We start from the raw sequence: 57,671 nt of genomic DNA on the forward strand, positions 1-57,671 counted from the left end.
AGTGATGTCAAGCCACTTTCAGGTGGCGTACTTTGCCCAGGAATTTTTGGCGACCTTTGCTCAGGAACACTGGCGTACTTTCGCAGGAATATCTAGTCAAGTTCGTCAATCCTGATATCTGACGCTTTGTGTTTATAGCGAAGAAACTCTTGTAAATTTTTAAGTGCCGTCACATACACAAGTGTACCGAGAATATTACCTAACAAAAAACCTCCCGAGGAAATCGGAAGGTTGGGAAGTGCTGTCGGCCAGTCTTTGAAAACAGCTATTCAATCATGTAGTGCACCCTACGGTACAAAAGTCGAACCATTTACTGGATGATTTGAGGAAGCTGGCGGCGTTGTTTAACAACCAATAAGTCTCCAAGGATATCGGACGATTAGATAGTAAATCTTAACGTCACGAATCAAAATGCCCAACCTCCGTTAATTTGGTGTTGGGGATTTTGATTTAAGGTAACTACCAGCCGGGATTCTGGATCAGATTTTTATTTCTGTCTATCTCCGATTGAGGCAACGGAAAAAAGTAATAAGCTTTTTTGAAAATACGGGTTTCAAAAACCTTTCTTTGATAGAATTCCGGATCATTTACACTTTTTCCTCCATCCACATTCATACCATAAAACGGACCGGCGTCAGTCTGCTCAGCAATTTTCCAACGACGCGTATCAAAGTACCGTTGATTTTCGAAGGCAAGTTCAACCTGGCGTTCATTTCGGATCTCTTCTCTCATTTGAGCCTGCGTAAGTCCGGTGGCCAGTTTGGGAATGCCTGCTCTTTCCCTGATTAGATTTACATATTTTGCAATGTCAGGGTTTGAGGGCTCGATTTCATTCAATGCTTCCGCATAATTTAGATAAAACTCCCCCAACCTGAACATAACCAAAGGGCGGCGAGAATAGCGGTTGATACGCGGATTGGAATTCGGATCCACATTCTTGCGAACCAGATAGCCCGTGGCCGAATGATCATAGGAACCAGCCTTGCCCGTATTGCCGGTATTGAACATCTCCACTACTTTGATACCATCAGATGTATTCATCCATTGACTACCATTGTAAACCACCGATACATAGAATCTTGGCTCCCGCTTTGTCCACATGTTGTATGTACCTGCTTTGGTGTATTTGTCATCTGCCGTTGAAAATCCGTCCTCAACATATCCGGATCCCGCTTCCTTAATGTTTTTACCGTTAGCCATATGGTAGGCATCTACCATATTTTGCGTCACCCCGATACCGCTCCATCCTCCTCCAAAACGAGGAGCCGCATGTCGTTCCCAATCCTGCAGGCCGTTGTCAACTCTGGCAAATATGATTTCACTGTTCCAAGGTGTAAGCAAGACATTTTGACAAGATAAATAAGGATCAAAAACCCCGGACTCATTATTTTGCTTGAAGAGCGTAAAACGATTCAGGTCTATAATTGCCCTTGAAGCGTCAGCAGCCAGCTTCCATTTTGTAGCATCGTACTGCTGACTTATCAACTGTTTTCCATCAATATTCTTCATACCGGCCAGTTCCGTGTTACCATTATACAACGGGCTGGCAGCGCACAAAAGTAACCTTGCCTTCACTGCGTTGGTAAAAGTTTTTGTTACCCTGCCATACTCACGATCCTGTCCATACCATTCAGGCAAATCATTTGCTGCTTTATCCAACTCCGAAACAATAAAGCTAACACACTCATCGAATGAACTTCTTGCAATCTGTAAGTCGTCCAAAGGCTGATCAGGAGGAATAACTTCGTCACTATTCAAAATCACTATCGGACCGTATTGCCGCAGCAAACAAAAATAATAGTAAGCCCTTAATGCTCTGGCTTCCGCTGTATATTGTGTAATCAACTGCTTACCCTCCGGCAAGCGGAGAATTTCTGCATTTTCTCCCACCCGCTGCATGAAATAGGTTGCAGTGCGTATTCCCTGATAATAATGAGTCCAGAAATTAAAGAAATTAGAGGTAGCATCCCAACTGCCGATATTCGCAAAATAGGTGTTATAACCACTTCGTGCCCAAGTCATATCAGCTTCGTCAGACATACCTGTCCATGGGTTATTTCCCCACTGATTTGCTTCGTCCCTTACATAGGAGTATGCACCGTACAGATAACGCTCAGTTTCAGTACGGCGCTGAAAAACCTGGTCAATTGATAGTCTATCGTCGGGGACCTGGTTAAGGAAATCTTCGCTACAAGAAGAAAACCATGTTACAAACATCAGACTGTATATTATTTTTTTCATCTTAGATCTCTTTTAATGTCAGAAATTGAAATCGATACCCACATTGTAGCTTACGAGGTTAGGATATCCAGCCCCTCTTCCATCACCTAACTCAACATCCCACAATTTGAATTTGCTGAACGTCATCACATTATATCCAAGCAAGTAAATTCTCGAATTTTTCACGCCTATTGCTTTAAACCATTTTGACGGAAATTTGTAAGCCAATTCCAGGTTTTTCAGTCTCAAATAACGACCGTTTTGTACCCAGCGAGAGCTTGTTCTATAATTCATATTCTCGTCTCCAAAAGTGAGTCGGGGATAAAAAGCATCGGGGTTTGGATTTTCAGGTGTCCACCTGTCGGTAATTTCAGACAGAAGATTACCGCGGTTACCACCTTGCTGAAAAGGAACGAATCCTTCTCCGCTTAACAGAATATCCACATTACCGATGCCTTGGAAAAAGCCAGCAAGAGAGAAATTTTTATAACCCAATGTTAGTCCAAATCCGTAGACAATTTCGGGAATTGAACCAAATCCGATCGGCATCTCATCGAATGCATCTATCTTCCCATCGCCGTTGATATCCTTGAATTTAACGTCGCCGGGCAATACCTTCCCTACCTGTGTGGCATGCGCTTTAATCTCATCTTCCGTCTCAAACAGTCCGTCCGCAATAAGACCGAATCGCTGACCTATCTTCTGGCCTTTACGTTCCAGCCACGGGTACTTCCATGGTGGCAGGTCGTCCTGAATCACCTTGTTTTTTGCGTAGGTAAATGTGCCTCTCAATCCAAAATCCACTTTACCGATTCGCTTGTTATACTCAATCGTGCCGTCGAATCCTTTATTTTCTGTCACTCCTAAATTCCCATAGGGGTTATTTCTCAAACCTAGCGTGGCTGGCAATGACGACCTCCGAAGAAATATACCATCTCTATGCTCTTTGAAGTAATCCAATTGCAGATACAATGCATTATTCAACATGCGTAAGTCTAAGCCAAAATTTGTTTTGGTTGAAACCTCCCAGGTCACACTTGCTGCGTATTCAGCGATATCCAAACCGTCCAATTTATCATCATAGGCTTTACCAAACGTATACGAGCTGTTATTATTCACCGTAGAAATAAAGCCAAATCGCCTTGTATTGTCGGGATCGATATTGCTGTTTCCCGACTGTCCGTGAGAGAACCTGAATTTGAAGAGCTGGAATGCGTTAGCAAGCGGTTTAAAAAACTTCTCCTCAGAAGCCACCCATCCAAACCCTATTGAAGGGAAGAATCCATATCTTCTGGAAGGCTCAAAATTCTCGGATCCATTGTAACCGAAATTGAATTCCATCAGATACCTGTCTGCGAAGGAATAGGTACCGCGACCCGCTATACCTCTGTTTCGGAACGGAAGAGATAGAATAAAATCGTCTGCGAAGCCTGGCACCTTGTCTGTCTGATTATAAAGCAACATCAGGCCCAATCCGTGCTTCTCCCAATTTTTGTTATAATTCAGAGAACTTTCCGTGTAGAATTGCCGGTCACCGCTATTAGTTCTGGAATAACCCAAGTATTCGCTTCCAATTCTCGTCTGATTGTAAACGAGATCCCCTGCCTCATTTCTTCCTGTCGCCAGCCAGTTATCGGAAGTTTTTGTCCGCCGGAGTGTATGCTGATTATAGGCGTCAAACGAAAACATGGATGTAAAACTCAATCCTTTCAGCCAGAACCCTAAATCCTGATTAACCCGGATGTTGGACAAAAGCTGATTGCGCCATTCAGTTACATATCCGGATTGCGTCAGTTGATCGTAAGGATTCTGGACGGAAGAACCGGCTTGAAGACCTGCAATTTTTCCAACAGGATATTTGACCGGGTAAATGACCGGTGGTGCCTGCATGGCTGACCCGAATATGTCATTGGTACCTGTTCCCGGAAAATTACCATTCATGACATACCCCTGTATCCCCAGACTCAGCTTTGTAGTTTTAGTCAGATTCAGGTTTACATTGGAGGTGAAATTATACCTGTCTGTTTTGATAGCCGAGTTGTAGCTGGACAATCCATCGGTTTTAAACAAGCCCGCCTCGCTGAAATAGGATGTTGAGATATAGTAGTCGGCATTCTCAGAGCCTCCGGTGATGTTGAAATTCACCCGGCTGTTCTTGCCATATTTTTTAAAAATTTCATCAAACCAATTGACATTCGGATACAGATAGGGATCTTCACCGCTCCTGGTTTTATCGATTGCATCCTGTGAATAGGAAACCGGATTCCCTCTGGTAGACTTGGCTTCGTTAACCATCTCCATATACGTTGCACCATCAACAAACTTGGGCAGCTTTGTAAAAGAGGTTACACCCTGACTCAAACCGACATTGATTTGCGGCCGGCCTGCCTTTCCTTTTTTTGTGTTGATAAGAATGACTCCATTGGCGCCCCTGACACCATACACCGCAGTCGCGGATGCATCTTTCAATATTGAAAAACTCTCGATATCCTCAGGATTGATATTGGCGAAATCACGTTGGACACCGTCAACCAATACGAGCGGACTTGTACCGGTAAAAGTTGAAACGCCGCGAACCCAAAGGGATGCGTTGTCGTATCCGGGCTCCCCGCTTCGCTGGACGGAAATAACACCGGAAATGCGTCCAGCCAGTACCGTCGTCAAGTTGCGGACGGGCTGCTTCAAATCTGCAACGGAGATCGTGGACTGGGCACCGATCGTTGTGATTTTTCTTTGCGTCCCAAAACCAACTACGACCACTTCCTCCAATCCCGCCGCATCTTCGGCCAGTTCTATTTCGTAGGAAGTTTTATCCCCTACGATTTCCTCCTTGCCCAGATAACCGATGAATGAAAAAACCAGAATTTCCCCTTTCTCCGCATTGAGTTTAAATACCCCATTCGCATCTGTTGTCGTCCCTTTCGTCGATCCTTTGATCGTTATTGTAGCGCCAGCCAGTGCAGTTCCTTTTTGATCTCTGACTACGCCTGTGATCTCAAAAAGCAGGATGCTTTTTTGTTCAACCAACCCGGTCTTCTCCGGCAAGACTCGGAACTTTTCCTTTTCAGGTTCTCTTTCGACAATCGATATTTGTCTGCCGTTTACTTTGTAATCCAGCCGACTGCCTTTTAATGCCTGGTCAAGTGCCGTGGTCACTTCCACATTCTCCATATCCAGATTTACTTTCAGCTCACCAGCCTTATTGAGAAGATTATCCTTGTAAAAAATTCTGTAATCGGTGTCTTTCTGAATTTTGTTAAAAAGAGTTGTTAAATCGCCATTTTTTATTTTGACGCTTATCTTTCCTTTTTGGGAATATCCGGTAGCGTGCACACCCATCATTCCGATCCATAACAGCAACACTGTCAGCTTCATAAATCTGAGTAATTTTTGTGGGTAGAATTCTCCCAAAGGGCAATACCCTGACTGGTCAAATTTTTTCATAAATTTGAATGGACATTTGTTGAACACAATTGTTTAAAAATCACTTGCTTGCCTGCAAGTGCATTCTAACGGGAGACGTAGCCGCGTCTTCCGTTTTTATTCGGATGGTGTATCTTTCTTTTCGAATATGAACCTCCTTTCTGATTTGTGATATTTCAATGATGTAGCGTCCGCCAGGCCGATGACCATCTGGTCTATATCCTCATGAAGGTCCAGAGAGCCTGAAAATGTTTCCATTCCAACTTCCTCATCCTGAATGGTGAAATCGTATTTGTAGTAGCGGGATAATTTCTTGAAGACCTCGTTCAACGTTTGATGACGGGCGATCAGGTACCCGTCTTTCCAGGAGATATATTCGTCGACATTCACTTTGTCAATTTGCGCCCGTTTGGAAATTCCGTCATAAACAGCGCGGGTACCAGGCACCATCTTAGATCTTTGGCCACCCCAGAATGAATCCTTTTGAGTAAGTAATTCTATGCTTCCTTTCGCCAATACGGCGGATACCTTTTGATCATCTCCGTAAGAGCTGACGTCAAACTCTGTCCCTAATACCTTGATGTCCATGCGGTCGGTCTGAACATAAAACGGGCGATCGGTATCATGAGCTACCGCAAAATAGGCCTGACCATCCAGGTATACCGCGCGTTTTCCTTCTGCAAATTCAGATGGGTATACAAGTCGGGAGCCGGAGTTGAGCCAGATCTTTGTTCCGTCAGACAATGTAATTCTAGATCTCTTCCCGTAAGGAACAACCAGTGTGTTCAAACCGTCTTTTTGCGCAGGATTTACATTTTTTTCGACACCGGATGAGTCGATTCTGATCAGGTCATTTTGATATACAACATCAGAATTCTCACCCTTTAAATGAATGGTTCTGGAATCTGCCAGCATGAGACGAGTTTCTGTGGATTCGATAGATACCGATGATGCGGCTTGTTTCATCACATCACTATCCGGACGTTTCAATAGCTTATACCCCACTCCTGCTAACGAAATTAGGGTAACGACGGCAGCTACGCGATACCAGCTTGCAAGCCTGAAAAGCCTTTTCCTGGTATCCGCTTTCGGTATCTGAGCATACCCTATTATTCGGTTCCAGATCCGGTCTTTTTCGCCTTCAGGTAGTTTTTCCTGGGGAACCGATTCGAACAGCATTCTCGTATTATCCGCAATTACGCGTTCCGGACCTGTCAGATCGGGATCATTTTCTAGATGATTTTGTAAGGAGCCGTAATCTTCCTCTTCCATGGAAACTAAAATTTACTGAAAGAGAAACAAGACTGCGAAATATAGACTTCTAAAATGATTTTTTTTAACAAAAAGAATATGTTGATTTTATAAAGCCCATAAAATCAACAATATAGTACTTATTTCAAGCTTACCGCGAAGTTCCTTAATCGCACGATACACAAAGGTTCTGCAAGTGGGGACCGAGATTTGCATCATAGAAGCTATCTCTTCGTAATCCAGATTGTGTGTAAATTTCAGGTAAAGTATCTCCTTCTGTCTTTCGGGAAGCTTGTTGATTTCCACTGCCAGGGCTTGCAGCATTTCGCGCTGTCTTTCATCACTGACTGTATCCTGTTCAGCGCTGAACGAAAACCCGGATACCACCTTGTCGTCCAGATCCCATTCGTTCAGACTAAAAATGGCAGCCTTCTTACTCGCCGTGTGTAATTTTCTTTTAAAACTTTTCAGAAGGTAGAAGCGCACATTCACATCCTTAGCCAGTTCGTCTCTGTAGTGAAGAAGATCAATGAAAAGATCCTGAATACAATCCTTCACCATATCCTTGTCTGATGTGTAACGCAGTCCAAATGCATACAACAGATCTGCATATTTATCGTATAGCCGGCCGAATGCGGTCTGGCTTCCGGAGGTAAAAAGCTCCCACAGTTCGATATCAGATTTGTCTACAATCATTCGACCAGAGCTGCTCTTAGGCAATTATTCTTTGTCAGGTTCAAAAAAAGAATGCCATGTACAGGATGGCATAGGGAGATTTTCGTTTTCAGCAAATCAAATTCCGCCGAAGGTATACATTAAACCTGAATAACTATCATTTATACATTACTTGCCCTTTTTGACATGTGCATGGTAAAACTGCTGCTATCAGAGGGAGCACAGAAAACACCGGCTAGCCTCTCTGTCGAAGGCGTATTCACTGCTTGACCTTCCGGGAATTGCCACTGTCATGACTGTGAGATCAGTTGAACCGGCTGACGTTTTACTGCGCATCTGTCGGCTTCCGCGCATTTGCTAAATCAGAAAGAATTGATTGTCGCGAATTAAGGTCAGCAGGGTCGCCCGACGGTCATCCTCTTCACCTGATTTCCAGTTTCGAAACAGCGAACTTTTATTTATCGCCAAGATCTGCTGTTTACGTATTGCCCGAGGAATAACTTTTCTTGACAAATCGCACTATTGAAAAATCGCAAACGGATTTTGAGCCGCAAAGACAAACTGCAAGCGCCAACAATCCAAGCAATTTATAATGTAGATCATTATTTAATTTAATGATCGTATCACCTGGATTACCGGATCTGACTTCATTTCCGTCACCCAAATATCCTCTTGATGTTGCTGACAGGCGAACGCCGTCGGACATCGGAGATCTCCATAAAAAAGCAAGTTAGTTCCCACGTGATCCTTGTCGACCTGGATACCAATCTTCTCCTGAATCCAGCTCTGTAACCAGGAGAACAACAGTATATATAGCAGCTTACACATTTATCCGAGGCCATTTGAAAGTCCCCACTTTAGTCACCGGTATTGAAAGCTCAATCCGGTGCCGATCTTACCCTTGCCGACTGTTCACTCCTAATCCTTGCTGCCATTACTCCGAATAAGAAAAAGATCATATCCAAAGCTAAGTTGCCGGTACACTTCCAGACCGAATTTGCGGTACCCGGGCAAATTTTTAAGTGTCGATGTCTCAAGGTAGACATCTCGTCCCATCCGCCGGGACTCTGCCAACAACTCTGCCATCATTCCTTTTCCAACACCTTTGTTCTGGTTGTCAGGATTCACGCCAATAAAGCTCCCTTGCCTGGCATTATCGCACGGCCAAAAATCAGGACGAAGCCATGAAACTGGCAAAGAGATTGCTCGAACAATTAGCACAAAGCCCGATCGTCTCAGAACTCGGTCTGCAGACTATCGATGGTAATAAGGTAATCGAGGTAAAAAAGGCAGCCTACAATAAGGGAACTGCTGCGGAACAGTACATTGAAACCGGCGACTATGACTTCGTGCTGGCCATCGGAGACGATACCACTCGATGAAGATATGTTTTTGGCACTGCCTGAATCCAGCTTCACCATCACGGTGGGGGCAGGTCAGACAGCAGCCAGGAGCAGAATTGCTGATCAGGGGCAGGTGGCCGCATTGCTAACAGCCTTGCTTACAGGCGCTGCACATAAGTAAATAGCTCAAAGAGTCGATCTTTGCGCGTTCTTGCCACGGGTAGTTGACTGCCGTCGCCCATCACGATCACACCGCCGTCGTGGCGGATAAATTTTCGAATGTACTGCGGGTTAATCAGGTGCGAGTGGTGGATGCGGATAAAACCGCTGTCTTGCAGAACCTGCTCGACCTCTTTGAGCGTACGGCAGACCAGTAATGGCGCGCCATCGTTGATATGCAGCCAAGTATAGTTACTTTCACTCTCACAACGGATGATGTCGCTGATTTCCAGAAATTCTAATCCGTCTGACGTAGGAACAGCGACCCTAGTGCGGGGTTTTGCAGGGTTAGCAAGATAGTTTTTCAACAATTGCATTTGTTGCGGGAGCACAACTTTCTCACGACGCACGAGCCATTTTTGCAGCGTATCGCCCAATTCCTGGTCATCGACAGGTTTTAAAAGGTAATTTATGGCACTATATGTAAAGGCCTTGATCGCGTACTGATCATAAGCCGTAACGAATATGACGTCAAACTCGGGGCTTGAAACCTTTTCAAGAAGCTCAAAGCCGGTCATGGCAGGCATCTCTACGTCAAGGAAAACCAGGTCTACCTGGTGGCTGGCCAGGTAGCTTACGGCCAGCTTGGCATCGTTAAACTTGCCAACCACCTGCACTGGCAGTCCGGTTGCGGCGAGTTGAATAGCTAAGCTTTCTGTGCAATGAGGTTCATCGTCAATCAATACGACCGAATAAATCATATCACGTGTATTTGTAATTGAACATAACCCGCGTGCCGCTCGGCTCGCGGTCTTCAAAGAGGTCTTCAATCAGCACCTGGATGACCGGATGATATCCCGCATTAAAAAGCTCGATACGTTCACAGGCAATCTTAATACCAAGACTTTGCTTACCGTCAAACTTAGAGGACAGGCTGGAAGCCTTCCGCCCAACCCCGTTGTCTTCAACTATGATCCGGCAGCCGCCCTCTATTTCCTTGATCTCGATGCGAAGCGTCTTCAACTGCCTAGCGCTTGGCACCAGGCCATGCTTGACCGCATTTTCAATATACGGCTGTAAAAGCATGGGAGGGATTAGAATCTGGCTGGTATCGATGGATTCAGGGATTTGCAGGATAAATTCGAATCCCTGGGAAAATCTCAGACTTTCCAACTGCACATAAAGTCGGTTCATCTCAATCTCCTCGCTGAGAGCAATCACATGCTCTCGTGAATTTTGAAGAATATATCTGAGAAGTTTCGAGAAGCGTGTCAGATACAATACTGCCTGATCGTAATCTTTCTTCATGATTTGATAGCGAATCGAATTCAAACTGTTGAAGATAAAATGCGGGTTCATCTGGCTTCTGAGCGCGCGCATTTCCATCTCGGCGATTTGCTTTTGCAGTTCCGATCGCATCTGCGATTGTTTTTGCTTTTCGATTAAGAGGTTTTTTTCCAGGATTTCCTCTGAGCGCTGCCTGACCATATTTTCCAGCCGCTCGTTTTCGCTTTGGGTCATCTGCCGATTCAGTTCCAGCTGGTCAATGTATGCGCTGGTTGCATAGTCGCGTTGCTTTTGCTGTATGCGGATTTTGACTCCCAGAGCGAGTGCAAAACACAGGCATTCTAAAAGAATCCCCGTCTTGAAAAAATTGACCGGGTTTAGTGTGGTTACCCCAAAAAACAAGTGACGGCTTTTAGGATCGACCACCACAGCAAGAAGTCCTCCCAGGAAAAATAAAGAACTTCCCACCACAAAAAACCATTTTACCGGGCTTTGCACCTGCCACACAATGTAAGATAAAAGGATTAGCGCGACTGGAAGGATTACCATTCTCGAAATCAGAAATGCCTTTTGCTGCAAAAGGTAGTCGAATCGAAACAGGTTATAAATTAGCAAACAGCCCCCGCAAACCAGCAATAGATACGTAAACAGGCGTGCAAACCGGCTCAAGGTCAAATAGCGATGGTCAATATCGAGCAATTCGAACGCAAAGGCAATGTAGGCTCCAAAAAACAAATATTGGACCGGCTCTCCGAGCTTATAGGTCAATGGCAGATCCATATAAGCGGCCCTGGCAAGGTAAGAATAAGGCAGCGATTTGACCACCAGGGAATATATACCCGCCCCGAGCAGATACAAACCATAGTAAAGGAAAACCAACTGACGTGTTCTGGCCCAAATCAAAAGGGAAAAAAGCATCGCGAACACCACTGCCCCCAGAAAAAAACCGTTAAACTCTGTCCTGCCGGCAAACTGCCGGTAAGCGCTCAGTGACTGCCCCAGCGTAAACTCACGGCTTTGCAAACTTACATTCTTGACGGAAAATGGCCTTCCACTGGCACTCCAAAGCCGGGCATTTAGCTTCACCTGTTGTCCTGCCTGTATGCGGAGCGGCACAATCGCCGGATCTTCCGGGAAAAGCCAACTGTTCGCGCGAACGTACGGTCCTGTTACGAAAGTAGTATCGGTCGATAAAAAGGCTGCGTGCACCACGACGCTGTCAGCGGAGGGCACTCTTAAATAAACATCTTCGGCACTGTCCAAATCATTAACAATGATCCACCGCAAATTAGCTGTCGTACCCTGCTTGTTCGCACGGGCTTCGGCAATGCTCTCAAGGCGGAGCTCGCCAAATATTTCCACACTGCTAAGCGGGATACGGTCCTGAGCAAATGAGGTAGAGACGGCACATAAAAGGCAGAAAATATAAACGGCGATTCGCATAGGGCTGTTCAACTTAGGTAAAGTTAACTTCTGTTTCAAAAAAATTACCAAGCCACTGAGCAGAACAATCCGCCGAGTTAGTCACTGACTCAGTTGATTGTGCAGATGGCTACAGCAGAATGCCCAGCTGCTCAATAGCTCTTGAATCCACAGGCAAGCGCGACGACCTTTGTGCTGCACTGCTACTTTCATCCTATGAAATATCTGATCATTTCGCTCTTAGTAACAACATGCTTTGTCCCGTTTGGTCAGGCGCAGATTATCGATCCTGCCGGTACTGTTAAAAGGAAGGCAACTGACCGCGCCAACGGCCGCATAGACCAATCGATTGATCAGGGCTTTGACAAAGCGGAGGAAGGCATTGGCAATCTTTTCCGCAAGAAAGAAAAGAATAAAAGCGCTGGCGAGCCGCCCTCACTACCGCCCGAGAAAGAAAAAGCTACCTGGCAAGAAACCGAAAACATCCGTGACGCAAAAGCCCCATTTGCCACCTACTCGAAGTTCGATTTTCTGCCGGGCGAAAAAATTATCGCTATTGAAGATTTCAGCCAGGATGCGATCGGAGACTTCCCTGCAAGGTGGGATACCGACGGCAGCGGAGAGGTTGTCTCACTAAGTGGAAAATCAGGACATTGGCTACGGTTTTCGGGTGAGGGTTCGTTTTATCCTGAGTTTGTCCCGGTGCTTTCTGAAAACACGACCATCGAGTTCGAGCTAGGGACTGATCAGGCCCATCAGGTACTGACAATGGTCCGCTTTGTTGATGTCAAATCGAACGCTAGAATTCTAAACCGCCGGTTTGCCAATCAGGTAACCGTCTCATTAAGCCCACTTGGTAGCACTGACGTTGAGGTGCGCGCAAGCGATGAAAGCCAGGTATTACAAAATCACAGGGAAATCGATCTATGGAAAGTCCCAAACAAACCCTTTGTGAGAATTTCCATATGGCGTCAAAAGCATCGCCTGCGCGTATACATGGACCAAGTCAAAGTTTGGGACATCCCTCGCGCATTTCAGGCTGAGGCTGACTATCGGCTTGTTTTTGAAACAAGTACCTTCTTTGTGGAAAACCGCCAGTTGCTCCTTTCGGATCTAAGGGTCGCCGAAGGTCTGCCTGACATGCGTAGCAAACTATTGACAGAAGGCAAACTGGTCACCACCGGCATTCTGTTTGACACGGGCTCAGAGGTGATCAAGCGTGTCTCTTATGGTGTGCTCGAAGAAATTGCCAAGACACTAAATGACACTCCAACATTGAATGTACGAATCACAGGGCATACAGATAACCAGGGCAACGCGCAAAGCAATCTTACCCTCTCAACCCGAAGGGCAGAAGCCGTCAAAGAGGCCTTAATCAAAACCTGGGGCATTTCTGCCAGCAGATTACTAACCGAAGGAAAGGGTCAAACACTGCCGGTAGCAGATAATCAAAGCTCGGAAGGCCGCGCCAACAACCGGCGCGTTGAATTCACCAAATTATAACGTATATATTCTATGAATTGGCTTTCTCCACCTTTAATCGGATGCTTGTGCATTCTGGCAATTTGTTGCTCTTCGGAAGGCTCTGGTAGGGCTGAACATGCCAGGAACAATGTTAAATCCGGTTCCCCTGCCGGCTGTCTGATTACCTATCAGAATCGTCTTAATCAGCTGCTTACACCTGCCATAGCCGCCGACCTTGCGGGTAAACCCAAGGAACAGGCCCGGCAGAAATACAACCAGGTAATGAAAAATGCCTCGTATCACAGCATGCAATACAGCTGGAAAACCGACAGGCAAAAACAAGTCCAACTCATGGGCCGGACAATGACTGTGCCTGCCGATGCGGTTATCGAGCTTCATGGGCTCAGGACGGTTACGCTGGAAAGTTTCAAGAAGTCACATAGGCCTGCTACTGACGAGCAGCTTGCAGCAGCTAAAAAAGAGATTGATCAGGCTATCGACGGTCAAAGCGATAACCAACAAATCAACGAGCATCTTCAAAAGCTGGATCAAATGCATGTCGATAAACAAACCCAAAAATCTACGGCGTCCGAATTGAGCTCCGTTTTTGCCCAGGCAGCTAAAAGCTACACTGATGTTACTGGCATTGGACAGGCGGCCAGCTGGAATTCCTTCGAAAACCGATTATACATCTTTGAAAAAGGCATAGAGCTGTCGGTAACCGTAGATTTAAGCAGCGACAGTCAGTTCAACCGAAAGAAAGCCATTGAACTTGGGAAATCACTGCTGGCTGCCTGTCGTTAACTCAACCTCTGTCTGCCCTGCCCATTGCCCGGCATTGCTGATTCCAAGCTGAGAGGGTATGAAAACCGGATCTTTCCCGATCCGCTTCTGGCGCTGGTAATCCTTCAAGGCGAGCAGTGCCGGCTTACGCAATAGTAGTATCGCGATGATATTTAGCCAGGCCATCAACCCCACGCCAATATCTCCCAGCGTCCAGGCCAGCTCCGCAGTCTTGACCGAACCGTAAAACGTAGCGCCCAGTATCAAGAGTCTTAAGCCCCAAACGTAGATGGTTTTATTCCGCCCGGAAAGCAGATAGCTCAGGTTGGTTTCCGCAATGTAGTAATAAGCCATGATAGTGGTAAATGCAAAAAAAAGCAGCGCCACAGCCACAAACCCGCCACCCAGCCCTTGGAAATGGACGTTGATAGCCGATTGGGTAAATTCAGCGCCCATTGCCGCACCCGGGATGTTTTCTACCAGCAAACCTCCTGAGGGGTTGGCTACGTTGTACTGGCCAGTGAAAAGTATCATCAGCGCAGTGGCGGTACAAACGAAAAGCGTATCGACATAGACCGAAAACGCTTGCACCAATCCCTGCTTGGCAGGATGAGTCGTTTCTGCGGCAGCGGCGGCATGTGGCGCCGTTCCCTGGCCGGCTTCGTTGGAATAAACACCCCGTTTGATGCCCCATAATACAGCCATACCGAAAACACCGCCAAAGGCTGGTTCTAAATCAAATGCAGACCGAAATATGAGCGCAAACACCGAAGGAATCTGATCAATATTGAGTCCGATGACAATGAGCGCCATCAGAATGTACGCCCCAGCCATGAAGGGCACAACAAACTCAGCAACTTTACCAATTCTCTTTACCCCGCCAAAAATGATTAGAGCAAGTAAGGCCGAAACAAGTGCACCACTCAACTCGACCGGGATCGCAAATGCGGTTGATGCGCTTGTGGCAATACTGTTACTTTGTACGCCAGGCAAAAACAACGCGGTACTAAGTATGGTTGCGAAGGCAAACAAGTTGGCGTACCATTTAACTCCCAAACCTTTCTCAATATAATATGCAGGCCCTCCGCGGTATTGCCCGTCCTGGACCGTCTTGTAAATTTGCCCTAGGGTAGCCTCCACATAGGCGGAGGCGGCGCCAAGGAATGCTATCGCCCACATCCAGAACACAGCGCCTGGACCTCCCATTCCGATGGCTGTTGCCACGCCGGCAATGTTTCCCGTACCAACCCTGCCTGAGATCGCGATCGCGAAAGCCTGAAATGAGGATACTCCGACCTGAGAAGATTTTCCGCCAAAAAGCAGCTTAACCATGTCCTTAATAAAACGTACCTGCAAAAAACGGGTTACGAAAGAGAAGTAGATACCCGTGGCCAGGCACAAACCGATAAGAGCCTTACTCCAGATAAGATCATTGATAGAATTGACAATTTGCTCCATGTTCTTTGGTTGTAATAGGATTGCGTGAAATCAAAAGCGGCTTTCGACAAAAATAGGTCATTGCATTGTAAATAATTGCTGTGCTATCATTCAACTTCACCGGCAGACAGACTATTTGCGACCATGTTTAGTTACGCCCTGGACACAAAATTCCCCGCTCTGTTAAGTGAATGCGGTTATATTTGCCTTCAAACCAACTCGCTTTGAAGGCAATTCAGATGGCAAAAGCCCCTATCGATATCGTCGTTCGTCCTGTCAGCAAATTCATTCACCAGGAATACACCTCAGGTATTGTCCTTTTTCTTAGTGTGATCGCAGCGCTGATGTGGGCAAATTCACCAGCATCAGATTCCTACCACCATGTATGGCAAACTAGGCTGGCTGTTAGTTTTGACAACCGCTCATTCGACCATGAGCTCCACGTCTGGATCAACGACGGGCTGATGGCTATGTTCTTTTTTGTAATTGGCCTTGAGCTGAAAAGAGAATTCATGGCCGGCGAATTATCCACGTTAAAAAAGGCGTCGCTGCCTATGGTGGCCGCGTTGGGCGGGATGCTCGTCCCGGCCGGGATTTACACAGCCCTTAACTTAGGACTATCTTCTCAATCCGGGTGGGGCATTCCAATGGCGACCGACATCGCATTTGCGCTGGGCCTGCTTTCACTATCAGGTAGACATATACCGGGCTCGGTTAAAGTGTTTCTTTCTGCACTCGCTGTCGCCGACGATTTGGGAGCGGTACTGGTGATCGCCTTTTTTTACACAGCCCACATTGAATATGCATATTTGCTGTTTGCCGGGGGGTTTCTTGTTCTGCTTGCCGGCGGCAACCTGCTCGGTGTCAGGCATACATTATTTTACCTTTTGATTGGCATCGCTGTCTGGGCGTGCTTTCTGTTTTCCGGCGTTCACGCAACGATCGCCGGCGTTTTAGTCGCTTTCACCATCCCGGCCAGAACAAAGATTGACGAAAAAGAATACATCGAGCAAATCCGCGGACATGCCCAGCAATTTGAGAAGGCAATTCCCTTGCATGGGCCTTTGATGACCGCCGATCAGCACCACATCATCGAAGAAGTGAAGAGCCTAAGCCTGGATGCGCAAACGCCTCTTCAAAAAATCGAGCATAGCCTGCATCCGTGGGTCGCGTTTGCAATCATGCCCCTTTTTGCACTGGCTAATTCGGGTATGCACATCGCTGGAAACTTTTTTTTCTCGCTACTTAACCCTGTTAGTCTGGGCGTTATGATCGGGCTGGTCGTAGGCAAGCTGTGTGGGGTCTTCGGGTTTACATGGCTGATGGTAAAAACGGGATTGGCTGAGCTTCCGCAGCGGGTTAACTGGCGACATATTTTTGGCATTTCCATGCTCGCCGGAGTAGGGTTCACCATGTCCCTGTTTGTTACAAACCTGGCTTTTGCGGATGCGACTCATATCGACCAAGCCAAATACGGCATCCTGCTGGCATCGTTGATCTCGGGTGTAGCGGGAATTGTTTATCTTCGTTTGCAAGCCAAGCAATAGCGTAAATTCCTAACCGAGTTTAAATATGCAGATGAGAATTCAGAAGCTGCTCAGGCGTTTTGATATCACCTCTGAGCGGGAAGAGTACACCACGATTCACGACACGGTGGAGAGTGGAATTGAATTCAAAGGGACCAATCTATGGATCCTGATATTTGCGATATTTATCGCATCGGTCGGACTAAATGTCAATTCGACTGCGGTCATTATCGGCGCGATGCTCATATCGCCGTTGATGGGCCCGATCCTGGGAATGGGTTACAGCATTGCCACCTATGACTTTCCATTGTTCAAAAAGGCATTTGTCAATTATTTCTTCGCGGTGCTAGCGGGTTTGTTAACCTCAGCGGCTTACTTTTTGATCACTCCAATCTATCAGGCACATTCAGAGCTTCTGGCCAGGACCCAGCCTAATATCTACGATGTGATCATAGCACTGGTCGGAGGGCTTGCCGGCATTGTTGCCCTTTCAAGTCGTAATAAAGGAAATGTGATCCCCGGGGTGGCGATCGCCACCGCGTTGATGCCCCCGTTATGTACGGCTGGGTACGGTCTGGCAACGGCCCAATGGCCTTTCATGTTTGGAGCGCTGTACCTTCTGACAATTAATACTGTTTTTATAGGAAGCGCCACACTACTGACTGTAAGGCTGCTCAGGTACCCTATCCGCAACTATGCGGATCAGGAGCAAAGGCGATTTGCCAACCGGTGGGTAAGCATTATTGTCGTGGTTACTGTCATTCCGAGTCTTTACTACGGCTACCTGCTTGTCAAAAAGGAAAACTTCATCCAGAATGCGAATAATTTTATTGCCAATGAAAGCTATATCGAGGGGGATTTCTTGCTAAAGAATGAGCTTATCCCGCAGAAAAGAGAGATCAAGCTGACTTATGGCGGTAAAACAATCAGTCAGGATGAGAAGGCCCGACTGGACAAAAGAAAATCCATTTATGGGCTCGCTGATGCCAAACTTGTTATAGAGCAAGGCTTCTCCATCTCTGATGTCTCTTCAAATTTAACGCAAGACGAGCTTTACAGGGCACAGATCAACCAACTTAAGAATGAGTTGAGCATTGCACTTCAAAAACGTGACAGCCTCTCGCAGCAGGAAAAACTTGGCGGATCACTTTTAAGAGAGCTTCGCCCCTTATTCCCATCGGTAAATTACTGTTCAGCTAAACGGCAGCAATTCTTTTCGGCCAACAACAAAACAAGCAACTATACCGTCGTTGTCATTGGCACGGATAACCCAAGACAAACCACAAGGGAATTGAGGCGCTTGACCGCCTGGATGAAAGTACGCCTCAAAACGGACTCCCTGAAGGTTTTCCTGGAAAGATCCAAATGAGTTGCCTATCGACCAACTTGTAAGAAAATTGTGACAGTATCGCAATTTTCTTACAGCTGAATTCGGCTACGCGAATTAATTTTACAAATATTGACAAGAGGCTGCTTCGAAAACTTCTTTGCTAGCAAATCCCCAATCAAGACCGGTAGACCTGTAGTTCACAAAATGATCATTGATCTGGTTGATTCGCATCCCATATTTCTAAACATGCTTGAAAAGCTACTAAAACAGGCTTCAACGGATTTCAATGTAAGGATCTTCGGCTCGCTTAGTACACCCGATATTTTAATTCCAAAAAAGTGTGCAGATCTGATGATTCTCGGAGTAAACGCGGCTCCTGGATCCAATGAACAACAGGAGTATACCAACTTCCGGAAACAGTGTCCGGCAACGAAAGTGATCATCTATTATGAAAATGCCGATTCGGCTGCCGTATACGTTGATAAAGGAGTCGAAGCCTTGATATCTAAAACAAAAGACCTCGCTGAGCTGATAAAATGCGTCCGCACTGTATTAGGAATCAGCCTGCCACAGGATATTTGAAAAAACAGCATTTGTATCAAAATAAATTCTATACCTTTGTAGCACTTATACTCCACAACATCCTTCCATAAGACCTTCTCTAGATTCGTCAAAGTTGCTTTATAGAATTGCCAGCATTAACGGCAGTTCAACAACTTTGGTTATTCTCAACGTTAGGTTCGCTGGCAGCGGACAGTTTACTTCATCGTGCCTCGCAAAACGCGGGGCATGTTTTTGCAATTTCCCCAAAGGAGCTTATCTCAAAAAACAATTAGTTAGCATTTAACTCCAACCATTGTGAAAGTCAACACGATTGCAAAGCTTCACTTTGATAGGCTTGAGATTTAACCGGACAATGACAGGTTTTCCGATGGTACTACTTCTTTCTAGATATCCAAGAAAGAAGTTGCGATATACCGCTAGTTAGCAAGAGAAAGTTCGTCTAAGCTATCTGGGCTCCTACCTTTATATAATCCGTCCTTGGAAGTTGAGAAGCTTGTAATTGATGCTCAGTCTTTTGCTACCATATTCACATTACCTGGCGTGTTGCTTTAACTCCAGTCACTTTCTTCCAGCATAAAAATATGATCGAGACTGACCTCAAAGACTGATGCTATTTTAAGCGCGAGTAAGGTTGAAGGTACATATTTCCCGATTTCAATCGAATTAATGGTTTGCCGGGAGACTCCGACCCTGACTGCCAGTTCTGCCTGGGTGATATTTTGTTTCGCTCGTTCGACTTTCAAAAAGTTCTTCATGCTTTGAGAAATTACCGGGCAGACAGATATAGCCGCGAATAAAACAGAATGATTGCTATGCCAAAAACCAGGATAAGGAAGTGGTTAATGTCGTATAGCCTGCCACCTATAATTTGATGCTCATACAGATTGGTACTAACCAGCTTTACACCATAACCCAAAATCAAGGCAATGTAAGCGGAGGAAGATTTCAGATAAAGCGACCGCTCGTCCTCTGTTTTTTCCCTGGTGACGAAGGCGATAAAAAGCCCAGCCAATAGCGGCAATTCAGCACCAGCGGAGCGATCGAAGATCAGCACAAAAATACCCGACAACACCAAAACCCAACCCAGAAGCTTAAATGATGTGACCATCCCTGTATGTGATTAATTTCCTGCCTAAATGTAGTTTATGCTTGTCAAAAAGACAAGTTTGTTTTACATTTTATTAACTAATGAGGTGAGAGAAAGCCCAGCTAAAATTTTCCTCCTGTCTACGCTGCCAATAATGGTTTTCGGAATTGGCAGATATTTATCATTTAGTTCTTGCTTTTGAGAACTAAATGGTATTATTTTGACCGTCAGTCAGATAATCAACTATTTTGGAACAACATAGAGAACGGATCGAACAGCATAGCGGTCATTTGGAGCATATGGGCCTTACACCGGTAGCGGCGAGAGTTTTTACCTACCTGTTGCTAGCAGGCAAAGAGGGCGCTGTTTTCGAGGATTTGGTCGAATATTTTAAAGTGAGTAAAAGTGCCGTGTCCAATGCACTTAAAATGCTGACGGCGTCCGGCATGGCCAGCTTTCGGACTGTGGGGGGAAAGCGCAGGCGCTTTTTCTTTGTGAATATGCGGAGCCTTTTTAATGAAAAAGAGATGACCTCCCGTTACCAGCAGTTTTTTACTATCCTGGACGATGTACGTAAGGCGCGCGGCATTCAGGATCAGTTCGATAAGGAACTGGGTGAAGTTGCTATTCTTTACAAGATGTTGCTGGTCGAATTTCCCATCATTCTTGAGCGTTGGAAGCGGACGATTGAGCTTGATAGTTAAAATTTTAACGTTTTGGTTCTTTTTATGATGAACTTAAAGAACAAGTTATTGGCGATAGGTCTAGGTTTGCTGCTTATGGCGGTGGCAATGCAGATTTGCGCGGCCCAATCTGTTTGGACTTTGGATAGATGTCTGGAATATGCAGCTGCCCATAACCAGGAACTACTGGCAGGTCGCCAACGACTGGCGGTTGCCGCAACAGTTGCCGGTCAGTCGAAGGCCAGATTGCTGCCGACTGTCACCGGCTCAGCCTCGCTGGACCACTACTGGCAAATCCCCGTCCAGGTTTTCCCGGGCGAGTTGCTTGGTCAGCCGCAGGGCACATTTGTTCCAGTCCGTCTGGGAACGCCCTGGATGGGAAACGCCGGGTTGCAAGCGAATCTTGGCTTGGTCGATCCGGAGGCATGGAAGCAGATCAAAACTTCCATACTTGAACAGCAGTTAAAAGCCAGTGAAAACTATTCAGAACAAAAACTGGTGGCCAAAAATGTCCGCATGGCCTACTATGCTGCCGTCCTGCACCAGCAGGATTACCGTACAGCGGAGGTCAGAGTGCGGGATTTTCAGGAAAGCCACCGATTAATCGCGTTGAACTTTGAGAAGGGTATTACGGATCAGATCGCGGTAAACCAATCACTTACATTGCTTGAAGACTTGGGTGACGAAGCGGACGGCATCCGGGCTTCGTACCAGCAATCACTGCTGGACCTCAAATTCTGGATGGGCTTCCCCCTCGCCGATTCAATTCTGATCGATACGGGCGGCATTTCGTTTCCGGAAGCCGCTCCACAAACTGATCTCAATGCGCAACGCTTACCCGATTTTACACAAGACAGCCTGACGGTTGACATAGCCAGGGCCTCGGTCAGGCAATCAACGGCCGCTCTGTATCCGAAGCTATCTGTCGTCAGCGGTTATAGCCGGCTCGGCTTTGGCAGCGAGGCCAGCTTTATTACACGCTCGAAATGGTTTTCTTCCGGGTATGTAGGGCTCCGGCTTTCAATGCCCATCTTTGATATGCCCCAAATGCATTACCAGCTCAAAAAGGACAAGGAAAGTGTGCTACTGGCCGAGGCCGAACGACAGACCGGTATCAGCAGCGGCAACAAGGCATTCCAGGCCGCAAAAATCGGTTATGACCGTGCCCGGCAGGAGCTCGCGAGCCTGCAAACAAAGGAAGCGCTCGCCCGGGAGAATATCGGGCTCTCGACCAAGAAGTTACAAAAGGGCATTATGGATATGATACAAATGAAACAGTTACAGGACGAATTAACCGTCGTGAGACGCAAGCGCCTGGCGGCCAAACTGCAATGCCTGATCCAAATCGTTGAACTCGAATACTTACAAGGCAATTAAGTGTATGAAAAAGTTTTGTATACTGGTGCTGGCAGGCTTGGGAGCCCTGTCTTCATGCAAAAAGGACCCAGCAAGTTTTAAGGTGACTACCCAGGCCATCAATGAAGCCGTTTACGCCTCCGGGGAGATTATGCCCGCAGAATATGAGGTGATGAAGGCCATCACCAGCGAGCGTATCCTGAAAATCCTGGTTGCACAGGGAGATCAGGTTCAAAAAGGCCAGGTATTGGCGGTGCTGGGCCAGCCCAGTCAAAATGCTCAGCTGGACATACTCGGCAAACAGCTCCGGCTCGCGCGCCAAAGTGCATCCGACAGCTCGGCAAGGGCGCGCGAGCTGCGGCAAAAAGCAGTTCTGGCCAGAAAGCAGTACCAGCAGGATTCGATAGAAGCCCAAAATTACCGGGAGCTTGCCGCGGAAAAGGCCGTTCCCGCTCAGGAAGCAGAGCATCGGACCATCAAGGCCCGGGCAAGCCTGACCGAATACAATAATCTGCAATACCAGTATCAGGCGCTGCTCGACGACCAAAAGGAAAATGTGCTTTCCGTGAGCAGCCAGCTCGCGCAGCTGCGCGAGCTCAGGGAAACCCACATGCTTACCAGCAGCATTGACGGCAAAGTGTTCAGCATTTATCACACCGAAGGCGGCACAGTGACGGCCGGCGAGCCGATCATGCTGGCGGGCAGCGCCGGCCGGTTCAAACTGGAACTGCTGGTCGATGAAAGGGATATTGCCCAGGTGAAGCTGGGGCAAAAGGTCTTTTTTGAAACCGATGCCTTTGCAGGCAAACAATTCACCGCAACGGTAAGCAAAATTGTGCCGGTAATCCAAAAGGAAAACCGCAGTTTCAAAGTAGAAGCCAGTGTAGCAGGTACCGCTGGTTTCTTCCCCCAGTCTTCCGTCGAGGCCAATATCCTCATACGCCAGGGCAATGCGCTGGCCATACCCAGCACATTTCTGCTGCCGGGCGACTCGGTATGGACGGCCGGGCCTGGTGGCAAGGTTGTCAAACAGAATTTGAATACCGGCTTAAGGAGCGGTCAATGGACCGAGGTTAAAAGCGGGCTGAAAGCCGGTGACTTCGTTTATGAAAAAGCCCCATAACGAATATGAAGAAGCGGCTCACCAATATCGCTTTGTCGGCATCTATCACCGCCACTTATATGAAGGCCAAGCTGCGGCAGACGCTGGTTGCCACCGCAGGCGTAGCGTTCGGTATTACCGTGTTCATTTTTATGGTCAGCTTTATCCAGGGTACCAACGAGTATACCCAGGATGTCGTGTTCCAGCAATCGCCCCATCTTCGAATGTATAATGAAGTGCAGATCGCAGATCAGTCGTTGCTGGACAGGCGCTTCCCGGGCGTTATCAACCAGGTGCATCATCAGAAACCCAAAGACATACTGCTTAATTTAAAAGACGTCAACCAGGTGCTGGACGAGCTGCGGGCCGATCCGCGTGTTCAGGCCGCCTCGGGAGCGATCACCACCCAGGTATTTTTCCGGCTTGGCTCTTCTTCGCTAAACGGCAAAATCAATGGAGTAGACCTGGAAAGGGAAGACCAGCTATTTAATCTGTCCGGTAAAGTCATCGAAGGCAGCTACGAGGAAGTCAATGTCAAAACCAATAGCATTCTGATGGGTGTCGGCCTGGCCAAACGGCTGAACGTGACAACGGGCGATCAGATTATTATTACGACTGAAAAAGGGGGGAATTTCGCGGTGATAGTAGTCGGGATTTTTAAAACCGGCCTCACCGACATTGATAAGCAGCAATGCTATGCCAGCATCAAAACGGTCCAGAAGTTGCTGGGTGTGCCCGCATCCTATCTGACAGAGATTAAAGTCAAACTTTTCGACAAAGAATTGGCCCCGGAAATGTCCGGGCAGTGGCAGGCAAGGTATCATTATCAAGGCTCGGACTGGAAAAAGGACAACGCCTCTCTTTTGGAAGGGGATGTGCTCAGAAGAATGATCGTTTACGGTGTGGCGGGTACGATTCTGCTGGTCGCCGGTTTTGGCATCTTCAATATTCTGACGATGATGATCTATGAAAAAATGAAGGAGATCGCCATCCTGAAAGCAACCGGCTTTTCCGATTCGGATGTCAGGGGCATCTTCCTAACGCAGGCGCTGGTGATCGGAGCTGCTGGCGCGGTGATGGGCCTGGTGTTTGGTTTTTTGATCTCCTATGCGGTATCCAAAGTCCCGTTTAACAGCGACGTAATGATCACGCTCGATCATTTGCCGGTCAGCTTCAAACCTGTTTACTACATCACCGGCTTCACATTCGGGATATTGACCACGGCCCTGTCGGGATATTTGCCATCCAGAAAAGCCGCGAAGATGGACCCCATTTCCATTTTAAGAGGATAGCCCTATGAACGTACTCGAAGTTGCAAACCTGAACAAGTATTTTACAGAACCTGTCCGCAACCAGGTACTCAAAGGTGTCGGCTTCCAGGTGGAGGCAGGTGAATTCGTTGCTATTACGGGTAAGTCGGGCAGCGGGAAATCAACCTTACTATACCTGCTCTCCACGATGGATACCGACTTTGAAGGCAGTATCATGATCAACGGAGAACAGATGAAAGGCAAGACGAACAGGTGGCTCGCCGCATTCCGGAACCAGCATATTGGCTTTGTGTTTCAATTTCACTACCTGCTCCCCGAATTCACTTCCCTGGAAAATGTGATGCTGCCGGCCCGTAAGCTGGGCTTGTATCCCAAGGACCAGATCGAGCAGCGGGCTATGGATTTATTAAAACTGCTGGACGTGGAGAGCCAGGCCGCCAAGCGCGCCGCATTGCTGTCGGGCGGACAGCAGCAGCGTATCGCCATTGCCAGGGCGCTGATCAACGACCCGTCGATTGTGATGGGCGACGAGCCTACCGGTAACCTGGACAGTGCCAATAGTGCTACCGTTTTTGGCCTTTTCAAAGAGCTGGCTAAAGAAAGGCAGCAAACGGTCCTGGTCGTCACGCACGACGAAGACTTCGCACGCCGGGCCGACCGCAGAATCTATATGGCCGACGGTCAAATCATGGAAGGCTGACGCCCGGTAGCTAAGTTCCCGATTACTTAAATCGGACGGGAGGTGTTTTGAGCCCTTACACGGCGTTTCTTTCCAGCATCGAGGTTTGAGCGTTTTGAGCTGAGCTTGGCCCGGATAAGCAAATAATATTTTAACACATACTTACCTATATACTCGTTCAGGCTTTTGATTTCGGCTGCTCATTTTTGACGGCAATCTGAACACATCTCCCTTTTTATTACAGAAGTAAAGATGCGAGATTGACTTCGAAAGGCTGCTTCCATCCGCCCAGAAAGCAAAAAAATCATCATGCGAAGACACTGGCCTGCGGGCGTAAGAATGGTTTAGACTACTTGCACTGGTCAGTTGTTTTGATGTCCAGGACCGGCCTTGATCGGTACTTGTCCAAAGTATCATTTCCCCACCCGTTGCGTAAGGCTCAGGGCCAGCTGCTGTCGGCCCGACGATCAGCCATTTCCCCTTTTCATCAATGTAAAGCGAACCCATGTCATAGTTATGATCGGATGCGGTTACAGGCAGGATGACCCAGGACGTGCCATCAAAACGGGCAGTGCGCCATTGCCTTGGGCCAACGGCCGGCCCGGGCTCGAACCCTTTGCTGGTAAGAAAAAGTATGACCGGGTTACCATTGCTGTCAAATGTGAGGTCATTAATGTACACATTCAGACCTTCGGATTCATAGTCGTACACCAATGAAGGGTTAACAATTTCGGTGAGGGGTACCGTTAGTTTCCTCGCCGCCGCGTCCTGCCAAGTTTCTCCGAAATCGTCAGTCTCCACATAATACAGGTTCGTCCGGTAGTTCAACCCGTTTTCTCGCTCTTTGACTGGATGATAATTAAATGCAGTGCCGATTTTCTCATCCACGAACTTCCCGCTAGTCTGGTAGTGCCCTTCTCCGATCGCGGCAACATCTTTCCATTCCGAATAATGGATCCCGTCTTGACTTGTCATGTACGAGATAGTTCGCCTCGGCTTTTGGGGTTGGCCCGGAATCACATTTCTGTCGTAGTGGGTAAACAGATTTATAAACCCTTTCTTCCCCACATACCAGCTTTGCAGGTAAGAAAAATTATTCAGTGGCGCGTTACCACCAGTTACTTTTTTGGTCGCAAAGATCTGCTCAAAAGTGTCGATATCGTACGGCTTAGTACTTTTGTGGATAAACGAGGGTGTACTGGTGCCGTGGGCGGTAGAGAAAATCCAGATGTAACCCTGCTCGTCGATATTGATCACCGGATTGTCGTGCGCATTGTCCGTCTGCTTATCAAGGACGATGGTGGGCCGCGGAACTTTCCCTGTTTTGTGATCGAAGTAGGATACCATGTGCAGTAGCGTCTTTCCCGTTTCGTCCGTGCCGCCATAGCAAAAAAAGGTCTTGCCTACCGTCTGCGCGTACACTGAAAACGGATAGTGGTTTGCAGGATAGGTGCCCAGTCCCCCGCTGTACTTATATGCAAATTCATCGCGAGACGGCTGATTGCTGTACCAAATCCCGCGGTAGCCATCGGCCTTAACATTAAGGGTCACGGCTGGTTGCGCCAAGCCTCCCATCGACTCCAAAATCAGGATCAACCAAAAGAAAAAGTAGGTTCTCATTGCTAAAGGAAAAAAAGGACACAGCGTGCACTTGTTTACGGTGCGCGCTGCCTCGTTTATTAGTTATAACCCGGGTTTTGGGTCACTACGCCTGGATTAATATCGATCTGGCTTTGGGGTATCGGTAGCAAAACATGGTGCGCCTTCATTCCCAGCGGTGCCAGCACAGCTAGCGCACGGTTGGTCCTAATCAGGTCGAACCAACGATGCCCCTCGAATGCCAGCTCTATCCGCCGCTCCTGTTCGATCGCGAGTCTGAACGCCGCCTGCGAGGCGATTTGAAGTGATGGATCCGAATTATTGCTCGTTTTGGAGGCAAGTCCGGCACGGTTACGCACCTGGTTAAGGTAAAGAAATGCTTCCCCGTTTGCCTCAAAGCCAAGCTCATTCAAGGCCTCCGCGTACATCAGCATTACATCCGCGTACCGGAGCACGATCCAGTTGTTATCGCTATCCAGATTCGCGGCCGGCTGCCCAAGGTATTTGGCCACATAGTTGTGCGTAACGGTATTGCCGTTGAGCGTGTAGGTGGTTTGCATCGACGCATTTTTTCGCAAGTCCCCGGTTTCGTAAGCGGCCGCAATCGCGTCGGTAGGGATGTTTTGCCCCAAAGGATTACCAAGCCCTGTCACCGCGGTGCCCGACCCGATCGGAGCAAACTGGTTTGTGTAGGGACTTCCTTCGCCCGAGGAGCCCTTCTTGAATTGTACTTCAAAAATAGACTCCCTGCTATTCTCGTTCGCAGCACCAAACAGGTTCGCGTAATTGGGCAGGAGCTGGTAGGTCCCCCTGTCGATGAGCGCTTTCAATGTTTGCGCAGCAAGGTCCCATTGCGCCCGGGTCAGGTAGACTTTGCCCAGTAGCGCCGTCGCTGCCCCCCTGGTAGCTCGTCCAATCTCCGCGCTGGCGACCTGCTCAGGCAATACCACTCCGGCTTCTTTTAAGTCGCTGATAATCTGCTCATAGACCTTTCCGGCAGCTTCCCGCCCGTAGGCATAGCCTTCTGATGGGTTGTTAATCACTTCCAACACCAGTGGAACGTCGCCGAAAGTGCGGACAAGGTTGAAATACATGAGCGCCCTTAAAAACTTCGCCTCTCCAATGTACCGAGCTTTTGCCGAAGTTTCCATTTGCACATCCGGAATTTTGGCAATGACAATATTTGCCGACTGGATGCCTTGATAGTGCGCGCTCCAGGTAGAGCTGCTAATGGTATTGAAGGCATTATTTTTGAATTGGTCTACCTCCTGCAAGTTAGCGCCTGCATTCGGATCGGGGATCCAGGTATCGTCCGAACGCAGATCGCCAATCACATGCATGGAAGAATAGTAAATGCCAGGGGCCTGCAATGCGCCATACGTGGCGGTCAGGGCATTTTTAATATCCTCTTCGGTTTTGTAGAAATTGTTTCCATTGACCTGCGAAACAGGTGCCAGATCAAGAAAATTGTCGCTACACCCCGAGACAACAAACAGCAGCAGAACTACCGAAAGCCTCATTTTAATGTTATTTATCATCGCTTTTCTGATTTAAAGACCAAGACTTATTCCCAACATAAACGTGCGCGCCAACGGGTAGCCGCCCGCATCTACGCCGGGCACCAGTGTACTACCGCCCTGGATGCTCACCTCTGGGTTATACCCTTCGTAACGGGTAAAAGTGAAGGCATTCTGTACGCTGAAATTCACCCGCGCATTCACCAGCCGGAGCCTGTTTAGCAATGCCCTAGGTATCGTGTAGCCCAGGGTAATATTCCGTACTCGTAGGAATGAGCCGTCCTCCACAAACAAGGATGTTACGTTATTGACCAGGTTGCTTCCAGGCATTGCCCCGAAGTTGCGGTCGACCATCGGTGAAGTGCCGTTGCCCGGCTCCTGCTCCGACCGCCATCCCTGGGAGGCGCTCTTGAGCACATTGTAGGAGCCTGCATAGTTTCCGTAATATCTGCGCGCCATATTCAGCACCTCAAAACCCTGGACACCCTGAATGGTCACCGAGAAATCCAGGTTTTTGAATGAAAGCTTGTTGGTCATCCCATAAGTAAAATTCGGGAACGGACTGCCCAGCCCTGTTCTGTCGTTGCTGGTAATCCGGCCGTCGCCATCGATATCCGCAAACCGAAGCTGCCCGGGCTTAGACTCTCCAACAATACTCGGCATGTTTTCAACCTCCTGCTGATTTTGATAAACGCCCGCGACACGGTAACCATAGAAAGTGCCCGGCTCGCCGCCGACGGCCGTGATATGCGTCGATGCATTGGCAGAAGTCGCTTGACGGGAAATAATGGGCGAACCGTCGGGTCCCAGCCCTAAAACCTTGACCTTGTTTGTCGAGATGTTAAAGTCCGTCGTCCATTTGAGCCTATTCACCAGATTTCGGCTCGTGGCCGAAAACTCCAGACCACGGTTGCGGATTTCGCCGATGTTCTGAAGTGCTGTCGCATAACCCGTGAGTGTGGGAACAGGCACATTGAGCAGAAGGTCGGAAGTGTTTTTGAGATAATAGTCAAGCGTAAGTGAAAAACGGTTTTGGGCCAATCCTACTTCGAGGCCGATATCAAGCTGATTATTTTTCTCCCAGCCGAGCAGGCTGTTGGGAATGTTGGACAGCCTGATACCATTGGCGATCGATCCGCCGCTGCCACCAAAAATATAATTTTCAACCCCCGTCAGCCCAATGTGACCATAGTTACTGATAAAATTATTGCCCGTAAGCCCATAGCTGGCCCGAAGTCGAAGCTCACTAAGCCATTTAAGATTTTTCAGAAAATGCTCCTCAGACAGACGCCAACCCAGCGACAATGACGGAAAAAAGCCCCATTTATTATCGGCTCCAAAACGCGAAGAACCATCCCTTCTCACTGTTGCGGTCAACAGGTATTTGTCGTTGTAGCCATAGTTGACCCTGGCCAGATACGACAGCAGCGCCCATTCTTCCTGCATAGTGGCTGCGCTGGTAATCAGTCCTGCCGCGTTAATGGTCTTAATCTGGTCATTTGCAAAATTTGTTGCAGCAATGCTACTATTGTCCAGGTAATCTTTTTGAACCGTGTAGCCTGCAAGCGCGCTCAGTGCGTGTTTGCCAAACTGTTTAGTGTAGCTCAATGTATATTCTGCCAGCCAGCTTTTGCTCTCCGTAATGACTGCATTAGCGGTCGGCACTTTTGTAGCATTGACGCTATTGGGGTTGACAATAGAGGGGCTAAATATATTTTCCTTGAAATTACGCAAATCAGTCCCCAACAATGTTTTAAAGGTAAGCCCGTCCAGAATTGTCATTTCTGCAAATGCGGTTCCCAACAATCTCAAAGTACCTTGCTTGTAATACGATTCCCTGGCGAGCTTTACCGGGTTATCGACCTCGCTGGTACCAATGCCCAAACCGGTAATCTTCGTATAGTTCCCCTCAGAATCGTAAGGCTTCATAAAGGGTGCGGCCGTAATTGCAGACTGCACGATGCCGCCCGCCTGCCAATTACCCTCAGCGTTTACCAGGTCGTTGGTCACATAGGAAGGCGTAAGGTTCGCGCCTATCCTTACGCGCTTATGTACCTGGGAGTCTACATTGATTCTGAATGAATAGCGCTTCATTCCCGAGTTCAGGATGATACCCTTTTGGTTGAGATACCCTCCCGATACAAAAAAGCGCGTCCGCTCATTACCCCCTGAGAAGTTGAGCTGGTAGTCGTTTACGCTGGCTGTGCGGAAAATCTCCCTCTGCCAGTCTGTACCCTTGCCCAGCGCGGCAGGGTTCGCCGTGATCTCAGGTAGGCGGTACATCACATTGTTTGTTCTAGCACTATTGGGATCCGAGGCGCTTCTGCCCGGACCTGAATTAACCCAGGCATTATTACGGGCTTCATTCAGGTAAACAGCGTACTCGCTGGCATTCAGCACGTCCAGAACGCGCTCAACCTGCTGGATTCCGGTGCTCATGTTGAAATCAATTTTGGACGTACCGCTTTTTCCCGATTTGGTCGTGATGATTACAACCCCATTTGAACCGCGCGAACCGTAAATCGCCGTAGCCGACGCATCTTTCAACACCTGGATATCGGCAATGTCCGACGGATTGATCGTATTGAGCGGGTTATTGGTCTGGTTAAAATCCCCGCTGACCGGAAAGCCATCGATCACATACAATGGATCATTGCCCGCGCTCAGAGAACCTGCACCGCGTATGCGCACCGACGAGCCGCCCCCGGGAGCGCCTGTCGCCTGGGTAATTTGTACGCCCGGCATTTGTCCGGCCATTGCATTATCCAGGGTAAAAACCGCCTGGTCTTTCATCTTTTCTGCATTGATCGAACTGACAGAACCTGTGATATCCTTCCGCTGCTGGACTCCGTACCCGACCACCACCAGCGCATTCAGGTTCTGAGGGTCCTCCTGCATTACCACCGTTACGGAGCTCTGCCCGGCGATACGAACATACTGGCTGGCGAAACCAGTATAGGTCACAAGCAGCGTCGCATCAGCTGGCAAATCCGCAAAAGTGAATATCCCGGCCTCATCAGTGACCATGGCCACATCTGAATTTTGCACGCGCACCGATGCCCCGGGCAGCGGCTGGCCCTTCTGGTCTACGACGCGTCCCGAAGTTTCCCTTTTTGCTGGCTTGACCGCGGACTCTGCTTTTGTTTTATTGACGATAATCGTTTTCCGATCAATCTTGTACTCAAAAGGTTGTCCCCGGAAACTCTCGGTCAGGGCACTTTCAAGCGTTGCATTTTTCAAATCCAACGATACGGGGTGGGCGTCTTTGATCTCACTGTATTTATAGAAAAAATAATGTCCGCTCTGCTTACCGATAGAGATTAGCGCATTTTCAAGCGAGATGTTATCACCTTTAATCGTAATCTTCTGTGCGAATGCATTCGCACTAACGTTCAGCAGCAGGGCCAGGGAAGCGAGCAGCGCAACCCGCGCGGCAAACGAACTTTGCGCACGGGCAGACCATTCTCGCCTACCCAACCTTTGGGAGGTAGTAAGGAGCATAGATTATGAGGATTTAAGTAGTAAAATTCAGTAAGTATACATTGAAAAGCAGCGCACTAATTGTTAACAATGATCTTGCGCCCGGTTACCTGTACATCCACATTATTGAGTTGAATGATGCGCAGCACGTTTGCAATGTCCTCGTCACGTTTTATTTCGCCGGCAAAAAGATCCGCTCCCACTTTCCCCCGATACTCCACTTCCACATCATACCAACGGACTATCTGCCTCATTACACTGCGGATATCTGCCTTATCAAACCTGAAATAGCCATTTTTCCAGGCAACAGAATTTTCAGGATCGACATTGGCTATCTGCATTAGGCCACCCGTCAGCAGCGATTGCTGCCCGGGCTTTAAAATCTTGCCCTCACCTGTACGCTCCTGGCCATGCGGACTCGTTGCCGTCACTTTTACCTTTCCCTCAAGCAGCGTAGTCCGTGTCGAAGGTTCGTCCGAATAAGCGGCTAAATTAAATCGCGTGCCCAGGACTGTGATCAACTGTCCGTCTGACCGCACCTGAAACGGCCTGCCGGCATCATGCGCCACTTCGAAATAAGCTTCTCCACACAGCTCAACGCTTCGGATCGTATCTGAGAATACTGCTGGAAATCGGATCGACGTGGCCGCATTCAACCATATGCGGGTACCGTCCGATAACGTGAGCTGATACTGGCCGCCTTTCGGCGTCGAAACAGTATGATTAGCTACGTTTGTAATTTTACCGGCCTTGTAAACCAAGTGCCCGTTTTCGGGCTTTTGCACCGAAACCCCGTCTTGCTGGCGAATCAATCCTGTCTGCTGGTCGTTTAACCTAACTATTTCACCATTTCCGAGCGTGAGGGTCGCCTGGTAGCTTCCAGGCACGATCCGGCCGCTCTCTTGAACCCGGGCCCTTGGAGATATCTTCGCTACCTGATCAGGTTTACGGCTTTCAAAAAAGTACAGACTACTGACAATCAAAAATGTAGCAGCTGCAAGCCCGGCCGCATAGCGATACAGCATTCTTTGTTTTGAGCCTCCCGAGCCGACTTCCGTGAGAGCAGCAGCTCGCAGGTCAATTTCTGATTTGATACTTTCTTTCAGTTGTCGGACCTGGTCCGCATCTTTCAGATCGGTACGCTCTTGACCAGGTTCAAACAGCTCATAATATGCCAACAAAAAGGCCTCCTCTTCTTCGGTGGCACACCCTTTTCTGTACTTTTCCAGTATTTGTAAAAACTCTTCCTTGCTCATTTGTTGATATGCTTGTGTGTTTTTTACCATCTTCTGACCATTCGGGGCACTTTCATGGGCAGCCCGCGATCATAATAGCGATCAGTCCGATTGCCTGCCTGATCTGCGCCACGCTTCTGGTCAGTTGATTTTGGACCGTTTTCTGGGCAATGTTCAGTCGCCTTGCAATATCCATAGTGCCCATTTCCTCCTCAAAACGCAGCCTGAAAATCTCCTGCTGTGACGGGGTGAGCCGCTCCAACAACGTTGTGAAACGCGCCATCAGTTCGGTTGTCGCCAATTGACCATCGGTATACTCGCCCGAGGACAATAATTGCTCAACCAGCTCCGAAATAGGGATGTAGCGCTGCTGTTTTTCCATGTACTTAAAAACATTGTTTCTCACAGAGGTCAGCAGGTAAGCCGGCAAATTATCGATTTCTAACTCCTGCCTGCGTTGCCAAAGCTGTAGAAAAATATCTTGCGTAATGTCTTTGGCCGAATCCTCGTCGCCTGTGCGCTTATAGGCCGCATTGAAAAGTCTGGCCCAGTACCGCTCGTAAATGGATCCGAAAGCTAGATAATCCCCTAGTCTCATCCTGTTTAACAGAACCTGGTCGTCGGAGTTATCTTGATTTAAGTTCCGGATCATCAGCGGTTGCCTTCGGCTTACGTGGATTTATATACGTGCAATAATTCTCTCACCCTTTAACCCTACCCATAAGTGCGGGAAGGCTTGTTATGAAGATAGACCGCCAAATTTGAAAAACTCCCACGCCTGCTCAGGATTTTTTTTAAGTATTGGGTCAACAACGAGAAATGGAGCTACAAACACAACCCTATTAACGCCCTAATCGCAACTTCGCAGGTAAAGATCAAAGCATGGCGCCCCTGCGAACCCTGCTCAGTGTTTCTTTGGTAATTCCAAGATAGGAGGCAATGATGTGTTGTGGAAATCGCTGCACGAAATTGGGATACTCCTTTACAAATTCAGCATAGCGAGAGTCCGCTGCAAGGCTGATCGTAGAATTCAAGCGCTTCTGGTTGGCGATCGAATTCTTCTCTTCCATTAATTGAAGCATCTTCCTCACTGAGGGTATTTGGTCTAGTAGGTAGACGGTATCTGCGTGGTTAATGGTAAGCAGCTCGCAATTCTCCCAGGCATCTATATCGTATTTTGACGGCGTCTGCCTGACGATGCTTTCCCTATCACCCATCCACCAAGTCTCGATGCCCAGCTGTATGACATGCTCGGCTCCCTTCTCATCAGTGCTGTATTGCCTCATTGCTCCACTGACAATAAAACAAAAATACTTGCAGACTTCGCCCTGCTGAAGGAAATACTGCCGCTTTTTAAGTCTCTTGAAAGAAAACATCCTTCGGACAAGATCCTCTTCCTGCGCGTTCAAGGGGACTCCAGAGTACCTGTTAATATATGAGATCAGTGAATCATGCATGATGCGAAAATTTAGGTTTTGAGCTGCACTATCCTTCGTGGTCGTACAGCACGCGACCACCTTCCATAAGCTTACATCCAGCACCTACCGAGGCGGCCTGTAAGCCAAGTTGGGTACCACCAACCATCAACGAATATACTCATCCGTTGATATTTATCAACGTTCTTTTTTATGATTTGTCATCGCCCGACGGTACTGCGAGGATATAGTTTTGTTGAACAATTATTAATTTAAAAATCAGAAAATTATGACGCAATCAAACAATGACATTCCGACTAATTCAGCTGAATTAAACAAGCAAATCGTGTTGCAGGCCTATGCCTCTTTGAAGGCTGGGAATGTCGCGGGTTACTTCGACGCCATGGCCGATAACATCACGCTCACCTACTTCGGCAATCACCTGTTCACAGGAACATATCGCGGCAAGAAGGATATTCTGGACAACTATGTGCCGGTGCTGCTCAATCGCCTGGAAGGCCCCATCAAAATTACGGTCACTAACGCGATTGCGGAGGGTGATCAGGTTTTCGTCGAGGCACAGGGCGAATCCAAAACCAAGGACGGGCTCGATTACAACAACCTTTACGGCATCGTGCTCCGTTTGAAAGACGGAAAGATCACCCAAGTCCGTGAGTACATGGATACCGAGCTAGTTAAGACGATCTTCGGCTGAAATCGTGGTCAAACACAACTCAAAGGGTAACAGGCGATCGCTGGCATTCAGACTGTAGGGTTTTCCGGCAAGGTAAACTGATATGACCCAAAGTCCAGGGGACCCGCCGCTTTCAGCCCATCACTAGACGCACAATCACGCGTCATATTAAGTATTAAGTAATAAGTAATCTTATCACCCCGTTCATTGACTGATGATGAATGGGGTGATACTTTTGAATAGATCTTTAAAATCCCCCCGTGGCTTGCTATCAATTTTGATTCTGATAGAATCACGTCGTGAAACTCCTGCAATCACTTCGGACAAAATAAAGTATTTGTCCCCTGCGCAATTTCAAATAAGTGCGTGCGGAGGGGCGCTGGTTTTACCACTTTACCACATTCAAAAACGGAATAGACAGGTTGAAATGTACTGTAACGAGTCTACCAGGAAAAACATTCCAAACTGCCGCAGGTAGAGTCTGCGGGTGGACCCAACCGTACTGATATTATCAAGGCTAAGGCTCAGAAATGCCTTACGCAACGGCAGTACACAACCGCCTGCCAGGCCTGAGTGAGGTAGAGCCCGATCAGCTCTATTTCCGCACTGACGATTCGCCTCGGCTCACACGAGCCCAACAGAATATGAGGAACATCACCCATAGCGTACCCGTCTAGTAGTGGCACCCTATCCCCAGTTGAAAAATAATTTGCCGGTGGCATATTCAAGACAGACAATGTCATAAGTGTCAAATAATTACAAATTATATTTTACGATAGTTGAATTTTTCAATATTAAATCAACGTAAAATTATACAAAGATAGAATAAAATTCCGTCATGTTAATTTTCGGTAAAAATCGGTTAATATCCGGCAAATACCACCTATTCAAGTTTTCTATCATTACGGAAAGGTTACTTGTAGCCTACTGCCAAAACCTAACTTACTGAACGATTTATGGGAAAATTTTTACTGCTGGGCATCCTGCTGGGATGCTCATGCTGGCAGATTGTCTCTGCCCAGCAACGAAAGGTCACCGGCAAGGTGACGTCTTCCGATGACGGGAGCGAGCTCCCGGGCGTAGCGATTGTGGTGAAAGGTACGCCGATAGGCACCAACACCGGCACCGATGGAACATATGCTATTTCGTTGCCCGACGGCGCTACGACGCTCGTGTACAGTTTTGTGGGTACCACAACCCAGGAAATCCTGATCGGCAACCAATCCACTATCGATGTACAGCTTGTGGTCGACACCAAGAATCTTCAGGAGATCGTGGTAACCGCCCAGGGCATTGCACGCGAAAAGCGCGCGCTGGGTTATGCGGTAACAACCATCGAGAAAAAATCGATCGAGGACCGCCCTCAGGCCGATGTAGGCCGGGTACTGCAAGGCAAGATCGCCGGGGTTAATATCACTTCCACATCCGGGGTTTCGGGTACGGGCACCAACATTACGATCAGGGGATATTCTTCCATTACCGGCTCCAACCAGCCCCTATTCGTTGTCGATGGCATCCCCTTCAATTCCAATACCAACTCCCGCGGTGGCTTCACCGGCGGCGGGCAATCCGCCTCGAGCCGCTTCCTGGACATCGACCCGAACAATATCGAAAATATCACCGTGCTCAAAGGCCTTGCCGCGACGGTCACCTATGGCGACCAGGGCCGGAACGGGGTTATCCTGGTGACGACCAAGAACGGAAGCAAAAAAGCCCGCGCGACGGAATATTCCCTAAGCCAGTCGGTGTTTGCCAACCAGGCCCATTTGCCCCGGTATCAAAATGACTATGTGGGCGGCTTCCAGCAGAACCTGGGCTATTTCTTCAGTAACTGGGGACCCACTTTGGACGAAGCCCAGACCTACCCGTCCCAAAACGCCAACGCGGCCCTTACCACCCATCCTTATGCCAACTTAACCACATCCGGGGGACTTCGGGCAGCCATGGCTGATTATGTAGCTTCGGTGAGCCCGTACAAAATGCAGGTTTACCCCAACAACGTTAAGGACTTCTTTCGTACCGGAAAAATCTCCACAACGTCTTTGAACGTGTCCGGTGGCGGCGAAAAGGTGAGCTACAATATATCGGCAGGATACAATGCCGAGCAGGGTTACATTCCCGAGAATGGGTTGAAAAGGCTTAATCTGGGCCTGGGACTAAATGCTCAGCTCAGTAAAAAGCTCAATATCATCACCTCGTTCAATTTCGTCAATACCGACCAGTACTCCCCGCCGCTCAGTGGCGGAACGGGTAACAACGCGCTCGACTTCCCGTCGGTGCTCGCCAACGTGATGTACACGCCCCGGCAGGTCGACTTGATGGGCTGGCCGTATGAAAACCCCATTACCGGCGGAACGGTGTATTTCCGAAGCGGCAATGACATTCCTAACCCCAGGTGGATTTTGAAAAACTATAAGACCACCGGGATCGTCAACAGGCTGTTTACCTCCACCCTGGTCAACTACCAGCTGACCTCGGATTTTAACCTGATTTACAAGGTGGGGATGGATACCTATACCGAAAACCAGCGGTACATGCTTAACAAGGGAGGCGTGAGCTTTGTAAACGGATTTTACAACACTTTTGACATCAACAACAGGATCTGGGATAACAGCCTGATCCTCTCATACAGCAAAACGCTCTCTGAAAAATTGTCGTTTTCCGCCAAAATCGGGGGAAATATGCGCAATGATTTGTTTGAAGGAAAAGTAATCACCAGCCAGAACCAATTGGCCCGAGGGCTTTTCCGTCACGACAATTTCATTGACAATTCAGCCGCCGATTTCGAAACCGAGCAAACCCGCATCGGGGTTTTCGGGGAAATTACGGCCGATTTCGACAATGCATTGTTTCTGAACGTGGCAGGACGTAACGATTGGACCTCGACTGTGGAAATAGCCAATCGCAGGATCTTTTACCCTTCGGCCAGTCTTTCATTTGTACCGACCAGCGCATTCCAAGGGATGCAGTCCGACTTGTTGAATTTCCTGAAACTGCGCCTTGGCGTAGGAACTTCCGCGGGTTTCCCGTCGCCTTACAGCACGCGAAACATCCTGGACCAGAACGCCAGGGCATTTCTGAACAGCGCCGGCGCGACGATCCAGACGCATTCGGTCAACAACAACCTGGGCAACCCCAACCTGAAACCCGAACTGCATACCGAGTACGAATTGGGTATGGAAGGAAAGCTTCTCGATAACAGAGTGGGCTTCGACCTGACGCTGTTCCGAAGAAATACCCGGAACCTGATCACCAATTCGCCCCTGGATGCATCGGCGGGCTACACCGCAACGACGATCAACATCGGCAAAATCCGCAATGAGGGAATCGAGCTCAGCGTGAATGCAACCGCTGTCAAGACCAGCGCATTTTCCTGGGACCTGAATTTGGTATATTCGAGAATCCTGCCTAAGGTGCTCGACCTGGGCGGCACATTGCAGGAAGTCCAGATCAGTGGCTTCGGGGCGTCACTGGGTAACTACGCCATTGTCGGGCAGCCTTTCAATATCATCAAGGGATCGGGGTTCCGCCGGGACGATCAGGGCCGGCTATTGGTCGGCAGCAACGGGTACCTGCAAGCCACCACGTCGCCGGTAATCCTGGGCAACCCTAACCCTGCATTTACCAGCAGTCTTTCCAATACATTTAGCTACAAGAGTATTACTTTGGACGTAATGATCTCCTACCGTCACGGCGGCGCGATGTATTCGTCTACCGCAGGGGCCCTGATGGGTCGGGGTATGACGGAAGACACTGGTTTAAAGAACGGTTACGACCGTGCCCAAACCTACATTTTTGATGGTGTGAAAGCCGATGGCACTCCCAACAACTACCAGGTGACCGCTTCGGATATCGGGTTCAACAACATTTACTTCTTTGGAGATGAAGGCAGGATCTACGATGGCAGCACCGTTCGTCTTCAAGAGGTTTCGCTTTCCTATCGGCTTCCGACCGGCCTTTTGAGCAAGTTAAAAATCAAAAGGGCATCCATTGCATTCACCGGCAACAACCTCTGGTATAAAGCCCTTCACTTTCCCAAAGGTTTAAATTTCGACACGGACAATCTCGGACTGGGGGTCGGCAACGGCCTTGGCTTCGAGTTTCTGACCGGGCCCAGCTCGAAGCGGTATGGCGCGACGCTGAAACTTACATTCTAGCAGCCCCTCAAACCATTTATTTGACATTAATCCATCCAGATTATGAAGAAGGATATATTACCAAAATTAAAAATATGCCTGCTGGCGCTTCTTTCCCTGCTGGTCAGCGCCTGTTCGCTGGACCTGCTCGACAACCCCAATGCGGTTACGACCAATAATACCGATGTCAATTACCTGCTCAGCCGTATCGAACTGGATTACGCCGACCATTTCAATCAAATGGGCAACTCCGGCATGCGCCTGACGCGCATGCTCAACCAGGGATCGGCCATTTATGACAATGCCGTTTCGCCCGGTGGTTTCGACGGTGCCTGGACGAATGCCTACGCCAATATCATGACCGACGTCAAAACCCTGATCCCGATAGCGGAATCCAGCGAGTTCTTTGTCCACGCGGGAATTGCCCGCACGATTCAGGCGTCGGTGCTGCTCAACCTGGTCGACGGCTTCGGGGATGTGCCTTACAGCGAGGCGCTGGATATCAACAATTTCAATCCGAAAACCGACGGTGGGGCTTCCATTTATACTGCCGCACTGACGATCCTGGACCAGGCTATTGCCAATTTTGCGGCCACTTCACGCTCGGCGGCAGCAGGAGACCTGTACTATGCCGGCAACGTCGACAGCTGGAACAAGGCAGCCAATACGCTGAAATTGAAAGCATTACTAAACCTGAGATTGACCGACAAAGCGAAAGCCACTTCCGGCATCTCGGCACTGATTACCGGCGGCCGGCTCATTACCTCGGCCAGCGAGAACTTTCAGTTTAAGTTCGGCTCGAACCTGACCAACCCCGACACGCGCCATCCCCGATATGCAGGGCAGTACTCCCCTACCGGCGGCGGCGATTATCAGGCCAATCACTACATGGCTGCATTATATGCATCAAAAGGATTTCCCGATCCCCGCATCCGGTACTACTTTTACCGCCAGACCATTGTTAATCCTACCGATGTCAATACCCTTAGATGCATTAACAATCAAAAACCGGCCCATTACTCCCCCACAGATGTTTATTGCTTACCGACATCGGTGGGTTACTGGGGCCGCGACCATCTGAGCAACGAGGGTATTCCGCCGGATGGTTTGCTTAGAACAGCGTGGGGAGTGTATCCGGCAGGAGGATTGTATGACAATGATGCAGGAAGGGCGGTTTCCCTGGGTGCAGGGGCCGGTGGCGCAGGCATACACCCGATCATGATGCGGTCGTTTGTAGATTTCATGCTGGCCGAAGCGGCCCTGACACTCGGTACTGCCGGCAGTCCGCGCGAATTGCTGAAAAGCGGGATCGAAAAGTCGATGGCCGATGTAAGGAGCTTCGGGCTCGCGACCATTGAAAGCAGCAAAATCTCCGCTTTCGAAGAGGCCAAGGCGATCGTTTGGGCCAAAGATGTCGAGACATACTTGGGCACGGTGCTTAAAGCTTACGATGCAGCAACCACAGACGCGGCCAGACTGAACATCATCGCGACTGAATACTGGCTGGCCCTTTACGGGAACGGCGTGGAAGCGTATAACCTATACCGTCGGACGGGCATGCCGCTCAATATGCAGCCCGCGCTGGAAGCGAATCCCGGCGGCTTCGCCAGGTCGTATTACTACCCGGCCTCCTTCATTACCCGCAATGCCAACGCGAAACAGAAGGCGGATGTGACACAACCGGTGTTCTGGGATAATAACCCGGCAACGCTTTTCAGGTAGGGCCCTGGTTTTAATGGAAATTAATTCAACACTCAAAATGCAGAAAATGAAACATATACAAAGTATCCGGCTGATCTGTCTGCTCATTCTGGCCTGTTGCGGATGCGACTCTCCGCTCGAAAACGAGCGGATCGACGAGTTTTCGCTAGAATCGGGAGGGTACATGCGCGTGGTAACGCCTTACCCGCTCCTGGCCAACACATTTACCGTCAGCCTGGCTAATATGCCGGGGACGAAGCTGGAATGCCTGCATGAGGCAATCACCAAAGACAAAGGGAGGCTATTTGCTTCTTATGACCTGGCGATCCGTTTTGTGGACAACACGCCTGCCAACGGCACCAACAATATCGCGGAGGTTGCTTTTCGGAAAATAGCGGCGTCCTCCTACACCAAAGATCCTACTACCGGATACCCCCGCGCGACCATGACCATTACCGGCGAAGAGGCGTTGAAAGCCACCGGTATCGACCCCAAACTCGTGAGTGCGGGCGACCGTTTCGAGGTAACCGGCACGATGCTGCTAACGGACGGCAAATCATTTACCGCCTCCAATACGACCATCGACATTACCGGGGGAGCATTTTATAGCTCGCCTTTCTTTTACCGGATCAACGTAAGCTTATAATGGAGTCAACTCATACATAGTGTTAGTTAAATGCTCCCGCCTTTGGTGGGAGCATTTTTTACTTGGCTGGGGTATTCATTGCATGGTGAAATGAGCTACCCTCCCATTAGCTCATCATAGATTTCCTTGAATTCCTTACCTCTATGTTTCTGCCAGGAGGCCGACAGTTTTATCTCGACATCTTTGAGAATCTGTATGCAGAGCGCTTTGTCCTCTTCATGAAGCTGAGCCATGAGCATTCTTGCATTCTTGCCGATCAGACCCGAGCACTCGGTAGCAACCTGCTCGCCCTGCGCTGTTAATTCAATCCGTTTTGAGCGCTTATCCTCCTGGTCCCCATACTCTCTGATCAGGCCGCGCTTTTTCATTCGATTCAGCATGTCCGTGCCGCTCGACAGCTCGAAAAGGTTTGCATTGATCACGTCTGTCTTTCTGGGATTTCCCTGCTTGCGGATCGTCATCAGCATTCCGAACTCCTCGATTTGGTTAAGGCCCGTATCCCTCAACGCTATATTGGCATATGCCATATTAAGCTTGCTTATCCGGCCAATAATTTTCATCAAGAGTCCGTCATTGAAAGACGGAACAACGCCACCAACCAGTGGCCCGTCAGCCACCCGGTGCTGTTGATGAGCCAGATGGTAACGACAAAAGTCATCAATGGTCCCTTCGGGATGTTTCTTTTCAAATTCTGCCCAGTGATTTACCAGCTCGACCGTCTTATTCATCCTAATATACTTCGTTATCGCAGCAAATTAAAGCAAATAATTTCGGTATCATTTGTTTTAATACGGTTTCGTATTACTTTTGATAAAAATATTGCGTAAACGAAATAAAAACATGAAAACTTCAATCAGCAAAGTACGGCTTTACTGGGTCGCCAAGGGTTTCGTTATTTTCTTCATTCTGTTCAGCGCTTACTACTCCTACACACATGCCGATGACCTGAGAAAACTGGGTTTTCCTGATTATTTCAGAATTGAACTGGTAATTGCCAAAATCGCTGGCGCGCTTGTGCTGGTCATGCCATTCAGCACGTTGCGAATGAGAGAATGGGTTTATGCCGGGTTCATGATTACCATGGTCTCTGCACTCACCGCGCATATATGCAGCGGTGATCCGGCGAGTAAGATCATCTTCGTCTGTCTGGATCTTGCCCTGGTGTTTATCTGCATCAGGTATGTGTCAAACTGGGAAATCACAAAAAATTTGTTAAAACAGACAGCTCATGAACCCAACAGTCTATAATGCAGCTTTGGTGATCCACATTGTCGGTATTACCGTTATGGCCGGAACTACTTTCCTGGACTTCTTCACGTTTCGCGTATTTCGCGCAGCCTTCCTCGCAAATGATGGCCGGCAATTGGCAATGGCAGGTTATCTCCATAGTCTTCAAAGGTTCCTGGGGATAGGCATGCTTGTGATACTGGCATCGGGCGTTGCGATGATGGTCGAATTACACCAGGTTTGGGGCGTCCAGCTTTGGTTCAGGGTGAAGATGGCCGTGTTGCTGCTGATCATCATCAATGGCCTGGGTTTCCGGCGGGCTATCGGTAAAAGTCTTAGCCAGGCGTTGAGTGATGGCTCTTTAACGACTCATTGGCGCGCGACCAACAGGAATTTCATGCTCGTGCAGCTCATTCAAATGCTATTTTTTTTGATCATCTACGTGCTCAGCATCTTCAAGTTCAATTAAATCCGCTGATAGAGCATTGTAGTCGATCAACATGCCCTAGAATGTGAGGTGGCTGTGCAAGGGACCATGCAGCCGTTTTCGGGAGTCAACTTGAATCGAGACACCCACGGAAATGATCATATCCAGATTGTAATAGCGGATTTTCCGTTTAACCTTGCGATCCAGCCACGAAGGGAATGCCAAGGTACGATGCAACGCTTATTCCAATTTCAGGAACAGAGATATTAACAGCCGCCCCTCTCAAACCGATCAGAAGCGGCAAAACTGTAATGAAGAAATAGGCATAGAATCTAAACACTTCGCCCATGTTGCCATAGCATTTCCAAGGATGCCGCCGAAGGCCATCGCAAGAAAAATCCACAGCGTTAAGTACCGGTCGAGGAATCCGAGTTTCTTGTGGTGTGCCGCGGGAGCGCAGTTATTGGCAGACTTCGCTTACAGATTTCTTTTACAAAGTTTTCAAAGCAAGCTTTGATCTATTCATGAACGGCCTTGAACGCTTTCAGAACCTATTCTCGGTACCCGCGTTAAAGCAGCCCCAGAGACGATCTGTAAATCATTACTGCGAAAATGGCAACAGAGCATCTTTTCCTGCTATATCAGTGTTACATCATGTACAATTTGTCAAAGACCAAATTGCACTGTGAGACAAAGAAATTGAAGGTTCGCTGCTTTGTCGCTGCGATCTGCTTCGTTATACGATTTTGTCTTGTTTATTGTCATTCTCTTCCTACGATAGAGAACCCGCGGCGCTGGACCGCTTCTCGGCAATTCCAAATGCCTCCGATATTTCCTTCGCACTTCTGCCGCAAGCGAGCGTTGTGATCATTTCCTGTTTGAACACAGCATCGTAGCTTTTGCGAGTTTTTACCGATTGAGGGTCTTTCATTTTGCATCATATTATGCAAAAATGTGTGCCGATTTTTCGGAACCGCCTCAGGCTAAGATGGGTTTTATCTATCGGTTCGGTCGGGAACCAACTTTGCCGGCTTACTTAGCTGCCACGGCGAACGATGTGTTGCGAAATACATTTCGGAGTAGAATTTATGCCCATGTGCAGAAGGGAGCCAATCAGATTTCTGGCTGATGTCCATTAACAACTGCGCAAGGGGATCAACACGCTCAGAGTTAACACTATTATGCAGGTAAATTGGCCTGTCGGAACAAGTTTGTATGGCGAGTATATACTGCCAGCCGACAGCAGATGCCCCCGCCCAGCTCGAATCCATCGCTTCTGTATCATATTCGTCTAAGAGGCTATCGAGTTGATTAACCTGAATTTTGTTTAAAAGAAAATAATTGGCTTTATGATAGGCTTTGCCAAGTCCTTCATCTTGATAGTTGTTTTTTAGCCAGATAGTGTCACTACCAGTAAATTTGACAGAAAATAGGGTAACACCGTCTCGGTACGTCAAATCGACCACCTTTCCGCTATTTGCTTGACGTTGATGACAGTTGCCCAAAAATACCAAAACTACCCAGGCACACCGTTTAATTATCCGCGTACAACTCATAAACATACAATCCACTATATAATCTATTCAAGATATCTTCCCTAATCGGATCCTCGCCTTTTTAGGTGAATCAGGTAGGGTATTTATAACGATATCTTCGAAATCTAAATTGGCCACTCATGGAGTTTCTTCCAATCCTGTGCCAGATTTTCAACCCACAATTAGCGAATACTACCATGGCACGCCTCATACGTCGGTTACTCAGCGACGTCTGTAATTGCGGAGAGTGAACCGGAATTTACCAGTGAGGCCGCGCTGCCAGCACTGACGATGAAACATCATCACTATCTGGCTTGACCTGATTCTGCTTTCAACATGACATCCAGGGATGTCTTAGTACCCAAATGAATTTCCTGTGACTGATAGCCGGTTAAGGAGAAAACCAATGTCGCTTCTTCACCTGCATTGACTGAGATCAGAAATCGACCGACAGCATTGGTAAGTGTACTACGCTGCGTTCCTTTAATGAGTACATGGACCTCCGGTAACAATGTACCATCCTCATTTCTGACAGTTCCTTCGATATCGGCTGTCATATGGCCTGTCTCCATAAAGAGTTCATTAGCGGCGGGCTCTGGCCTACGATCAAATAAGAAAAATGCTGCCGCAATTACGAACAAACTCGCCAGGAATGTATGGTATGATTTTAAGGTTTTTGCCATAGCTCGGATTTTACTGAGTTAAGTAATCTTGGAAGTTTACGCTTTGCACCAGATACACCACAAGCAGGACACTTATCAGCATCAGGACAGCAGTCAGCAGATTCGTCAGCCAGCTCCTGGGATGGTACGTCCCCCTTTTCAGCTCTTCCTCTGTCAGACGGTACTGGATGAACCCCAACAATATCGCTCCGATGCCTAGTAGCACCAGCACAATTCCGATGATCTTGGAATAGCCGTGCGAGTGAATTTTGACCGGTTTATCCAGTACAAAACCAATCTGGGCGATAAATAGGGAAAATTTGACGACAACAAAGCCAAACGCCATAATCCCGACACCAGTCCGGACCCAGGCAAGGTAAGTCCGCTCATTGGCCAGATGGTCATTGGGCTTGTATTCTTTAATATCGCGAATTGTATTTTTTGCCATATTTATCAAAGCTGTATCGGTTTTCTAAAACTAAAAAGCCAGCGTTCAACGAATACTGGCTTTATTCCAAACGAACATAGTGCGATATTATCACACCAAAAATGATTACTAAATTAAGATTTTCTTGCGGTAGCAAAATACAGTTTCCAGGCATTTTCCTGGCAAATAAATCCGGTTACACGCTCAAAAATCCACTGCGAAACGATCGCAGTGGATTAGGCATCATCTGCTCATGCATAGCGATTTACGCCATACTATCTCAAATATTCAAAAATGGGTGCGTCAAAATTTTGACAGTCGTCAACTTGCAGGTCCCTGTTTTAATCAAAATACTCACAGATTCCCTTGCCTTTCTTTTTTGATTTCAAAAATTAAACTTTCCGCTCTCTCGACTACTTGTGCATTCCATTCTATCCCGTTTGGCGCTGGTCTGTCAAGCTCATTTAGCCTATTTGCAGTTTCATTCAGTGAATTGTATCCCGTTTCCCTCAGCGCTTTGATGAAAGGGGCTACCTCCAAAGCAAGCTTCTGGCTGCACTTAAACTTTCTGCCTTTCTTGTCATTTGACTGCCTGTTGCCGCCGTCACCAACAGCGGCATGACCTGCTTTCATGCCCGCATAGTTACCTCCCCAAGGACCTTGTAAAACAAATAGCGGCTATACACGTCAACGGACATTCTGCCTTTGACCGGCCTGGTCACAAACCCGATGGCCTCATCAATCTGTACATTCCGAAGCTTTTCATCGCCAGCTTTTCCAGTAGCGACAAGCACAAATGCATAAATTCACTATTTGAATGCACCATATTGTGTAAGTTTATGCCACTCTTGGCGACAAGTTACCGGCTTGCTACCACTTTCGTTCCCTGCCTAAGGTCATTTCGCGGGTTCACAATTATCCTATCTCCTTTTTTGAGGTTTCCGAATACCTCTGTCATTTTAGCCTGCTGCCCCAGGCGTACATCGACAAACTCGGCGTTACCCTCACGGTTCACTTTGATCACGTACTGACGCTCGGTTGAAACCACAACGGCAGTGCCGGGCACAGTAAGCGCGCCTTCGGTTCCTTCGGGCGTGAGCGTCACCTCTGCAAACATGCCTGGCTTAATCATCCGGCTTGCATTGTTGACATCGATTTCCACAGTTTCAGATCTGAATTTCAGGTTCATATTGCCTGAACGGCGGCTTATGGTTCCCTTGAAAGTTTCACCAGGCACCGCGTTGATATGATAGCTTACCGGCTTGCCCTTTTTCAGGCCAAGGCTGTAATTCTCGGGGACATCCACCACGAGCCTTAACCGGTCCTGCTGCTGTAAATTAAGCATGGGTCCCACCTGCCGAAGCCCTGATCCCACTAGTGCCCCGGGGTGGACATTACGCTCTGTGATAATCCCATCGAACGGTGCCCTAACGGTCAGGTAGCTTTTAATTTCAGTCAATGCATCGAAATTCGCTTTTTCCCCCATCGCCGAGGCGCTGTCGGCCATCATCTTGGCATGTGCGCTTTCCAGATCGAGCGCCGATACCGAGCCGGTTATGCGTGTACTGGCTTTGAGCCGGCGGTAGTGCTCCTTGCTAGCTACAAGCATAGCCTGGGCTTTCAAAAAATTGGAACGCGCCGCGACCAGTTGCTGCTCGGTTTCGGGTGCCTCCAGCACCATCAACACCTCTCCTTTCCGCACCGAGGAGCCGCGGTCTACAAGCACTTTCTGTACAAAACCATCGGCCTTAAGGTAAATACTGACCTCCTGAAAGGCAAGAAACTCGCCCGGTAACTGGATCTCTTGGCCTACTGCGCCTTCTGATACTTCGCCGATTTTAAAGGCAACTTCGCTCTTGTTTTTTTGCTCTTTTAACTCCTTGGGAGTCGATGATTCAGAGGAAGAACAGGCTGAAAAAGCACCCAGTCCTGCGAGTAGTATTAAACAGTTATATGGATTAGTTCTCATTTCTTAATGGTTGTTCAGGTTTATATGAGCCGTTTGTTGAAAGGGATGGATGCACCGCTACCGGGTGATCTGGAAGCAGTGAAGGATCTTGGAGCGGAGTTTTCTTTTGCAAAAGCGCATACACTTGCGGAACAATATACAATGCTGCCAATGTAGACGCTACCAGTCCGCCGATTACGGCCCTTCCCAGTGGCGCTACTTGTTCGCCCGCCTCGCCAGTTCCAAGCGCCATGGGCACCATACCGGCCACCATCGCAAAGCTTGTCATCAGAACCGGCCGCAAGCGAAGCGCTGCGCTGTCAAGCGCAGCTTTACCGGCATCGCGGTATTCCCAGCGCAAGCGCTCGGCGTTTGTTACGATCAGGATCGCGTTGGCCACCGAAATACCTGTAGACATGATGATACCCATGTAAGATTTCAGGTTCAACGTGCTTCCAGTCAGAAGCAAAGCGGCAATCGAGCCGGCAATTACAGCCGGGATCGTCGACAAAATCACCAGTGACAATTTAAAGGATTGGTAGTTGGCCGCAAGCAGCAGGAAGATCACCAAAATGGCGATACTTAAACCGATTTGAAGACTGTTAAGTGTCTCGGTCAAAAGTGAAGACATTCCCTTTACCTCGGTCAAAATGCCTTTCGGCGGCTGACCAAGCGAGGCGATGGCATTTTCGACTGAGGTGGTTGCCGAGCCAAGGTCCTGGTGGTGCATGTTGGCAGAGACTGTTACGAAACGTCTGGGTCCAATCCTGGAATACTCTCCCGGCAAAGTATCCACAGAAAAAGTGGCAACATCCGCTAATACTGGGCGGGCCTGGCCCGCTACCAGAGGCACCTCCTGCAATTGGGCCAGGTTACGCATAGCAAATTCGGGGATTTGAACCTGCACCTGGTAGGTATATGCAGAGTTTGGGTCGAGCCATTGGTTTTTTTCAGTGTACCGGCTCGATGACGTCGAAGCGGTAATAGAGCGGGCAGCAGCTTGCAGGCTCAGTCCCATCACCGCTAGCTTCTGACGGTCAAGCTTGATATTAATGACCGGAAATTTGAGCGGCTGCACAATCCGGACGTCACGCAGGTGATCATCTTGGGACAGTTTTCCAACCAATTTGGACGCATAGCCTTCAATTTCTTTCATGTCCCGGCCCGCGACCTGCACCTCAATAGGCGTGAAAGCTCCGCCACTCATAAGTTTTTCGGTCAGATCTGCCGGTTCAAATGAGAGGGTAATATCAGGCATTTCCTGATGCACCATTGTGCGGATGCGCTCTTTAAGATCCTGGATGTTGGTTTTGTAGCCCTCCGCAAGACCTACTTTGATTACCGCATCGTTTGGGCCGCTAGTGCTCACATAGAGGTTGGAGGTCGCGTAGTTGGTAGGCACCACCCCTACATAGGCAGATGAAACTTCAAGGTGCCCGTCGGCGGCATCGTTTACCAATGTCAGAAGTTTACTCACCTCTTCTTCCGTACGTTCCAAGCGCGTACCGTCCGGGGTTTTCATGCGGATTACCATCTGCCCCGAATTGATCTGCGGGAGCATATCCTTGCCAATCACTGCAAAACCCCATGCGGCTAACCCAACGATCAGTACAGCATAGACGCCTACCACAAGTTTGTTAGATGCAAGCAATTTGCAGTTATGGGACATAAACACAGAACGCACCCTATCAAAAAGGCCCGGCGCTTTTACTGCTTCTGGCGTGTGCCCATGGCCTTGGTGCTCTTTAAGCATCCAGTTGGCCAAAATCGGAACCAGGCTTTGGGCAAGCAGGTAGGACACCGTCATAGCGAACCCTATCGAAACCGAAAGCGGCAAGAACATGGCCCTAGGCACACCGGACATGATAAATGACGGTGCAAATACCGCGAGAATACAAAGCAAGATCAGCAACAGCGGCAGGGCAACTTCCCGGCACGCATCATAGATCGCGAGTCTTTTGGGCTTACCCATTTCAAGGTGCTGGTGGATATTCTCGATTGTCACCGTAGCCTGATCGACCAGTACCCCGATCGCCAGCGCAAGACCGGACAGCGTCATGATATTGATCGTCTGCCCTGCAAGGTTCAGGCAAAGTACGGCCGAAATCACTGAAACTGGGATCGTGATAATTACAATGAGCGATGAGCGCCAATCTCCCAAAAACAGCAGTACCATAAGCCCTGTTAAAAGCGCCCCTAGCCCACCCTCAAAAAGCAGGCTTTTGACGGAATTGATTACAAATATGGACTGGTCAAACTCGTAATTCACTTCGATGTCGTCTGGCAGAAGGCTGCGCATTTCAGGTAGCTTCGCTTTCAGAGCCGTCACCACATCCCAGGTCGATGCATCAGCCGTCTTCACCACGGGGATATAGGAAGAACGGCTACCATTGACAAGTGCATAGCCCGCGGTAACATCCGAACCATCGGCCACATTGGCTATATCCCTTAAAAACACCGTCCGGCGCCCTTGAGTACTGACCGGAATCCGGCCAAAATCTGCCACCCGTTCTTCCAGCGAATTAAGCGTGGTTATAAACTGGTAATCAAATGACTATCACTGTCACCGACCAAGGAATGGGGATTCCGGACAAACAGATATCGGACATTTTCATGCCCATGATGCGGGCCAACAACGTGGGTAAGATTCCCGGCTACGGACTAGGGCTTACCATAGCTAAAAAAATCATCGACATCCATCAAGGCACCCTTGAGGTCACTTCCAAAAGTAATCAGACTTCTGTCGCCATCAGGCTTCCAGCAAGTACAATACCGGTTTAGTGAAAGTCTACAAGGCTGAATAGTTAAATGTTGGGACAACCATTGGCGAGCACAAAATGCCCGTCATCACGGGAAGTGAAAAATACCGATTAGAGCGAGGAGATCGCTATTGATTGCCGAAGACCATGCTCATCACGTGAAGGTTGATTCAGATGTTAATTTTGCTACTGGTTGTCCTGGCTGTTGGAATTTTCTTCCCTGTTCTTGTTGCTTTTGCCTCCCGGCTAGCTCGTGGTAAATCCTTTGCCAGGCGCAAGCGGGAGAACTTAGCAAGGATAAAATCCGATCTGGATGAACTTTCGCATGCATTTAATAATGGTATGCTCAATGAAGAAGAGTTTGAAAAAAAGAGCAACCTTTTGATTGATGAATTGTTGGAGCAGCTCTATAAAACTACAAACCAGGAAAACAGGTAAGCGTGAACTTGCTGGCCAAACAGGTGGCAAGTGATTTTAACTTTGCTTGTCGAGCACTACAAATAAGAATTTGCAAGAAAATTCTGCCGTTGAACACGCTCTGTGAGCGCATTGCGGTATGTCCTGCTAACAGGAATTTCCTTTTTGCCAATCCAGACAGTATTGCCCTGGATGGCCTCGATCTTTGAAAATTGAACGATAAAAGAGCGGTGTACACGCATAAACCGGGAAGCAGGTAAAATTTCTTCCATTTTACCAAGTTGTAAGAGCGGCATCAGGCGGTCCGAGCCGCGGTGAATAACCACATACTCGCCATAAGCTTCGATGTAGCTGATGTCATCGAAAGCTACCCTGTATGTTGTTGCGTCCGATTTGATAAAAATATAGTCTTGTGCTTCCTGAGTCGCAACATCGGCTTTCGGATAGGCACTACGGCTTCCGATGATATCCATGGCTTTACCGACAGCCTGAAAAAAACGTTCGAATGCGACCGGTTTGACCAGGTAGTCAAGTGCATTAAGTTCATAACTTTTTACCGCATACTCGGTGTACGCAGTCGTAAACACGATCAATGGCTTGCTGGCGAGCGTCTCCACGAAGTTGATGCCATTGATATCAGGCATTTGAATATCCAGGAAAAGCAATTCGACCGGCCGGCTTTTCAGCACGGCCGCGGCTTCAATCGCGTTCGCGCACGAAGCTACCAGATCGAGCGAAGGGATCTTCGATACGTAGTCAGCAAGCAACTTCCTGCCCAGCGCCTCGTCGTCGACGATCATGCAAGTGATTTTCATAGGTTCACTATCAAGCGGATTTCAAATGTACTGGTATTGTCTATAACTTTCAGGATGTGCCGACCTGGATAAGTCAGTTCCAACCGCTTTTTTACATTCGCCAGGCCGATGCCGTGAGGCTCGCTTCGCTGAGAAGCTGCTCCCCCTTTTGAGTTAATGCATATGAAGGATAGTGTATTCCGGTCATCCACTTGCAGACTAACGAAAATATAGCCCTGCGGATTCATGTCCAGGTCCGAATGTTTGAAGCTGTTCTCTAAAAAGGTCAACAGCAGCAGCGGGGCAATTAACTGGCCAGAGCTGACGCCTGTTACTTCAAATGTCATTCGCTGCTCGTAAATCTCGGATTTGAGCTTTTGCATTTCCAGGATATTACGCAGGAAGGTCACCTCGTCTTGTAGCGGTACCCATTGCGCCCGGCACTGGTAAAGCATATACCGAAGCAGTTCGGAGAGCCTCATGATCATCGGCGCGGCGTTATCTTCTTTCAGGTATGCGAGTGTGTAAATGTTGTTGAGCGTATTAAACAAAAAATGCGGGTTGATCTGATTTTTCAGGAATTGCAGCTCGCTTTCCAGTTGCTTCCTGGCCATCTCATTTTGGGTTTGCAATGCATGGAAGCGGTCAACAGCGAATTTCCAGGCCGTGCTGATGATCAGCACCACCATAAAAAGCAGGTAAGTCCGTGCAAACTGAAAGGCTCTTGGGTATTGGATGTTTCGTTTCAGGATCACTTTTACATCCGCCGGCACCAGCGTCAACTGCAATTTTGACAACAGCACTAGCACAGCAAAGCACAGCAGCCCATAAAACAGGTAGCGCCGTTTTTCCAGGAAAGACGGGATCAGAACCAATGTATTCAAATAAACGATAATGGCCTGTAAGCCCACATGGATGGTTGCGCCCCAAACAGCCGCCTGTGGTTGTTGCGCGTTTGAAAACATGAGAACCCAAATGAGCCAGTAGCCTAGCCAGGCAAACAAAGTGATCGTCGGGACCTTCTTCAAAGCAGTGTTTTTCATTTACAACCGTATTGCCTTGCAATGGTAAGCGATATCTACTGAAAGCAAAACAAACTTCATCGAATGGCCTGGTTTATCTTATGAGCGTCCGGTATTTTCCAACGAAATGTATTTCCCAAGACAATACCCATTCGTCGGCAATCTCCTGCATTCCATGTCAAATTTGCTGCCCCTGGTTGATTTACTTTTTTTGTCAACCCGCCATTCGTTTGTTTTGACCGGAAACAAAACAAACTGTCTCATGAAAAACCTGACCACCGGCGTCTGCATTATTTTCACAATGCTACTATTTGCCGACAATGCACTCGCTCAGCAAAACCGGCTCGCCGACATACCTGCCGAACAGCGGGCACAATTACAGACCCAACGGATGAAAGAAACACTCCATCTGGATTCGGCGCAGGCCGAAAAAGTGTCTGCGATCAATTTGAGTTACGCCCGTAAAATGGATCCAATTATTGCGGGCAGCGGTAGTAAACTCTCTAAACTGAGAGCGTTTCAGCAGGTAAACGCTGCCAAGGAAAAAGAACTGCAAATGGTGCTGAGCCAGCAGCAGTTCAGGCAATTCAAACAGCAACAACAGGAAATGAAGCAGGAATTAAAAAAACGCAAATCATAAAGATGACATGAAGAACGTATTCAGGTTTCTGACGGCTTGCACTCTCCTATTCTGCTCCTGTCACACCGATCAAGTCTCCCCGGAGACACGCCCAGCTTACAATTTTGACACAGTAGACCAATTCCTGGAAGCACACCTTGCCGACTACAACGATCAGGTGATCGTGCTGGTTTCTCAAAATGGTAAGCTGATTTACAAAAAGGGGTTTGGCCTGGACGAACACACCAGTAAACCGATCGCATCGGCCACCAAATGGCTTTCCGCGGCCGTCATACTGAGCCTTGTCGATGAAGGCAAACTGTCCCTTTCCGACAGTATCGGCAAGTTCCTGCCGATATTCACTGCCCACCAAAAAGGACATGTGACCATCCGGCAGCTGTTTGCGCATACAGCAGGATTCGGAGGCGACTCGCCTCAAAAGTACGAGTACAAGCGGCTGATGTCGCTCGCCGAGGCGGTGGATTCCATTGCCCTGTATACGCCGCTGGTAAGCATCGCCGGCACCCAATTCGACTATGGCAGCGCCGGAATGCAGATCGGCGGAAGGGTTGCTGAAATCGTGTCAGGCAAAAAATGGCAGGATTTGTTTGAGCAGCGCGTTGCCCAGCCTTGCGGGATGACGGCCGAATATCGTTCCGTTCGCAATCCGATCATCGCAGGCGGTGTGCACACCACCGCTGCCGACTACCTGAAATTCCTGGAAATGCTGGTTAACCATGGTACTAGTAACGGGCATCGGGTGCTCAGTGAAAACGCGATCGAGGCCATGTTTAGTGACCAGACAGAAAATGCAAAAATCACCGGGACACCCTATCCTACCAATCCTTTCTCACCAACGCCCCAGAGACCGGTCCGTTACGGAGTCGGCAACTGGCTCGATGTAGTCGATGTCGACGGCCGTGTATTGGAAAGCAGCAGTCCCGGGCTGTTTGGCACGCACCCCTGGCAGGATTCAAAGCATCAAATCGCAGGTATTATTTTCACCCAGACTACGCCCAGACAGAGTACTAGTACCAGCCTGGAAATCCGCAAAATGATCAGGGATATTGTGGAATGAACGCTTGTTGCTAACCGTTTACACCTGCTTGCATAGAAAACAAGTCCGCCTCGGAGCCTTTGTGCAGCTATGTGACTCTGGTCACATAGCTGCACTAGCAATTTTGTTAATTTGCTGCATTCCCAATGATCTCATAAACATGAACCTACAAACCGAGCAAGCTGCAATAAGTCAATTCCTGCAAACCCATTTTAGCCAATTTGACCCGGAGCTGGCCAAAAAGCTTGCCCAACACAGCATCTTGCGGGAATTTGAAAGTGATGAACAGTTAATGCGACCGGGGCAATATTTTAAATCCACGATGCTGATCGTGGAGGGAGGTGTAAAGCTATACCGGGAAGACCATGATGGCAATGAGTTTTTTATTTACCAGCTAGGCCCCGGCAATGCCTGCGCATTATCAATGATCTGCGCGACAAAAAAAGAACAGAGCCAGATCTCGGCCAGGGCAGTAGAGCCCACCAGAGCAATACTGGTCCCGATCGCATTGATGGATGAGCTGATGACAGGCTATAAAAGCTGGTACTATTTCGTATTGGAAACCTACCGGTCCCGGTTTGAAGAACTTCTGTTGGTTGTAGACAGTATTGCTTTTAGAAGCATGGACGAAAGGCTGGAATTTTACCTTAAAAACCAGCAGAAACTCCTGAACAATGATGAGATAGCAATCACCCACCAACAAATTGCAACCGATCTGAATTCATCCAGGGAGGTTGTATCCCGCCTGCTAAAAAAGATGGAACAAAGAGGAATGCTCCGGCTTGGCAGAAACACGATCAAAATAATCAAGTGAGGACAATTCGCATCTGTAACCGCAACGGGAAATACCAGCACCGGATCGGCCCTATTTGGGTGACGGCAAAAGCGGGCCGATGTGCAATCACGTGTGTCCAGCGACATGTCCAAAGCCCTATACAAACGCTAGAATAGCAAGCTGATTAACAGCACGTTCCAAATCCCAAGATCTATCCGATTTACTTTACCTGGAAATTCCCCCTTACGTGACAAATATCACTGACGGGCTCGCCTCCCATTCCGAAATTTGTATCATTCTTTAAGAAAAACAAACAAGGAAGGTTATGCGAATCGAACAAATCTATACAGGCTGTCTGGCACAGGGCGCCTATTACATTGAAAGCAACGGTGAGGCAGTAGTTATCGACCCCCTTCGCGAGGTCGAACCGTATATCAAACGGGCCCAAAAAGACGGGGCAAAAATCAGGTATGTTCTTGAAACGCACTTTCACGCTGATTTTGTCTCCGGCCACATTGACTTGGCTGAAAAAACGGGCGCGCAAATCATATTTGGCCCTACCGCCAAGCCGGGATTCCCAGCCCATGTTGCACAGGATGGTGAAGTGCTGAAAGTAGGTAGTGCTACAATCAAAGTGCTGCACACCCCAGGGCATACGATGGAGAGCACCTGCTTTCTTCTTTCCGATGAAAATGGAAAGGATATCGGGCTTTTTACCGGCGATACTCTATTTATCGGGGATGTCGGCCGTCCGGATCTGGCGCAAAAGGTCGTGGCAGACCTTACCCAGGATAAACTGGCCCGGCATCTGTACCATTCACTGCGCAACAAGATCATGCCGCTTTCCGATGATATCATTGTCTATCCGGCCCACGGCGCAGGCAGCGCCTGTGGTAAAAATATGAGCAAAGAGACAACCGATACACTAGGCAATCAGAAACTGTTCAATTATGCGCTGCGCGCGGATATGACCGAGCAGGAGTTTGTGAAAGAAGTAACTGACGGACTGATGCCTCCGCCTGCATACTTCCCCGAAAACGTAATGATGAACATCAAGGGGTACGAAAGCATCGATACGGTACTCGAACGTGGAAACGCAGCGCTCGATCCCGATGCCTTTGAAGCCGCCGCCAATGAAACCGGCGCGCTACTGCTGGATACCCGTGATGCCGGCGTCTTTGCCCAGGGATTTATACCCAATTCGATCAATATAGGAATTGATGGCAGTTTTGCCCCTTGGGTTGGCGCGATGATTCCCGATATCAAACAGAAAATACTGTTCATTGCCGACCAGGGCAGAGAAGAAGAGGTCGTAACCAGGCTGGCAAGGGTCGGCTACGATTACACAATCGGTCATCTCAAAGGCGGTTTTCAGGCCTGGAAAAAGGCAGGAAAGGAAACAGATCGTATAGAATCGGTAACGGCCATCGAAATGGCCGAGCTTCTCCAAAAGGACCCTTCCCTGATCGTGCTTGATGTACGCAAGGCAAGTGAGCACTTTTCTGAGCACGTGATCGGCTCGGAAAATATACCGCTGGATTACCTGAATGACCACCTGGGTGAGATCGGAAAAGATAAAGCGTATCTAGTCCATTGCGCCGGAGGGTACCGTTCGATGATTTTTAACTCCATCCTCAAATCAAGGGGATACGACAATCTGATTGACGTTCAGGGAGGCTTTAAAGCCATTAAGGAATCAGGACTTCTGCCGGTAAGCAACTACGTATGCCCGAGTACCATGTTGTAGAAGTCAGCCGGGATACCTACCTGTCAGTAAAAACAGATCAAAACAGTTTTGCGGAAACCACCGTCTGCTTCTGATATTGAATCTAATCTTTAACCAGTTAAACCAACCATTTGATGAAACCAAACTTAGGAAACACGGACAAAATAGTCCGCGTGCTAGTCTTCCTTGGAGCCTTGGTGCTATACTTCATGGAAGTAACATCGGGAGTTTTCGGAATCACGCTGATCGTGATCGGGGCGGTGCTGCTGCTGACCTCATTGCTGAATTATTGCCCATTATATTCCATTCTGGGTATCTCTACTAAAAGAAAAAAATAAACTTATGGGATTCTTGTCATCATTATTCGGATCAAAGAGTTTGGATTACAAAACCCTTGTTCAGCAAGGGGCGCTTGTTGTCGATGTTCGCTCCACTCAGGAATTTGTGGCAGGGCATATTCCAGGGAGTATTAATATTCCCCTGGATCAGATCAATGCAAAGGCGGATATGCTGCTCAAAAAAGGCAAACCGGTAATTACATGCTGCCGGAGTGGCGCAAGGAGCGGCATGGCCGAAGGCATGTTGAGATCTGCCGGCATAGACGCCTACAATGGAGGCCCATGGGAGAGCCTTAAACAGAAAATCTGAACTACGAAACACTGACATGCTGGAAATAATCAAGCAACCGTGGCCCTGGTATGTTGCAGGGCCACTTATCGGCCTGACTGTGCCCGCCCTGCTCATTCTCGGCAACAAGTCATTTGGGATATCGTCTTCATTGAGGCATGCCT

General features: G+C 48.4%; 51 protein-coding genes (1 of these 51 running past the window's edge). 26 read left to right on the forward strand and 25 right to left on the reverse strand.

All coding sequences use genetic code 11. The features are described from left to right. Window positions 1–459: 459 nt before the first annotated feature. The 4 genes from CLV60_RS32105 to CLV60_RS32120 form a co-directional block, all read right to left on the reverse strand. Window positions 460–2,241: a RagB/SusD family nutrient uptake outer membrane protein gene (locus tag CLV60_RS32105; protein ID WP_106599500.1), complete on the reverse strand. Its 1,782-nt coding sequence runs from the start codon at window positions 2,239–2,241 to the stop codon at window positions 460–462. 18 nt (window positions 2,242–2,259) lie between these two features. Then, on the reverse strand, window positions 2,260–5,595 hold the full coding sequence (locus CLV60_RS32110; RefSeq protein WP_170118924.1) for a TonB-dependent receptor: 3,336 nt from the start codon (window positions 5,593–5,595) through the stop codon (window positions 2,260–2,262). Between the two features lie 165 nt (window positions 5,596–5,760). Further along, the gene (locus CLV60_RS32115) at window positions 5,761–6,915 is read right to left on the reverse strand and encodes a FecR family protein (protein ID WP_106599502.1); all 1,155 of its coding nucleotides are present in this window, start codon (window positions 6,913–6,915) and stop codon (window positions 5,761–5,763) included. An 87-nt stretch (window positions 6,916–7,002) separates the two neighbouring features. After that, window positions 7,003–7,590, reverse strand: coding sequence for an RNA polymerase sigma factor (locus CLV60_RS32120; RefSeq protein ID WP_106599503.1), 588 nt, complete (start codon window positions 7,588–7,590; stop codon window positions 7,003–7,005). Window positions 7,591–8,753: 1,163 nt separating this feature from the next. On the opposite strand from CLV60_RS32120, the gene CLV60_RS34530 reads away from it, so the two are divergent. After that, on the forward strand, window positions 8,754–8,951 hold the full coding sequence (locus tag CLV60_RS34530; RefSeq protein ID WP_211302309.1) for a trehalose-phosphatase: 198 nt from the start codon (window positions 8,754–8,756) through the stop codon (window positions 8,949–8,951). A gap of 119 nt (window positions 8,952–9,070) precedes the next feature. On the opposite strand, the gene CLV60_RS32140 is transcribed toward CLV60_RS34530, so the two are convergent. Then, window positions 9,071–9,832 (reverse strand): LytR/AlgR family response regulator transcription factor, encoded by a 762-nt coding sequence (locus tag CLV60_RS32140; RefSeq protein ID WP_106599506.1) that lies wholly within the window; start codon window positions 9,830–9,832, stop codon window positions 9,071–9,073. A 1-nt stretch (window position 9,833) separates the two neighbouring features. Beyond that, window positions 9,834–11,801 (reverse strand): histidine kinase, encoded by a 1,968-nt coding sequence (locus CLV60_RS32145; protein WP_106599507.1) that lies wholly within the window; start codon window positions 11,799–11,801, stop codon window positions 9,834–9,836. Window positions 11,802–11,996: 195 nt separating this feature from the next. Between CLV60_RS32145 and CLV60_RS32150 the strand changes: the two genes are divergently transcribed. Then, on the forward strand, window positions 11,997–13,283 hold the full coding sequence (locus CLV60_RS32150) for an OmpA family protein (protein WP_106599508.1): 1,287 nt from the start codon (window positions 11,997–11,999) through the stop codon (window positions 13,281–13,283). 12 nt (window positions 13,284–13,295) lie between these two features. Continuing rightward, window positions 13,296–14,048, forward strand: a complete 753-nt coding sequence (locus tag CLV60_RS32155; RefSeq protein ID WP_106599509.1) for a hypothetical protein — start codon at window positions 13,296–13,298, stop codon at window positions 14,046–14,048. Here CLV60_RS32155 and CLV60_RS32160 read toward each other — a convergent pair. Continuing rightward, window positions 14,025–15,485: an alanine/glycine:cation symporter family protein gene (locus CLV60_RS32160; protein WP_106599510.1), complete on the reverse strand. Its 1,461-nt coding sequence runs from the start codon at window positions 15,483–15,485 to the stop codon at window positions 14,025–14,027. The genes CLV60_RS32155 and CLV60_RS32160 overlap by 24 nt on opposite strands. 203 nt (window positions 15,486–15,688) lie before the next feature. Between CLV60_RS32160 and nhaA the strand changes: the two genes are divergently transcribed. The 3 genes from nhaA (at window position 15,689) to CLV60_RS32175 (ending at window position 18,902) form a co-directional block, all read left to right on the forward strand. Beyond that, entirely contained in the window at window positions 15,689–17,011 is a 1,323-nt protein-coding gene (nhaA, locus tag CLV60_RS32165) for a Na+/H+ antiporter NhaA (protein ID WP_229211231.1), read from the forward strand. 25 nt (window positions 17,012–17,036) lie between these two features. After that, window positions 17,037–18,359, forward strand: a complete 1,323-nt coding sequence (locus CLV60_RS32170) for a DUF389 domain-containing protein (RefSeq protein ID WP_211302307.1) — start codon at window positions 17,037–17,039, stop codon at window positions 18,357–18,359. 165 nt (window positions 18,360–18,524) lie between these two features. After that, window positions 18,525–18,902 carry a response regulator gene (locus tag CLV60_RS32175; protein ID WP_106599512.1) on the forward strand — a complete coding sequence of 126 codons (378 nt, stop codon included), beginning with the start codon at window positions 18,525–18,527 and terminating at the stop codon, window positions 18,900–18,902. A gap of 530 nt (window positions 18,903–19,432) precedes the next feature. Here CLV60_RS32175 and CLV60_RS32180 read toward each other — a convergent pair. After that, the gene (locus tag CLV60_RS32180; protein WP_106599513.1) at window positions 19,433–19,639 is read right to left on the reverse strand and encodes a helix-turn-helix transcriptional regulator; all 207 of its coding nucleotides are present in this window, start codon (window positions 19,637–19,639) and stop codon (window positions 19,433–19,435) included. An 11-nt stretch (window positions 19,640–19,650) separates the two neighbouring features. Then, the gene (locus CLV60_RS32185) at window positions 19,651–19,992 is read right to left on the reverse strand and encodes a hypothetical protein (RefSeq protein ID WP_106599514.1); all 342 of its coding nucleotides are present in this window, start codon (window positions 19,990–19,992) and stop codon (window positions 19,651–19,653) included. A gap of 227 nt (window positions 19,993–20,219) precedes the next feature. On the opposite strand from CLV60_RS32185, the gene CLV60_RS32190 reads away from it, so the two are divergent. Genes CLV60_RS32190 through CLV60_RS32210 form a run of 5 tightly spaced genes read left to right on the forward strand, consistent with a single transcriptional unit; the run spans window position 20,220 to window position 25,083 of the window. After that, on the forward strand, window positions 20,220–20,675 hold the full coding sequence (locus tag CLV60_RS32190; protein WP_146151635.1) for a GbsR/MarR family transcriptional regulator: 456 nt from the start codon (window positions 20,220–20,222) through the stop codon (window positions 20,673–20,675). A gap of 24 nt (window positions 20,676–20,699) precedes the next feature. Further along, a complete protein-coding gene (locus CLV60_RS32195; RefSeq protein ID WP_106599516.1) occupies window positions 20,700–22,031 on the forward strand; it encodes a TolC family protein in 1,332 nt (443 codons plus the stop codon). A gap of 4 nt (window positions 22,032–22,035) precedes the next feature. Continuing rightward, window positions 22,036–23,133, forward strand: coding sequence for an efflux RND transporter periplasmic adaptor subunit (locus tag CLV60_RS32200; RefSeq protein ID WP_106599517.1), 1,098 nt, complete (start codon window positions 22,036–22,038; stop codon window positions 23,131–23,133). A 5-nt stretch (window positions 23,134–23,138) separates the two neighbouring features. Then, the gene (locus CLV60_RS32205) at window positions 23,139–24,404 is read left to right on the forward strand and encodes an ABC transporter permease (RefSeq protein WP_229211233.1); all 1,266 of its coding nucleotides are present in this window, start codon (window positions 23,139–23,141) and stop codon (window positions 24,402–24,404) included. Between the two features lie 4 nt (window positions 24,405–24,408). After that, entirely contained in the window at window positions 24,409–25,083 is a 675-nt protein-coding gene (locus CLV60_RS32210; RefSeq protein ID WP_106599518.1) for an ABC transporter ATP-binding protein, read from the forward strand. A 141-nt stretch (window positions 25,084–25,224) separates the two neighbouring features. Here the strand turns inward: CLV60_RS32210 and CLV60_RS32215 are convergent, their stop codons facing one another. The 6 genes from CLV60_RS32215 to CLV60_RS32240 all read right to left on the reverse strand — a co-directional run bounded on the left by CLV60_RS32215 (window position 25,225) and on the right by CLV60_RS32240 (window position 34,350). Then, window positions 25,225–26,682, reverse strand: a complete 1,458-nt coding sequence (locus CLV60_RS32215; RefSeq protein WP_106599519.1) for a BNR-4 repeat-containing protein — start codon at window positions 26,680–26,682, stop codon at window positions 25,225–25,227. A 59-nt stretch (window positions 26,683–26,741) separates the two neighbouring features. Then, complete coding sequence (locus CLV60_RS32220; RefSeq protein WP_106599520.1) at window positions 26,742–28,199, reverse strand: RagB/SusD family nutrient uptake outer membrane protein; 1,458 nt, start codon at window positions 28,197–28,199, stop codon at window positions 26,742–26,744. A 12-nt stretch (window positions 28,200–28,211) separates the two neighbouring features. Next, window positions 28,212–31,679: a TonB-dependent receptor gene (locus CLV60_RS32225; RefSeq protein WP_106599521.1), complete on the reverse strand. Its 3,468-nt coding sequence runs from the start codon at window positions 31,677–31,679 to the stop codon at window positions 28,212–28,214. A gap of 56 nt (window positions 31,680–31,735) precedes the next feature. After that, complete coding sequence (locus CLV60_RS32230; RefSeq protein WP_170118925.1) at window positions 31,736–32,914, reverse strand: FecR family protein; 1,179 nt, start codon at window positions 32,912–32,914, stop codon at window positions 31,736–31,738. Window positions 32,915–32,966: 52 nt separating this feature from the next. Further along, window positions 32,967–33,545 carry an RNA polymerase sigma factor gene (locus CLV60_RS32235; protein WP_106599523.1) on the reverse strand — a complete coding sequence of 193 codons (579 nt, stop codon included), beginning with the start codon at window positions 33,543–33,545 and terminating at the stop codon, window positions 32,967–32,969. A 223-nt stretch (window positions 33,546–33,768) separates the two neighbouring features. After that, window positions 33,769–34,350: a Crp/Fnr family transcriptional regulator gene (locus CLV60_RS32240; RefSeq protein WP_106599524.1), complete on the reverse strand. Its 582-nt coding sequence runs from the start codon at window positions 34,348–34,350 to the stop codon at window positions 33,769–33,771. A gap of 247 nt (window positions 34,351–34,597) precedes the next feature. Here CLV60_RS32240 and CLV60_RS32245 point away from each other — a divergent pair, with 247 nt between their 5' ends. The 4 genes from CLV60_RS32245 to CLV60_RS32260 all read left to right on the forward strand — a co-directional run bounded on the left by CLV60_RS32245 (window position 34,598) and on the right by CLV60_RS32260 (window position 41,485). Further along, complete coding sequence (locus CLV60_RS32245; protein WP_106599525.1) at window positions 34,598–35,023, forward strand: nuclear transport factor 2 family protein; 426 nt, start codon at window positions 34,598–34,600, stop codon at window positions 35,021–35,023. A 935-nt stretch (window positions 35,024–35,958) separates the two neighbouring features. Beyond that, window positions 35,959–39,159 (forward strand): SusC/RagA family TonB-linked outer membrane protein, encoded by a 3,201-nt coding sequence (locus tag CLV60_RS32250; RefSeq protein WP_106599526.1) that lies wholly within the window; start codon window positions 35,959–35,961, stop codon window positions 39,157–39,159. Between the two features lie 42 nt (window positions 39,160–39,201). Then, the gene (locus tag CLV60_RS32255; RefSeq protein WP_106599527.1) at window positions 39,202–40,860 is read left to right on the forward strand and encodes a SusD/RagB family nutrient-binding outer membrane lipoprotein; all 1,659 of its coding nucleotides are present in this window, start codon (window positions 39,202–39,204) and stop codon (window positions 40,858–40,860) included. Window positions 40,861–40,906: 46 nt separating this feature from the next. Then, window positions 40,907–41,485, forward strand: coding sequence for a hypothetical protein (locus tag CLV60_RS32260; RefSeq protein ID WP_106599549.1), 579 nt, complete (start codon window positions 40,907–40,909; stop codon window positions 41,483–41,485). A gap of 95 nt (window positions 41,486–41,580) precedes the next feature. Here CLV60_RS32260 and CLV60_RS32265 read toward each other — a convergent pair whose 3' ends face one another. Continuing rightward, the gene (locus tag CLV60_RS32265) at window positions 41,581–42,213 is read right to left on the reverse strand and encodes a MarR family winged helix-turn-helix transcriptional regulator (protein WP_106599528.1); all 633 of its coding nucleotides are present in this window, start codon (window positions 42,211–42,213) and stop codon (window positions 41,581–41,583) included. Between the two features lie 112 nt (window positions 42,214–42,325). On the opposite strand from CLV60_RS32265, the gene CLV60_RS32270 reads away from it, so the two are divergent. Further along, the gene (locus CLV60_RS32270) at window positions 42,326–42,733 is read left to right on the forward strand and encodes a DoxX family protein (RefSeq protein ID WP_106599529.1); all 408 of its coding nucleotides are present in this window, start codon (window positions 42,326–42,328) and stop codon (window positions 42,731–42,733) included. After that, window positions 42,714–43,181: a hypothetical protein gene (locus CLV60_RS32275; protein WP_106599530.1), complete on the forward strand. Its 468-nt coding sequence runs from the start codon at window positions 42,714–42,716 to the stop codon at window positions 43,179–43,181. The genes CLV60_RS32270 and CLV60_RS32275 overlap by 20 nt, the downstream gene beginning before the upstream one ends. A gap of 730 nt (window positions 43,182–43,911) precedes the next feature. Here the strand turns inward: CLV60_RS32275 and CLV60_RS34420 are convergent. The 7 genes from CLV60_RS34420 to CLV60_RS32310 form a co-directional block, all read right to left on the reverse strand. Then, a complete protein-coding gene (locus CLV60_RS34420) occupies window positions 43,912–44,070 on the reverse strand; it encodes a hypothetical protein (RefSeq protein WP_170118926.1) in 159 nt (52 codons plus the stop codon). A gap of 64 nt (window positions 44,071–44,134) precedes the next feature. Beyond that, the gene (locus CLV60_RS32285) at window positions 44,135–44,596 is read right to left on the reverse strand and encodes a hypothetical protein (RefSeq protein ID WP_146151636.1); all 462 of its coding nucleotides are present in this window, start codon (window positions 44,594–44,596) and stop codon (window positions 44,135–44,137) included. A gap of 383 nt (window positions 44,597–44,979) precedes the next feature. Continuing rightward, on the reverse strand, window positions 44,980–45,357 hold the full coding sequence (locus CLV60_RS32290; RefSeq protein WP_106599532.1) for a carboxypeptidase-like regulatory domain-containing protein: 378 nt from the start codon (window positions 45,355–45,357) through the stop codon (window positions 44,980–44,982). Window positions 45,358–45,367: 10 nt separating this feature from the next. Further along, window positions 45,368–45,784: a YidH family protein gene (locus CLV60_RS32295; RefSeq protein WP_106599533.1), complete on the reverse strand. Its 417-nt coding sequence runs from the start codon at window positions 45,782–45,784 to the stop codon at window positions 45,368–45,370. A 333-nt stretch (window positions 45,785–46,117) separates the two neighbouring features. Continuing rightward, window positions 46,118–46,396, reverse strand: coding sequence for a hypothetical protein (locus CLV60_RS32300; protein ID WP_106599534.1), 279 nt, complete (start codon window positions 46,394–46,396; stop codon window positions 46,118–46,120). Between the two features lie 226 nt (window positions 46,397–46,622). Continuing rightward, complete coding sequence (locus CLV60_RS32305; RefSeq protein WP_106599535.1) at window positions 46,623–47,732, reverse strand: efflux RND transporter periplasmic adaptor subunit; 1,110 nt, start codon at window positions 47,730–47,732, stop codon at window positions 46,623–46,625. Continuing rightward, on the reverse strand, window positions 47,722–50,247 hold the full coding sequence (locus tag CLV60_RS32310; protein WP_106599536.1) for an efflux RND transporter permease subunit: 2,526 nt from the start codon (window positions 50,245–50,247) through the stop codon (window positions 47,722–47,724). The genes CLV60_RS32305 and CLV60_RS32310 overlap by 11 nt, the downstream gene beginning before the upstream one ends. A gap of 14 nt (window positions 50,248–50,261) precedes the next feature. Between CLV60_RS32310 and CLV60_RS32315 the strand changes: the two genes are divergently transcribed. Then, the gene (locus CLV60_RS32315; protein ID WP_106599537.1) at window positions 50,262–50,492 is read left to right on the forward strand and encodes a sensor histidine kinase; all 231 of its coding nucleotides are present in this window, start codon (window positions 50,262–50,264) and stop codon (window positions 50,490–50,492) included. Window positions 50,493–50,644: 152 nt separating this feature from the next. Beyond that, complete coding sequence (locus CLV60_RS32320) at window positions 50,645–50,908, forward strand: hypothetical protein (protein ID WP_106599538.1); 264 nt, start codon at window positions 50,645–50,647, stop codon at window positions 50,906–50,908. 56 nt (window positions 50,909–50,964) lie between these two features. Here the strand turns inward: CLV60_RS32320 and CLV60_RS32325 are convergent, their stop codons facing one another. Further along, window positions 50,965–51,702 carry a LytR/AlgR family response regulator transcription factor gene (locus CLV60_RS32325; protein WP_106599539.1) on the reverse strand — a complete coding sequence of 246 codons (738 nt, stop codon included), beginning with the start codon at window positions 51,700–51,702 and terminating at the stop codon, window positions 50,965–50,967. After that, window positions 51,699–52,724 (reverse strand): sensor histidine kinase, encoded by a 1,026-nt coding sequence (locus CLV60_RS32330; RefSeq protein WP_106599540.1) that lies wholly within the window; start codon window positions 52,722–52,724, stop codon window positions 51,699–51,701. The genes CLV60_RS32325 and CLV60_RS32330 overlap by 4 nt, the downstream gene beginning before the upstream one ends. A gap of 241 nt (window positions 52,725–52,965) precedes the next feature. Here CLV60_RS32330 and CLV60_RS32335 point away from each other — a divergent pair, with 241 nt between their 5' ends. The 7 genes from CLV60_RS32335 to CLV60_RS32365 all read left to right on the forward strand — a co-directional run. Further along, window positions 52,966–53,343 carry a DUF4890 domain-containing protein gene (locus CLV60_RS32335; protein ID WP_146151637.1) on the forward strand — a complete coding sequence of 126 codons (378 nt, stop codon included), beginning with the start codon at window positions 52,966–52,968 and terminating at the stop codon, window positions 53,341–53,343. A gap of 7 nt (window positions 53,344–53,350) precedes the next feature. Beyond that, window positions 53,351–54,400: a serine hydrolase domain-containing protein gene (locus CLV60_RS32340; RefSeq protein ID WP_106599542.1), complete on the forward strand. Its 1,050-nt coding sequence runs from the start codon at window positions 53,351–53,353 to the stop codon at window positions 54,398–54,400. Between the two features lie 28 nt (window positions 54,401–54,428). Beyond that, a complete protein-coding gene (locus tag CLV60_RS32345; RefSeq protein WP_229211234.1) occupies window positions 54,429–55,193 on the forward strand; it encodes a Crp/Fnr family transcriptional regulator in 765 nt (254 codons plus the stop codon). A gap of 286 nt (window positions 55,194–55,479) precedes the next feature. Beyond that, the gene (locus tag CLV60_RS32350) at window positions 55,480–56,901 is read left to right on the forward strand and encodes an MBL fold metallo-hydrolase (protein ID WP_106599544.1); all 1,422 of its coding nucleotides are present in this window, start codon (window positions 55,480–55,482) and stop codon (window positions 56,899–56,901) included. Between the two features lie 113 nt (window positions 56,902–57,014). Continuing rightward, complete coding sequence (locus CLV60_RS32355; RefSeq protein WP_106599545.1) at window positions 57,015–57,218, forward strand: YgaP family membrane protein; 204 nt, start codon at window positions 57,015–57,017, stop codon at window positions 57,216–57,218. Between the two features lie 13 nt (window positions 57,219–57,231). Next, the gene (locus CLV60_RS32360) at window positions 57,232–57,528 is read left to right on the forward strand and encodes a rhodanese-like domain-containing protein (RefSeq protein ID WP_374755666.1); all 297 of its coding nucleotides are present in this window, start codon (window positions 57,232–57,234) and stop codon (window positions 57,526–57,528) included. Window positions 57,529–57,544: 16 nt separating this feature from the next. After that, window positions 57,545–57,671, forward strand: the start of a protein-coding gene (locus CLV60_RS32365) for a YeeE/YedE family protein (RefSeq protein WP_229211235.1). It continues 437 nt past the right edge of the window; the window shows 127 of its 564 coding nt (coding positions 1–127); its start codon is at window positions 57,545–57,547; its stop codon lies beyond the right edge, outside the window.

Origin of the sequence: Dyadobacter jiangsuensis (assembly GCF_003014695.1) — a bacterium.
Classification (GTDB): domain Bacteria; phylum Bacteroidota; class Bacteroidia; order Cytophagales; family Spirosomataceae; genus Dyadobacter; species Dyadobacter jiangsuensis.

What these genes read in the sequence shown, in the direction of transcription:
- CLV60_RS32320 (WP_106599538.1), top strand. Translation starts at nt 50,645, where the DNA reads ATGTTAATTTTGCTACTGGTTGTCCTGGCTGTTGGAATTTTCTTCCCT.
- CLV60_RS32155 (WP_106599509.1), top strand. Translation starts at nt 13,296, where the DNA reads ATGAATTGGCTTTCTCCACCTTTAATCGGATGCTTGTGCATTCTGGCA.
- CLV60_RS32120 (WP_106599503.1), bottom strand. Translation starts at nt 7,590, where the DNA reads ATGATTGTAGACAAATCTGATATCGAACTGTGGGAGCTTTTTACCTCC.
- CLV60_RS32275 (WP_106599530.1), top strand. Translation starts at nt 42,714, where the DNA reads ATGAACCCAACAGTCTATAATGCAGCTTTGGTGATCCACATTGTCGGT.
- CLV60_RS32265 (WP_106599528.1), bottom strand. Translation starts at nt 42,213, where the DNA reads ATGAATAAGACGGTCGAGCTGGTAAATCACTGGGCAGAATTTGAAAAG.
- CLV60_RS32315 (WP_106599537.1), top strand. Translation starts at nt 50,262, where the DNA reads ATGACTATCACTGTCACCGACCAAGGAATGGGGATTCCGGACAAACAG.
- CLV60_RS34420 (WP_170118926.1), bottom strand. Translation starts at nt 44,070, where the DNA reads ATGAAAGACCCTCAATCGGTAAAAACTCGCAAAAGCTACGATGCTGTG.
- CLV60_RS32195 (WP_106599516.1), top strand. Translation starts at nt 20,700, where the DNA reads ATGATGAACTTAAAGAACAAGTTATTGGCGATAGGTCTAGGTTTGCTG.
- CLV60_RS32185 (WP_106599514.1), bottom strand. Translation starts at nt 19,992, where the DNA reads ATGGTCACATCATTTAAGCTTCTGGGTTGGGTTTTGGTGTTGTCGGGT.
- CLV60_RS32250 (WP_106599526.1), top strand. Translation starts at nt 35,959, where the DNA reads ATGGGAAAATTTTTACTGCTGGGCATCCTGCTGGGATGCTCATGCTGG.
- CLV60_RS32350 (WP_106599544.1), top strand. Translation starts at nt 55,480, where the DNA reads ATGCGAATCGAACAAATCTATACAGGCTGTCTGGCACAGGGCGCCTAT.
- CLV60_RS32255 (WP_106599527.1), top strand. Translation starts at nt 39,202, where the DNA reads ATGAAGAAGGATATATTACCAAAATTAAAAATATGCCTGCTGGCGCTT.
- CLV60_RS32215 (WP_106599519.1), bottom strand. Translation starts at nt 26,682, where the DNA reads ATGAGAACCTACTTTTTCTTTTGGTTGATCCTGATTTTGGAGTCGATG.
- CLV60_RS34530 (WP_211302309.1), top strand. Translation starts at nt 8,754, where the DNA reads ATGAAACTGGCAAAGAGATTGCTCGAACAATTAGCACAAAGCCCGATC.
- CLV60_RS32245 (WP_106599525.1), top strand. Translation starts at nt 34,598, where the DNA reads ATGACGCAATCAAACAATGACATTCCGACTAATTCAGCTGAATTAAAC.
- CLV60_RS32330 (WP_106599540.1), bottom strand. Translation starts at nt 52,724, where the DNA reads ATGAAAAACACTGCTTTGAAGAAGGTCCCGACGATCACTTTGTTTGCC.
- CLV60_RS32305 (WP_106599535.1), bottom strand. Translation starts at nt 47,732, where the DNA reads ATGAGAACTAATCCATATAACTGTTTAATACTACTCGCAGGACTGGGT.
- CLV60_RS32260 (WP_106599549.1), top strand. Translation starts at nt 40,907, where the DNA reads ATGAAACATATACAAAGTATCCGGCTGATCTGTCTGCTCATTCTGGCC.
- CLV60_RS32225 (WP_106599521.1), bottom strand. Translation starts at nt 31,679, where the DNA reads ATGCTCCTTACTACCTCCCAAAGGTTGGGTAGGCGAGAATGGTCTGCC.
- CLV60_RS32150 (WP_106599508.1), top strand. Translation starts at nt 11,997, where the DNA reads ATGAAATATCTGATCATTTCGCTCTTAGTAACAACATGCTTTGTCCCG.
- CLV60_RS32110 (WP_170118924.1), bottom strand. Translation starts at nt 5,595, where the DNA reads ATGAAGCTGACAGTGTTGCTGTTATGGATCGGAATGATGGGTGTGCAC.
- CLV60_RS32295 (WP_106599533.1), bottom strand. Translation starts at nt 45,784, where the DNA reads ATGGCAAAAAATACAATTCGCGATATTAAAGAATACAAGCCCAATGAC.
- CLV60_RS32290 (WP_106599532.1), bottom strand. Translation starts at nt 45,357, where the DNA reads ATGGCAAAAACCTTAAAATCATACCATACATTCCTGGCGAGTTTGTTC.
- CLV60_RS32240 (WP_106599524.1), bottom strand. Translation starts at nt 34,350, where the DNA reads ATGCATGATTCACTGATCTCATATATTAACAGGTACTCTGGAGTCCCC.
- CLV60_RS32170 (WP_211302307.1), top strand. Translation starts at nt 17,037, where the DNA reads ATGCAGATGAGAATTCAGAAGCTGCTCAGGCGTTTTGATATCACCTCT.
- CLV60_RS32220 (WP_106599520.1), bottom strand. Translation starts at nt 28,199, where the DNA reads ATGATAAATAACATTAAAATGAGGCTTTCGGTAGTTCTGCTGCTGTTT.
- CLV60_RS32175 (WP_106599512.1), top strand. Translation starts at nt 18,525, where the DNA reads ATGATCATTGATCTGGTTGATTCGCATCCCATATTTCTAAACATGCTT.
- CLV60_RS32355 (WP_106599545.1), top strand. Translation starts at nt 57,015, where the DNA reads ATGAAACCAAACTTAGGAAACACGGACAAAATAGTCCGCGTGCTAGTC.
- CLV60_RS32270 (WP_106599529.1), top strand. Translation starts at nt 42,326, where the DNA reads ATGAAAACTTCAATCAGCAAAGTACGGCTTTACTGGGTCGCCAAGGGT.
- CLV60_RS32235 (WP_106599523.1), bottom strand. Translation starts at nt 33,545, where the DNA reads ATGATCCGGAACTTAAATCAAGATAACTCCGACGACCAGGTTCTGTTA.
- CLV60_RS32180 (WP_106599513.1), bottom strand. Translation starts at nt 19,639, where the DNA reads ATGAAGAACTTTTTGAAAGTCGAACGAGCGAAACAAAATATCACCCAG.
- CLV60_RS32115 (WP_106599502.1), bottom strand. Translation starts at nt 6,915, where the DNA reads ATGGAAGAGGAAGATTACGGCTCCTTACAAAATCATCTAGAAAATGAT.
- CLV60_RS32335 (WP_146151637.1), top strand. Translation starts at nt 52,966, where the DNA reads ATGAAAAACCTGACCACCGGCGTCTGCATTATTTTCACAATGCTACTA.
- CLV60_RS32210 (WP_106599518.1), top strand. Translation starts at nt 24,409, where the DNA reads ATGAACGTACTCGAAGTTGCAAACCTGAACAAGTATTTTACAGAACCT.
- CLV60_RS32160 (WP_106599510.1), bottom strand. Translation starts at nt 15,485, where the DNA reads ATGGAGCAAATTGTCAATTCTATCAATGATCTTATCTGGAGTAAGGCT.
- CLV60_RS32300 (WP_106599534.1), bottom strand. Translation starts at nt 46,396, where the DNA reads ATGAAAGCAGGTCATGCCGCTGTTGGTGACGGCGGCAACAGGCAGTCA.
- CLV60_RS32325 (WP_106599539.1), bottom strand. Translation starts at nt 51,702, where the DNA reads ATGAAAATCACTTGCATGATCGTCGACGACGAGGCGCTGGGCAGGAAG.
- CLV60_RS32140 (WP_106599506.1), bottom strand. Translation starts at nt 9,832, where the DNA reads ATGATTTATTCGGTCGTATTGATTGACGATGAACCTCATTGCACAGAA.
- CLV60_RS32145 (WP_106599507.1), bottom strand. Translation starts at nt 11,801, where the DNA reads ATGCGAATCGCCGTTTATATTTTCTGCCTTTTATGTGCCGTCTCTACC.
- CLV60_RS32105 (WP_106599500.1), bottom strand. Translation starts at nt 2,241, where the DNA reads ATGAAAAAAATAATATACAGTCTGATGTTTGTAACATGGTTTTCTTCT.
- CLV60_RS32340 (WP_106599542.1), top strand. Translation starts at nt 53,351, where the DNA reads ATGAAGAACGTATTCAGGTTTCTGACGGCTTGCACTCTCCTATTCTGC.
- CLV60_RS32200 (WP_106599517.1), top strand. Translation starts at nt 22,036, where the DNA reads ATGAAAAAGTTTTGTATACTGGTGCTGGCAGGCTTGGGAGCCCTGTCT.
- CLV60_RS32230 (WP_170118925.1), bottom strand. Translation starts at nt 32,914, where the DNA reads ATGAGCAAGGAAGAGTTTTTACAAATACTGGAAAAGTACAGAAAAGGG.
- CLV60_RS32205 (WP_229211233.1), top strand. Translation starts at nt 23,139, where the DNA reads ATGAAGAAGCGGCTCACCAATATCGCTTTGTCGGCATCTATCACCGCC.